The sequence below is a fragment of the Natronospirillum operosum genome (assembly GCF_004768465.1).
Taxonomy (GTDB): Bacteria; Pseudomonadota; Gammaproteobacteria; order Pseudomonadales; family Natronospirillaceae; genus Natronospirillum; species Natronospirillum operosum.
In genome coordinates, this window is sequence record NZ_SRMF01000004.1 from 57,088 (window position 1) to 114,240 (window position 57,153).

The window sequence follows — 57,153 nt, forward strand, 5'->3', positions numbered from 1 at the left end:
CGGCAGAGATCATGAAGTTGGCAGCACCGGCCATGATTGCCTGGTTTCTGACCCAACGTGAACTGCCACCCCGCCTCTGGCATGTGCTGGCCAGTCTGGTGCTGTGCCTGTTTCCGGCCTTTCTTGTTGTACAGCAGCCGGATCTGGGTACGGCACTGCTGATCATCGCCAGCGGCCTCTTCGTGGTATTTCTGGCTGGCCTGAGCTGGCTGTATATCGCCGGTGGCCTGCTCGCCGCCGTAGGCACCTTCCCTGCACTCTGGCTGCTGGTGCTGCGGGATTATCAGAGACAGCGCATTCTGACGCTGTTTGATCCGGAGAAAGACCCGCTGGGATCGGGCTGGAACATCATCCAGTCACAGACAGCCATCGGCTCCGGGGGCTGGGACGGGAAGGGCTACCTGATGGGCACCCAGTCACAGCTCAACTTTTTGCCGGAGAGTCATACCGACTTCATTGTCGCCGTGATGGCCGAAGAATTCGGCTTTATCGGCATGGCCCTATTACTGTGTCTTTACCTCGCAATCGCCGCGCGTGGCTTGATCATCGCAATCAACGGACGGGATACTTTCGGCAGGCTGCTCGCGGGCGGCCTGACATTGACCTTTTTCATCTATGTGTTCGTCAATGTAGGAATGGTGTCCGGCATATTGCCTGTGGTCGGTGTACCGCTCCCGCTGGTCAGCTACGGTGGAACCTCCATCGTGACGCTGCTGGCGGGCTTCGGCATCATCATGTCAGTGGCCACCCACAAAAAGCTATAACAACGAGGTTCCCTATGAAGCAGTGGATTGCAGGGCTGGCGGGCGGAGTCTGCCTGCTGAGTGCTCAGGTCGTCATGGCCAACGGTTTTCTGGATGACCCCAGAGCAGAAACCCTGATTGAAGAACTGGCAGAGGAGGGCCTGGATGCTGACCAGGTTCGAGACTGGCTCAGTCGGGGGGAATTCCTCGAATCCACACGCACCAATATTGCCGCCCCCACGGAGCGGACCTCCACCTGGGCCGACTATCGGCCCATCTTCGTCAACGAACTGAGCATCGAGCGTGGCCGCGAATTCATGGAAGAACATGCCGAAACGCTGGCCCGCGTGGAATCGGAGCTGGGGGTCGATCCGCGCATTGTCACCGCCATCATTGGTGTGGAGACCCGGTATGGGCGTATCACCGGCAATCACGCGGTGATGAATGCCATCGGTACCACGGCGTTCAGCGACAGCCCGCGCAGTGGCTACTTCATGCGTGAGCTGAAGGCTTTCTTCCGGCTGGTGCACGAAGAGGGCGTTGATCCCATGACCCTGACCGGCTCCTATGCCGGTGCCATGGGCGTGCCGCAGTTCATGCCCAGCAGCTTTCTGGCCTATGCGATTGATTTCGATGACGACGGCCGCCGGGATATCTGGAACAACCCGGTGGATGCAATAGGCAGCGTCGCCAACTATCTGGCTGCACACCGCTGGGAAACCGGCGGCCCGGTGGCCATGCGGGCGCATGTGGACGGGGATGACTTCCTTGATATCGTCGATAACGGGCAGCGGCGCCCGCATACGACACTGGGCGAAACCCGTCAGGCCGGATGGTCGCCGGTGCGTCCGCTGGAGGATGGACGGGAGGTGAGTACCCTGCGACTGGAGGGTGAGCACGGTGCCGAGTTCTGGTACGGTTTCCAGAATTTTTATGTTATAACGCGATACAACCACAGTATCAGTTATGCCATGGCGGTGTATCAGCTCAGTCGGGAATTCTGAACAGATGAAAAACGGGTTGATGGCGGGAGCAGTGAGCGTGACGCTCCTGCTTTCGGGGTGTGCGGGCTATTCGGCGCTGGAGAGTCAGGACCCCGGTCCCAATGCGGGGCGCTATGCGCTGGCTCAGGACAGAGGGCCCGCACGGCCACTCAACGAAGCGGACATACAGGATATTGCCGTCATTCACGAACCCCCCAGTCGTGGCGGCAATTCCGACTACACCCTGTTCGGGCAGCGCTATCAGATCATGGATACCGCCGTTGGTTACCAGCAGGAAGGCTATGCATCCTGGTATGGTGAAAAGTTCCATGGCCATACCACCTCCAATGGCGAAATCTATGACATGTACAAGCTGTCGGCCGCGCACACCACCCTGCCGCTGCCGACCTTTGTGCAGGTCACCAACCTGGAGAACGGGCGTCAGGTCGTGGTACGGGTCAATGATCGCGGGCCCTTCCATGAAGACCGTATCATTGACCTGTCCTACGCCGCCGCTGTGCGTCTGGGCTTTGCCGAGCAGGGCGTGGCCCGGGTCAGGGTCGAAGCACTGACCCCTGAGCAGCCCCTGCGGTCGGCGCCACTGGCTTCGGCAGAGCCGATTCAGGCGGCGCCCAATACAGGGTCATCGGAGGGCGCGCGAAGCTCGGGTAGCTACTGGCTGCAGTTTGGTGCTTATCGTGAACAGGCCGCTGCCGAGCGTTTTCGCTCGCATCTGGAAAGCGAACTGGATGAATCTGTGGTGATAGAATCCGGGTCCGATCTGCATCGGGTCCGTATAGGACCACTGACGGCTTCCGCAGCCGAGCGCCTGCAGCAGGAATGGGAGCGTAAAGGAAACGACAAGCCACTGCTGATTCGACCCTGACTGTCGGCATGGGGTGCCCTTGGCAGCCCTGATTGCTTAGAATACGGCCTGCTTTCTCAACTTCCGGTGGTTCCGCTCAGGAACCTCCATGGACAACCCGCTTAATTGACGTATGGATTTTACGCAAAAATGATCAGACACCTGTTTGCAACGTTTGCCGTCAGCCTGCTTGCCACCAGCGCTGTTGCTCAGGGCATGATTGTACCGGCGCCCCCCACCATAGCTGCCAAATCCTACATCATGATCGACGCCAACAGCGGCGAGGTCATGATGGAAGGCAATGCCGACGAGCGGCATCCGCCAGCCAGCCTGTCCAAGATGATGACCTCCTATGTGGCTGAAGTGGAGTTGGCTGCCGAGCGTCTGGATCTGGACGATACCGTGCGCATATCGGAAAGGGCCTGGCGCACCGGTGGCTCCAAGATGTTCGTGCTGGTAGACAGTGAAGTCACGGTCGAGGATCTGATGCGGGGTATTGTTATCCAGTCAGGCAATGATGCCTCGATCGCCATTGCCGAGCATCTGGCGGGCAATGAGGAGAATTTTGCCGAGATCATGAATCAGTATGCGCTGCAGATGGGGCTGACCAACACCCATTTCGGCAACTCTACCGGTTTGCCTCAGTCCATGACAGATCTGCCGCCGGGCTATACGACCGCCCGTGATATGGCGGAACTGGCGCGGCGCATCATCGCTGATCATCCACAGTACTATGGCTGGTACAGCGAGCGTGAATTCAGCTATGCCGACATCACACAAAGCAATCGCAACCGATTGCTGTGGCAGAATCCGGCTGTCGACGGCCTGAAAACCGGTTATACGGCAGACCCCGGCTACAGCCTGGTCGCCTCCGCAGTTGAGGACGACATGCGCCTGATCACTGTGGTCATGGGTACTGCCAGCGAGCAGTCCCGCCTGCAGGAAACCCAGAAGATGCTGGGTTATGGCTTCCGCTACTTCGAAAGCCGCAAGCTGTTTGATGGCGAGCATACGCTGGAAGAGTCCCGTATCTGGGCTGGACAGAATGATGTGGTACCCATCGGCCTGGAAGAAGACCTCTATATCACCATAGCGCGCGGGTCCGACAGCTCGGTACGCACCACGCTGGACATCAACCAGCACCTGGAGGCGCCGGTTGCTGTCGGGGATGTGCTGGGCAGCTTGCGGGTCACGCAGGGTGACGAACTGCTGGTTGAGCGTGACCTGGTGGCGCTGGCGGCCATTGAAGAGGGCAGCCTGTTTAAACGTATCTGGGATCGGATTATCCTGTTCTTTATCGGTCTTTTCAGTTGACAGGTCCCTTATGAACGAACAACCCCGTCCCGAAATCGAGTTTCCCTGTGCCGACTACCCGATCAAGGTGGTCGGCGACGCCGGGCAGAACTTCCGCTCTCAGGTTGTAACCGTTCTGGAGCGCCTGGCGGTGGAGTTCAGTGACAGCATGCGCGAGGCGCCAAGCCGCAATGGCCGCTTCGTGTCGCTGACCATCTTCATCACGGCCGAACACGAGGAGCAGTTGAAAGACATCAATGGGCAACTGCGCCGACTCGACTGTGTGCGCATGGTGCTTTGATGCAACTGGATGCGCCGGTATTGCAGATACGGCAACTGGGTCAGGTGGAGTACGAGCCTACCTTCGCCCGCATGAAAGAGTTCACCGAGCAGAGAACCACCGCCACTCCGGATGAAATCTGGCTGCTGGAGCACCCACCAGTGTTCACGCAGGGGCAGGCGGGCAAGGCCGAGCACCTGTTGGCGCCGGGTGATATTCCGGTGGTGCAGGTAGACCGAGGTGGCCAGGTGACTTACCACGGCCCGGGCCAACTGGTGGCCTACGTGCTGCTGGATATCCGGCGTCTGGGGCTTGGTGTGCGGGACCTGGTCAACCACCTGGAACACTCGGTGGTCGACGTGCTGGCGCAGTATGGCGTGAGCGCCTATCCCAAGCCGGATGCGCCCGGTGTTTATGTAGAGACGGAGCAGGGTGGTGAAGCCAAGATAGCCTCACTGGGGCTACGCATTCGGCGCGGTTTTTCCTACCATGGCCTGGCGCTGAATGTGGATATGGATCTGGCGCCGTTTCAGCGTATCAACCCCTGTGGTTACGAGGGCCTGGCGGTGACCCGACTCAGCGATCTGATTTCGGAACCGGTCACGGCAGAGGCAGTGGCCGAGCGCTGGCTGAACGGGTTCAGTCAGCGCCTGGGGCACAGCGACGTGCTGCATTTCTGAGCTTTGCTTACGTATGTGTGCCCGGGGCTAGCCCACGGATCTCGCAATAATGGACGGATCTGCCTGCTGCCCGGGCACTGCCGCCGGCTCGGCCAGGCCCAGGTTGTTCTTCTCGAACACCCGATCGGCGCGGTAGCTCGAGCGCACCATGGGGCCGGACGGCACTTCCATGAAGCCCATCTTCAGACCAGCCTGACGGTAAGCCTCGAATTCTTCCGGCGTCACCCAGCGCTCCACCGGCAGGTGGTTGGCGGTGGGGCGCAGATACTGACCCAGAGTCACAATATCCACCCCAATGGCGCGCAGGTCATCAAAGGTCTGCATGATCTCTTCATCGGTCTCGCCCAAGCCCAGCATCAGGCTGGTCTTGGTCAGTACATCCGGCCGATACTGCTTGGCATGGGCCAGCACATTCAGTGTTTTCTCATAGCCGGCACGCGGATCGCGCACACGATGGGTCAATCGCTTTACCGTTTCCACATTCTGTGCAAATACTTCCAGGCCTGAATCGACCACGGTTTCGACATGGGCGCGCACACCATCGAAGTCGGGCGTCAGGGCTTCCACCACCACATCCGGCGTGCGCGTCTTGATGGCGCGTACACAGGCTGCGTAGTGGGCCGCACCGCCATCGTCCAGATCATCGCGGTCTACCGAGGTGAGCACGATATAGCGCAACCCCATCAGTTCCACAGACTTGGCCGTGTTCAGCGGCTCTTCATGATCCAGCCAGCCCTTCGGATTGCCGGTATCGACCGCGCAGAAGCGACAGGCGCGCGTGCAGACCGACCCCATGACCATGATGGTGGCCGTGCCGTTGCTCCAGCATTCGCCCAGATTGGGGCAGTGCGACTCTTCGCACACCGTGCTCAGTCGATGCTGTTTGACATTGCGTTTGACCGCATCAAAGCGCTCTCCGCCCGGAATACGGGCGCGCAGCCACTTGGGCTTGCGGCCGGGGGCCACACCGCCGGTTTCCGGGGTGCGGGTTTTCTGGCCGTCCTTGATCGCAGCAATACCCTGTTCGGTGCGGAATTTCTCTCCGCTGCTGATGCGGCCAGATGGATGGTCGGTCATGCGGGGCTCCTCGCCAGTAGGCTCTGGACTGCACTATACGAAATAGAGGGGCAGACAGTTTACCACAGAGCCGGGGTTGCTTTTTAGTCTTGGGTTAGTCTCGGGTACGCCATTGGCTGGTAATCCAGTGCACATTGCGCACCAGCTCCGGGCTGAGCAGTGACTCTGCTGCCTTCATTGCATCATGGACCCGATGATCGAACTGAATGCGGTTGTCGGCATCGGTCTGAATCACGGTGCGTTCGCGCAGGGTCTGCACAAACTGCTTGAACAGGCTCTTGTCGAAGAACTCGGGCGCATTCAGCCCGTTGAGTACCGACACCAGTTGCGCCACCTCCTGCGCCCGGGATTCCAGCTGGGCACCGCTGAGACTGGACTGGCCGCTGGCATCCAGCGTGGCCAGAGTCAGGTAGTAGCGCTCCAGAGTCGGCGTCATCAGTCGCCCCAGCTCCATGAAATGCACCAGCAGGTCTGGCTCGCTGGTGGCCTGCAGATGGCCGTCCGCTTCCACGATCAACCCGAGGTCGATCAGGGCCTCGATATAGTCATTGCCGTGCGCCACGGCCTCATCCACCGGCCAGTGCAGAAACAGCTCGTTGCGGACATAGGGGTAGATCAGGGCCAGTTGCTTGTGCATGGACTCTCGCGTCTTGCTGGTGCCATGGACCTGCAGGCTGCAGCAGATCAGGGCCGGCACCGCAAAGAGGTGCAGAATGTTGTTGCGGTAGTAGGTCATCAAGACTGCCTGATGGTCATTCAGGGCGTAGATGTCTCCCAGCGGCTGCTCGATTTTCTCCACCACCTTCATGTGGATGGCGTGATCCAGCCAGTCTGTAGGCTCACCGGGCGGGAAGGACATTTCCTGGCTGTAGGGCACGCGACGCAGAATATCGCAGTAGAGCGTCAGTTGCTGAATCAGACTCTGACGGTCCTGCGCATTGCGCGGGCTCGACAGTAGCACCATGGCCAGCAGATTGACCGGGTTCAGTGCCGCCGCCCGATTGATGCCCTGAGCTACCTGCTGGCAGAGCTGCTGCACGACCGGATTGATCCAGGCCGGCTTGTCCTCGCTGTCCAGCTCCGCCCGCCAGTTCGGGGCGGTTTCATCAACCAGGTGCTGCAGGTCGATGGGAGAGCCGAAGTTCAGGTGCACGGTGCCATAGTTCTTCAGCCGCCGCACAGTGCGCAGCAGGCCGAATACCGACTCGTTCTTCTTGGAACGACCCCGCAGTTCCTTCAGATAGCTGTTGGCCTCGAACACTTTTTCGTAGCCGATATAGACCGGCACGAACTTCATTGGCAACTGGTTGCCATCCTCATGCCCGCGCGCAAAGCTGCGCACCGTCATGCTCAGCATGCCGGCCTTGGGGGTCAGGGTACGACCGGTGCGGGAGCGCCCGCCCTCGACAAAGTATTCCACCGGAAAGCCGCGACTGAACATCTGGTACAGATATTCATTGAAGACTGCGGTATAGAGCTTGTCGCCGCGGAAACTGCGGCGCATGAAAAAGGCGCCGCCGCGCCGCAGTACAGGACCCACAATCGGCATGTTGAGGTTCTTGCCAGCAGCGATATGGGGCAGGCTGAGCCCCTGATGATACAGGCAGTAGGACAGCAGCAGATAGTCGATATGGGAGCGGTGGCAGGGCACATAGACGATGGCGTTGTCCTGAGCCGCCTCCTTGATCATGTCGATATTGTGTACCTTGACGCCGTTGTAGATGCGGTTCCAGAGCCAGGACAGGAAGATGTCCAGCACGCGCACGGTCGGATAGGAAATATCCGCCATGATTTCTTCCAGATAGATCACAGCCTTCTGGCGGGACTTTTCCAGTGTGCTTTTCTGCGTCCGTGCATGCTGGGTGATGGCCTGGCGCACCGGCGGCGAGTGGACAATCTGCGTCAGCAGGGTACGGCGGTGCGACAGATCCGGCCCCAGCACCCGGTGCCGTACTCGGTTGAAGTGCACTCTGAGCACCCTGTGAGCCTTGCGGCTGGTCCGTTCCACCGAGGCCGTATTCTGCATCAGCTCGCGCAGCGACAGCGGGGCATTGACCTCGACAAAGGTCGCCCGGCCGTTGAACAGCACGGTAAAGAACTTGCGTACCGGGCCCGGAATGGACCAGCGGTCGGAAAACAGGATGCGAAACAGCGAGCTTTCCTTGTTTGGCGAGCGGCCCCAGAACACACTGATGGGTACCAACTGGTAGTCCAGCGTGCTGTCTGCATGTACCTGCTGACACAGCTTGACCAGAGGGGTTGGCTCCTGCCGGCGTTTCAGGCGGCGCTGGTGGCGCTGCTTCAGTTCCAGCGCGACCAGAGGGCGATGGTCCGCTTCGGCATGCAATGCGGGCAACCGATGCCGGGCCAGAAAGAGGTCGGCGGCCAGACTGTCGGATGTGCTCTCGCGCCGCAGAACATAGATAACCGGGTGTCTGGTATTCAGTTCGGGCAGGCTGGCGCCGGCCTGATTGTCGAAGCGGATCCACAGGGCAAGCAGTTTTTTGAGCAGTCTGTACATCAGTCAGTATCCGGCAGCCTTGGCAGTCAGAACGCCTCAGTAGTGAGGCGGCGGTGCATTGTCGATTTCAGGGGCCATTTGTGCGTTGACCTGCTGCACCTGGTCTTCCAGTTTCTGCAGGCGGCGCTGATAGTGACGCAGGGCGTCATCCTGCTGGGCCACTACCTCGTTGAGCTTTTCCAGCAGGTCATCCTGGAAAGCCAGGCGGGTTTCCAGTTCAGTCAGCCGGTGCTCTGCGGACACTCCGTCCTGATGGTTGGTCATTGGTGCGTTTGCCCTCAAGGTGCGCTTTTTGGCATTATGCTTTGTCGCACTGTCAAGGATAACACGGCCTCCCGCAGTTTGCGTATGTCCGGGTCGTGGACAGTGTCGGTACGGTGCACAGGTTTCATGCACTTGTTTTTTCAGTCTCAGTTCAGTCTTACAGGGTATTTGAGCAGCTTATGATGAATCTAGTAACGTTCCTGATCCGGGCCCTGGTGGGCCTGGTTGCGGCACTGGCGGTGCCGTTCGTGGTCGCTTTCTGGCAAGGCAGCCCGGAAGCCGGTGTAATGGCCGCAGAAGGTTTTTGGGCGACGGTCGCAAGTATCTGGGCCTTGATCATGCTGGTGCAGTTGGTGATTCACTTTCTGCCGCTGGAAGCGGTGGCGGATACCCGGGAGGAGGGTATCGTCAAGTGGTTCAACGGTGCCAAGGGTTTCGGGTTCATTACCCGGGACAATGAAGAGGATGTATTCGTGCATTTCCGCTCGATCCGCGGGCGCGGCCATCGGACGCTGCACGAAGGTCAGCGCGTGCGTTTCGGTGTGGTGGAAAGTGCCAAGGGCTTGCAGGCAGAAGACGTCAGCGTCATTCGGCACAGTTGACGTCGCGCGGGGCGGTTCAGCCGGCCCAGCGCCAGACAATCTGCCCCAGCAGCAGCCAGGGGCTCAGGGGCTCGCTGCCCTTGACCGCGGAATCCGTGCGTTGCAGCAGGGCCAGAATGCCCTGCCAGCGCGCCGGGCGGACCCGGTTGGCGGCCTGTTGTGCCAGGATCTGACGCTGGCGAAAGATACGCAGGGCCTGACAGGCGTTGGCCGGTGACTCGCCGGCACGCAAGCGGCCCTGCAGGGCCATAAGTGTCCTGGCTTCCCGGGTCAGCGTCCATTGAATCACCAGCGGCTCCACACCTTCGCTCTGCAGGCTGTCCAGAATGCGCTGGCTGCGCGCCAGATCCCCCGCATGCAGGGCATCGACCAGATCAAAGACACTGAAACGGGCATTGTCCACCACAGCGTCCAGTACCTGTTCGGTAGTGATCGGTGCCTGATCAAACAGCAATGACAGCTTCTGCAGTTCCTGGCGCGCGGCCAGCAGGTTGCCATCGGTACGTTCGGCCAGCAGTTCGACCGCCTCCGGCTCCAGCTGCAGGCCCAGCAGCCGGGCGCGCTGGGTCAGCCAGCCCGGCAGTTGCTGGCGACCGACCGGCCAGGCCGTGATCACGCCGGCCGGCTGACTCAGGGTGCGGAACCATTTGGCCTTGCGGCTGCTGTTGTCCAGTACGGCGCCGCTGATCAGCAGCAGGTTGTCGGGATGCGGAGAAGCCGCATATTCGGCCAGCGCGACCTGCCCGGCCTTGTCGGGCTTGCGCTCCAGTTGTACCTCGATGATCTGGCGATCACTGAACAGCGACATGGCCTGATTGGCCGCAACCAGTTCCGACCAGTCGAACTGGGCATCGGCGTGCAGGATGCGGCGCTCGGTGAAGCCCAGTTCACGCGCCCGTGCGCGGATCTGATCCAGCGCTTCCTCGATCAGCAGGGGTTCCTGACCGGTGACCACATAGATGGGCTTCCAGTCCTGCTGCAGATGACCACTGAGCTGTTCCGGGCGAATGTCCATGGTCTGGGTCCCTGGCGCCGCTTCAGCCGGCCACGACGATGTTGACCAACTTGCCGGGCACCACGATCACGCGCTTGATGTCCTTGCCGTCGGTGAACTTGCGTACATTGTCGGCGTCCTGAGCTGTAGCCTCAATGGTCGCCTTGTCAGCATCGGCGGGCATGTCGATACGCGCCCGCACCTTGCCGTTGACCTGCACCACATAGGTGATCTGGTCACGCACCAGGGCGCTTTCGTCGACCTGGGGCCAGGTGTGCTCGACCACCAGATCATCATGGCCCAGTGCCTGCCAGAGCGCATGGGTAATGTGCGGTGCCACCGGTTGCAGCATCAGCACCATGGCTTCCAGCGTTTCGCGCACCACCGGCCGATCTTTGGGCCGGTCAGCGGGGAAACGATTCAGCGTGTTGAGCAACTCCATGATGGCTGCAATGGCGGTGTTGAAGGTGAAGCGACGGTCGAAGTCGTCCGTTACCTTCTGAATGGTTTCATGCGTCTTGCGGCGCAGCGCCTTGGCCTCATCCGACAGTTGCGCTGGAATCGGATCACCCTTGCCTTCGGTTTGCACGGCATGCACGGCACGCCAGAGGCGCTGCAGGAACTTGTGTGCCCCCTGAACGCCCGAGTCGACCCACTCCAGCGTCTGTTCCGGCGGTGCGGCGAACATGGAGAACAGGCGCACCGTATCGGCACCATAGGTGGCGATGGCGTCCTGCGGGTCCACGCCATTGTTTTTCGACTTGGACATCTTGGTCATGCCGGCATAGACCAGGGTGTCGCCGGTGCTTTTCTGCTGCACCTGGACAATCTGCCCCTTGTCGTCGCGCTCGATGATGACATCCTTGGGTGAAATCCACTGGCGGGCACCATCGACAATCTTGTAGTAGCTCTCGGCCAGCACCATGCCCTGACAGAGCAGGCTCTCGAAGGGCTCGTCGCACTGCACCATGCCCTCGTCGCGCATCAGCTTGTGGAAGAAGCGCGAGTACAGCAGGTGCAGGATGGCATGTTCGATACCGCCCACATACTGGTCGACCGGCAGCCAGTAGTTGGCTTCCTCGGGGTCCACCATGCCTTCGGTGTAGTGCGGGCTGGTGTAGCGGGCGTAGTACCAGCTTGATTCCATGAAGGTATCGAAGGTATCGGTCTCGCGCTCGACCGGCTGGCCGTCCAGCTCGTCCTGACGCCATTCGGGATCTGCCTTGAGCGGTGACTGCACGCCGTCCATGACCACGTCTTCCGGCAGCAGAACGGGCAGCTTGTGGGCCGGTACCGGAATCTCGCCGCCATCGGGCAGGTTGAACATCGGAATCGGCGCGCCCCAGTAACGCTGCCGCGAGACGCCCCAGTCGCGCAGACGATAGTTGACCGTGTGTTTGCCCTTGCCGGCCTTTTCCAGGTATTCGGCAATGGCATCGAAAGCGGCTTCGGAGGTCATGCCGTTGTAGTCGCCGGAATTCATGACGATGCCCTTGGCACTGTAGGCACTTCGAGCCAGATCGACAGTGTCGTCGCTGCCCGCAGCAGGTCCGATTACCTGCCGGATGGGCAGGTCATACTTGGTGGCAAATTCCCAGTCCCGCTCGTCGTGGCCCGGTACGGCCATGATGGCGCCGCTGCCGTAATCCATCAGCACGAAGTTGGCGATCCAGACCGGTATCCGGTCGCCGGTCAGAGGGTGAATGGCGTACCGGTTCAGTGGCATGCCTTTCTTTTCCATGGTCGCCATGTCGGCTTCCGAGGTGGTGGAGTGCTGGCATTCGTCGATAAACGCCTGCAGTTCCGGGTTGTCGGCGGCGGCCTCGGCGGCCAGTGGATGGCCTGCGGCCACGGCCATGTAGGTGACCCCGAACAGCGTGTCCGGCCGGGTCGTGTACACCGACAGGCTTTGTTCACTGCCTTCCAGCTCGAATTCGAGATCGACCCCCTCGGAGCGTCCGATCCAGTTGCGCTGCATGGTCTTGACCTGTTCCGGCCAGTTGGGCAGCTTGTCCAGATCGTTCAGCAGTTCTTCGGCGTACTCGGTGATCTTGATGAACCACTGCGGAATCGCCTTGCGCTCGACCGGCGCCCCGGAGCGCCAGCCGCGCCCGTCGATCACCTGTTCGTTGGCCAGTACCGTCTGGTCCACCGGGTCCCAGTTCACGGTGGCCATCTTCTTGTAGACCAGCCCCTTCTCGTACAGACGGGTGAAAAACCATTGCTCCCAGCGATAGTAGTCGGGGCTGCAGGTGGTGATTTCCCGCGACCAGTCGAAACCGAAACCCAGCAACTTGAGCTGCTCGCGCATGTAGTCGGTATTGGCATAGGTCCACTTGGCCGGTGCTGTCCTGTTCTGAATGGCGGCGTTTTCGGCCGGCAGACCGAACGCATCCCAGCCCATGGGGTGCAGCACATTCTTGCCCAGCATCTTCTGGTAGCGTGCCATGACATCGGAGATGGTGTAGTTGCGTACATGCCCCATATGCAGGTGACCGCTGGGATAGGGGAACATGGACATGCAATAGTACTTTTCGCGGCTGCTGTCCTTGACGGCACGGAACACCTGGTTCTCTGCCCACAGCTTCTGGACTCCGGGTTCAATGTCACGGGGAGAATAGTTGGCTTCCATAGGGTTCAGTTCACTTCTCTCGGTTCGGGTCCGCGCGGCTTGCCGCCGCCGGGTGCGGAAGGTTGTTGTCTGGTGCGCAAGGATACCCGAGACGCGGGTTTATTTCGACCAGTAGCCGCGAGCCAGGGCGACCAGAACCGTCAGCATGGCGAGCAGCCAGACCAGGCTGTTGCCCCAGCGCTGATAGGGGGTCTGACCGGTGCGCAGAAACAGCTGACCGCTGACGGTGGCGACTTCGAACTGGGGTGTTCGAACCAGCAGTTGGCCATGATGGTTGATCAGAGCCGAGATGCCGTTCTGGGTGGCGCGTACCATGTCGCGCTGGTTTTCTATCGCCCGGGCGCGGGTGATCTGCAGATGCTGTGCCGGCGCCAGGCTGCGGCCGAACCAGGCATCATTGCTGATCACCACCAGCAGGTGGCTGTCGGCGGCCTGCTGGCGTGACAGGCCGGGGTAGGCCGCTTCATAGCAGATCAGAGCGCCGATCTGCCAGCTGTCCTCGCCCAGTTCCAGCTGCAGCGGTGACTGTCCTGCCGGACCTGGTGAAAAGCCGGACATGGGCAGGTCGAAGAAGGCGATCAGACCCTGCAGCAGCCCCTGCAGCGGCAGGTACTCGCCAAAGGGCACCAGGTTCTGTTTGGCATAGTCGCCCCGGGCAGCACCGAAGCCACGCATGGCATTGTAGTAGTCGCTGCCTTCGCCCCACAGGGGCAGCCCGGCAATCAGTCCCTTACCATTGGCCCGCAGCTCGGTATCCAGGTCATGCAGATGATTCGGAATATCTTCCGGGAAGGCGGTGATGGCGGTTTCCGGCCACACCAGCAGCTCAGCCTCCGGGTGCTGGCTGTTCAGGCGCTGATACAGGCGCAGATTGGGCACAATCTGCCGCTGCTGCCATTTGATGGACTGATCAACATTGCCCTGCATGGCAGCCACCATCAGGGGGGTCTCCCGGGCCGATTCGGTATAGTCGCGGTCGAGCAGGGCGGCGCCACCGCCCCAGGTCAGCAGCAACAGCAGTACCGGGGTGATTGCACTCATGCGCACGGACGGACGCCACTGCCAGAGCGCAGCGGCACAGGTGAGCAGCAGAAAACCGAGCAGAAAGACACCCCCGACCGGCAGCCAGCCGCGCAGCACGGTGTCAGTGCCAATGGTACCCCAGAGCAACCAGGGCATGCCGGTAAACAGGGTGCTGCGCAGGCCCTCGAAGGCCAGCCAGAGGACCGGGTACAGCAGCCAGTGCACGCGCAGCCAGCGCCGCAGGAGCGCCGGCAGCCCGGCCTGCAGCGCAAACAGGAAGGCCATGGCCAGACAGAAACTGACCGTCAGCACCAGCGAGATCCAGACCGGGGTCTCGACCGTGCGCATGGAAAAGTAGACCCAGGAAATACCGGTACCGAAGAAGCCGGCCCCGAACCACCAGCCGTGCCAGAAAGCCCGGCGCGGTGCCTGGTCCGCTGTCAGCCACCAGAACAGCACCGGCAGGGCCAGGGCCAGGGGCCAGACATTGAAGGGCGCAAATATCAGCGGCACCAGAGCACCGCCAAACAGCAGTGCTGCTCTTGCCGCGATGGGCTGTTGCTTCAAAACGGAGTTTATCTGAGCTGCCAGAGCCATTACCATGCCGTTCCTGCCGGGCCGCAAATGGCGCACATCATCGCCTGCTCCCGGTAACAAAGCAACCTGATGCCAGCGGGCTATCCGCAGGCACTCGCTAAAGGACGTGTAAACGCCATGCCCTACAACCTGCCTTCACTGCAGCCGGTCATGCCGGACTTTCGGGGTTACCGGTATCCGCATCTGGGCCAGCTGTGGGAGCGTTTGACGGCGGAGCCCGAACTGCCCCAGGTCGACCGCTGGCTCAGTCAGCAATTACGCAGTCAGAAGCAGTTTGGTCGGCAGGACCGCCTGTTCTACGCTGATGCCCTGTTCACCGTGATGCGCTACCTGCTGCCGCTGACGCTGCTGGAGGAGGGGTATCAGCGGCAGGTCAGCGACATGGCTGCCTATGCGCTGGAGCGTGATGCCGAACTGGCAGGCGACCGGATCTGGCAGGCGGCACGTGAGCTGCCGGCCTCCGTCCTCTGGTATTGGCTGATTCAGCTCCTGCCCGGTACGGCGGAGTACCCGCGCGAAATAGAAGATGAACCCTTCCGCACGCCCTATTGGGAGCGGGTGCAGGCGCAATGGGCGGCGGATGAGCGGCTGGCCTGGCTGCTGGACGGTTGGCGACCGGCCTGGCACGACTGGCTGGCCGAGCGTCAGCAAGCCAGTGGCTGGACGGCAGAGCAGGTGGAGCGGTTTTGCACCGGGCAGAACATCCGTCCGCCGCTGTGGCTGCGGGTGCAGAAACCGGCCCAGGCTGCTGCCGTGGAGCAGGAACTGAAACAGGTCGGATTTACCGTGGATGCGGACGAGGATGCCCTCAAGGCTCGGGGTGGGCGCAGCATCTTCCAGACCGCCGCCTTTCGTCTCGGTGGTATCGAAATTCAGGACTGGGCCAGCCAGCAGATCAGCCGCGCCGTGGGTGCCCGGCCCGGTGAACTGATCTGGGACGCCTGTGCTGGTGGCGGCGGCAAGACGCTGGCACTGGCCAGTCGCATGAACAATCTGGGCGCCATTACCGCGACCGACATCCGCGCCTGGAAGCTGGAAGAACTGAAACGTCGGGCCAAGCGTGCCGGCTGGTTCAACATTCGGCGCTTCGAGTGGGATGCAGAGGCACCGTTGAAATTGCCGCGGGAGGCGCGCCAACAGGGTGGGTTTGACCGCGTACTGGTCGATGCGCCCTGCACCAGTGCCGGCACCTGGCGCCGCAACCCCGACGCCCGCTGGCGCCTGAGTTCGCATCAGGTCGCAGAGCTGACCCGCCTGCAGACCCGCATTCTGGATCAGGCCGCACCGGCAGTGCGACCCGGTGGCACCCTGGTCTACGCGACCTGTAGTTGGCTGACGGCAGAGAACGAACAGTTGGTCATGGCCTGGCTGCAGCGGCAGCCGGAGTTCAGGCTGAGTCATCAGCAACTGGTCGGTTTTCCGGAGGCGGATGCGGATACCATGTATTACGCCGTATTGCGCCGATCCGAAGCGCCTGCTCAGTAACGACTTTGCGGGATCAGGGTGATGACCCGAGCCGGTGCCAGGTCCGATTCGAGACGGGTCAGCAGGGCCTGGCAGGCCATGCCGCCGACCACACAGTGAATGCCTTCGCCGGGCGCCAGGTCGAGCAGCCCGGCCGGCATCAGGTCATGCACATTCAGTTCGCTACTGTGCTCCGCAGTATGCAGCAGCCGCCGGGCATAGGCGTTGGCCAGCGTGATCCGGCCATTGTCACTCACCTGCAGTACTCCCAGAGGCAGAGCATCAAGCAGTGCACGCAGGGCGGTGTCGGACGAGTCGGTTGCAGTAGAGTCAGTCATAAGGCATCTGCAGCTTGAATTCTGCGCGTCATGCCAAGTATAGACCAGGGTGTCAAACCGGAACCGGTGCCGACGTTTCGATTTGTAGCGCCGGGGTGGTCCAAACGGCCTGGGGTGTCAGAAAAGCAGCGTCATCAGCCGCCGTTGATAACGGGCCACCAGGGCCTTGTCCGGGCACTCGCCAAAGAGTTGCTGCATATCCTGCCGCCCCTGGTTGTTGTTCCAGTCCATATCCTGCCGCAGCAGGTCCAGCAGCAGCTCGAAGGCGCGCTCGTATTGTCCGGCCTGAGCACAACCCATGGCCAGAGCGTGTGCGCTGGCCGGGCCCGGGTCGGCCTGATAGCTGGCTTCCAGCAGGTCCAGTTCCGCGTTTTGTTCGGGTGGTGATTCCGCTTCCACCGCCTCCTCTGTGGCCTCTGTCAGCGGGCCGAGGTGCTCGTCCAGAAAGGCCTCGACCTCGGACTGACTCTTGGCCCCGGTAAAATGGCCCGCCAGTGCACCGTCAAGCACCAGCACCACGGTTGGCAGGCTGCGCACCCCGAACTGGGCGGTCAGGCCCTGCTCGGCATCGGCATTGACGCGAGCCAGTACAAAGCGATCCGGCTGGGCCTGTGCCAGCCCTTCCAGAATCGGCATCAGGTTCTGACAGGGGCCGCACCAGTCCGCCCAGAAATCGACCAGTACCGGCTTGGTGCGGGACTGCTCGACAATGTCCTGCATGAAGGTCTGTTCAGTGACATCGATGATATTGTCAGCAGTGGAAAAGGTGGCTGCGCTCACTGGCCGGGCTCCCGCAATTGATTCAGATCAATAAAATATGAACCGGCGCCTTGAATGCATCTTTGGTGCGGTTCTCCGGTTGCTATTTTACGCGCCAGCCGTAGGATGGAAACCAGAAACTTGCAGTAAGCGTAAAAGCTGCTGCGTATCGAAGCTCCGAGCCAGGGGCGCCTGTACCGCCAGTTCTCTGGCGGATGGACCTCTGGCCTCATGCCAACCGTTGCGGTGGGCGTGACAGGGTGCAGGGTGGAAACGCTCGCGCCTCCCGACACTTGGAAAGGGGTTCAATCATGTTTGCCGACTCGTTCGGGCGCCGGTTCTATTACCTGCGTCTCTCGGTCACGGAAATTTGCAATTTCCGCTGTACCTACTGCCTGCCGGATGGCTATGACGGCCCGCCTGCCTCCGCATTTCTGCGCCGTGATGAATTGCGCCGGCTGATGGCTGTCTTTGCCCATTACGGTACCCGCAAGATCCGCCTGACCGGTGGTGAGCCCACCATCCGCAGGGACCTGAGTGAGCTGATCGGTGACGCCCGTCAGACCCCCGGTATCGAGCGTGTAGCCGTCACCACCAATGGTTATCGTCTGCCCACGCATGTGGCGTCCTGGCACGCTGCCGGCCTGGATCAGATCAATCTCAGTATCGATTCACTTGACCCGGACCAGTTCCAGGCCATAACCGGGCATGACCGCTTGCGCGAGGCACTGGAAGGCCTGGATATGGCGCTGACAGCGGGGCTGACCGTCAAGGTCAACGCCGTCTACATGCGTGGCGTCAACGACCGTCTGGGGCATTTTCTGCACTGGCTGCGCGACAAGCCGGTCACCATGCGCTTTATCGAGGTGATGGAAACCGGGGCCGACCCGGGTTTCTATGAGCGTCATCATGTGCCGCTGAGCAATGTGCGCCAGCAACTGCTGCTGGAGGGCTGGCAACCACTGGTGCGGCGGCAGGATGCCGGCCCGGCGCAGGAATTCTGGCACCCGGACTATGCCGGGCGCATTGGCCTGATCATGCCCTACAGTCCCGATTTCTGTACCACCTGCAATCGGCTGCGGGTATCGGCCCAGGGCAAGCTGCATCTGTGCCTGTTCGGTGATCACGGCTATGACCTGCGGCCCTGGCTGCAGCATGATGATCAGCGTGAAGACCTGGCTGCTGTCATCCAGGCGGCGCTGGGCGACAAGAAGGCTACCCATGGGCTGCATGAGCGGGATACCGGAATTACCCGGCATCTGGCCATGCTGGGCGGATAGATTGGCGGTAGACAGTATGCAGATCAAAAGCCATGAGTGGGTAGGCATTGTACTGGCAGGTGGACGCTCCCGGCGCATGGGCCAGCCCAAGGCGCAGTTGCCCTGGCCCGGTGCAGCGGGCACCCACTCCTGGCAGGATCATGCGGTGACCTGCCTGCAGCAGGTCTGCGCTCATGTCCGTGTCAGCGGCGCGGCCGAACTGCCCGACCTGCACCCCGGGCAACCCGGCCCTCTGGCGGGCATTGCGGCAGCACTGACGGCCTTCCCCGGCCAGCACTGCCTGTTCCTGCCGGTGGATATGCCCAGAGTCACCCGGGCGGACCTGACGGCCCTGCAGGCGGTCGATACCGCCCATGCGGCCTACCGGGACAGCCTGTTTCCGCTGGCCCTTTACTCGACCCCGGATTGTCTGCACAGAGTGCAGGCAAGATTGTCTGCACAGACCCCGCAGGCGCGATCCGTGAAGGCGCTGGTCGCCGACCTCGGTGCTGAACTGAGCTGGCTGAACGCAGCTGAACCGCAACGGTTGTGCAATATCAATACGCCAGAGGACCTGAAGACTCTGGCCCAACTGCAAGACTGAACTGAGGATTGTCTGCCATGAGCAATCATGCTGCTGCTGAATTCGAGCCCCTGAACATGGCCGTACTGACGGTGTCGGATACCCGCACCGCTGCCAATGATACCTCCGGTGATCTGCTGGCCGAAAAGCTGCAGGCCGCCGGCCACCATCTGCAGGCCCGCGAGTTGGTCAGGGATGATGTCTATGTGCTGCGTGCCGTCATCTCCGGCTGGATTGCCGATCCGGCTATCCAGGCCGTGCTGGTGACCGGTGGTACCGGCCTGACCGGTCGGGACTCGACGCCGGAAGCTCTGCTGCCGCTGTTCGACAAGACCGTTGGTGGCTTTGGCGAACTGTTCCGCCATTTGTCGTTGGCCGATATCGGCACGGCAACCGTGCAGAGTCGCGCCCTGGCCGGTCTGGCCAACCGTACCCTGGTGTTCTGCCTGCCCGGGTCGACCGGCGCCTGCCGGCTGGCCTGGGAGGGCATCCTGGCAGAACAGCTGAACAGCCAGACACGACCCTGCAATTTCGTGCCCCATGTGCGGGCCCCGAAGGAGGCTGCCCATGGCTGAGCTGACGCACCTGAATGCGGCCGGTGAGGCCAGCATGGTCGATGTGTCGGCCAAGGCTGTTACCGCACGCGAAGCTCGGGCCAGTGGCTTTGTCAGCATGCAGCCGGAGACTCTGGATCTGATCGAGCAGGGCGGTCACAAGAAGGGCGATGTGCTCTCCGTGGCCCGCATTGCCGGCATTCAGGCGGCCAAGAAAACAGCCGATCTGATTCCGCTGTGTCACCCGCTGGCGCTGAGCAAGGTGCAGGTCGATTTCGAGATTGATCGTGCACGCGGCGGCGTCGCCATTCATGCGCTGTGTCGTCTGAGTGGCCAGACCGGTGTCGAGATGGAGGCCCTGACGGCGGCGTCGGTGGCCGCGCTGACGCTGTTCGACATGTGCAAGGCGGTTGACCCGGGCATGGTCATCGGGGACCTGCGGGTACTGGAAAAGCAGGGTGGCAAGAGCGGCCACTGGCAGGCCCAGCAGGCAGACATGAAAGACGTGGCAGAGCCCGGAGGTCAATCATGACGTCGGCAGCCGAGCCCTCCACCGCCGCCGTAACCGTGCTGTTTTTCGCCCGTCTGCGTGAAGAGCTGCCGCAGCCCCGCCTGCACTGGCCCTGGTCCGAAGCGGGTACGGTCAACGAGTTGCGGCGCGATATTGCCGCGCAGGGTAATGATTGGGCCGCGCTGACGGAGGACCTGCTGGTCGCCGTGAATCAGGAAATGGCCGGGCCGGAGCAGACCGTGAAGCCGGGCGACGAAGTGGCCTTCTTTCCGCCCGTGACCGGAGGCTGACCATGACTCCGGTCGATCATGTGCAGGTACAGGAAACGGACTTCTCGGTGGCTGCGGAATACGAGCGGCTGACCGCTGCCAACACCGAGGACGGCGCCGTGGTGACCTTTGTCGGGCGTATGCGCGACTACAATCAGGGTGATCGAGTGCAGTCCCTGTTTCTGGAACATTACCCGGGCATGACCGAGCGTGCACTGCAGGCTTTGGTGACCGAAGCGCGCGCCCGCTGGCGTCTGGGCCGGGTGGCCATCATTCATCGGGTCGGGCGTCTGGTGCCGGCGGACCAGATCGTCTGGGTTGGTGTGACCAGCCCGCACCGGGGAGAGGCCTTTGCTGCCGCCGAATACCTGATGGATGCGCTGAAAACGCGCGCGCCCTTCTGGAAGAAAGAGCAGACCGAGCAGGCCGAGCGTTGGGTCGAGGCGCGAGAGACCGACGAGCAGCGAGCCCGTCGCTGGGAACCCTGATTTTCGGGTAGAATGGACACAGGCGGTCGAGCTCAGACCTGTTGTTCCAAATCTAAAAAGGGAGAATTGATCTTTGGCGAACGATCACCAGACCATCCGCAATCTGTTCAATGACTGGAATCAGGCGCTGGCCAGTGGCGACCCCGAGCAGGTGGCGGCTCTGTATGCCGATGATGCAGTACTGCTGCCCACCGTTTCGAACCGGGTGCGCACTGACCGGGCGGGCATTCGTGACTACTTCATCGACTTCCTGCAGTTGCAACCACAGGGCGAAATACAGGAAAGCCATGTGCGTGTGCACGGCGACCTGGCCCTGCATTCGGGCGTCTATCTGTTCACCATGGGGGCTGACAACAGCCAGGTCTGGGCGCGTTTTACCTTTGTATACCGCAGCCGGCAGGACCAGTGGGAGATCATCGAGCAACACTCGTCGGCCATGCCCGAGGGGTGACGCCGGTGGTAGTGGCCGGTTCGGTTTATCTGAGCCGTGGTATCAACAACGATGATGGATGAGGACAAGCTGATGAACCTGCAGGACCTGCGGCGCGAATATTCCCAGGGCACACTGGATAGCGGTGACCTGGACCCTTCGCCGTTCAAGCAATTCAACCAGTGGCTTGAGCAGGCTCAGCAGGCCGGTTTCAGCCCGGATGCCTCGGCCATGGTGGTGGCCACCGTGGGGGACGATGGGCAGCCCAGCCAGCGCATGGTGCTGCTGAAGCAGCTCGATGAGCGTGGCTTCGTGTTTTTCACCAATCTGGAAAGCCGCAAGGCCCGTGAAATTCAGCACAACCCGCGCACAAGCCTGCATTTTCCCTGGCACCCGATGGAACGTCAGGTGATTGTGTACGGCCAGGCAGAGTCCCTGTCAGTTGATGATGCCCGGCGATATTTCCAGTCCCGCCCCAGGGCCTCGCAGATCGCGGCCTGGGCTTCGCAGCAGAGCCGCAAGGTGGCTTCAAGAGCAGCGCTGGAGCAGGCTGTGGCGGATATTGAAGCCCGCTATCCGGGCGAGGAGCCGCTGCCGCTGCCGGAATTCTGGGGCGGCTTTCGAGTGGTGCCGCAGCAGATCGAGTTCTGGCAGGGCCGGCGCAACCGCCTGCATGACCGGCTGGTCTACACCCGCCAGGACAACGATGCCTGGCAGATCGAGCGGCTGCAGCCGTAGCGGCCGTGAGCCGCCGTCCTTCAGTTCATGTGCCGGGTCAGGACGCCGACATCCAGTACCGGTGAGGCGTCCAGTTTCTCTGCGTTCATCAGGCTGGCGACGCGCTGCAGCGCCGCCACGATCATGTTCTGCTCCCAGCTTTCCAGGCGATCAAAGCGCTCGATAAAACTCTGCTGCAGCAGCGTAGGGGCGTTGTCCAGCACTTCGCGACCGGTCTCTGTCAGCCACAGATTGACCTTTCGCTTGTCATGCTCGTCGCGCTGCCGCTCGATATAGTGGCGGTGTTCCAGGCGCTCCACGATATTGGTTACCGTGGCCGGACTCAGCGCCACTTCTTCGGCAATCTTCGATGTGTTGTGAAAGCGCCCCGAGCCGATGGCGTTCATGATCAGAATCTGTGCCGAGGTCATCCCGGAATATTTGACCAGTTGCCTGGAATGCACATCCGTGGCTCGGATGATGCGCCGGATGGAGGCAATCACCTCACGGTGCTTGTCTTCGTTCATGCTTTGTCCTCGACGAGGGGCGACCAAAGGCCCCATGGCTGGCGTTGGTATCATGTCTAACTATTTTTACTCGAAACAGACTGAAGCTGCAATTACTTTCAGTTGAATGTATTTACGTGGACCCTGCAAAAGACAGCCAGACAGTCAGGGTCAGCTATTCTGGCCCAGAGTGTTCGTTTTCCGCGTCATTCAGGGCCTTTCAGGCTGTTTGTCAGCCTGGAGGTCATGGCGCCTGTTGGTCAATTATCAACCAAATGTATGTCTGAAATCAAGATCAGTTCAACACAAATAATTTGACATCGAATGAATGATGGATAGAATTGTGCAGCAACTTAGCGCAGAAAAGCTGCATATAATCTTTCATGGACAAGCCAATCAGTTTGCGTAACCCCAAACCCGAGGACGGCCCCCGGGTTTCAGATCTGATAGCCAACTGCCCCCCGCTGGACGAGAACTCCCGCTACTGCAACCTGCTCCAGTGCAGCCACTTCAGTGACACCTGTGTGTCGGCCTGGATGGGTGACGAGCTGGTTGGCTTCGTATCCGGTTATATTCCGCCCCGGCAGCCGGACACCTATTTCCTCTGGCAGATTGCCGTCGCCGCTGCCGCCCGCGGTCAGAACCTGACCCAGCGCATGCTGGATTTTGTGCTCGAACTGCCGGCCTGCCAGCAGGTGACACAGCTGCAGACCACCATCACCGACGACAACGAGCCGTCGCAGCGTGTGTTCGCCAAGCTGGCCAAACGCCGGGATGCGGACATTCGCCATGAGCCATTTTTCACCCGTGAGGTCCATTTCGACGACCATCACGATACCGAATACCTTTACACAATCGGCCCTTTCAAGTAGGCCAGGAGGACAGCAACCATGGGTATCTTCAAAGACGTTGAATCGAATGTTCGGTCTTATTGCCGGAGCGTTCCGTGCGTCTTCAAGTCTGCCAAAGGCAGCGTCATGACCGACGTTGACGGCAATGAATACCTGGATTTCCTGGCGGGCGCCGGCACCCTGAACTACGGACACAACAACCCGGTACTGAAAGCGGCGCTGCTGGAATACATCGAAAGCGATGGCGTGACCCACGGGCTGGATTTCCATACCGATGCCAAGGCGAAATTTCTGGAAACCTTCCAGCGTGTCATTCTGGAACCGCGTGGTCTCAATCATGTGGTCATGTTCCCCGGGCCGACCGGCACCAACGCCGTGGAAGCCGCTCTGAAGCTGGCGCGCAAGGTCACCGGCCGGCATACCATTGTATCGTTCACCAATGGTTTCCACGGGGTGTCCATGGGCGCGCTGGCCGCGACCGGCAACCAGCATCACCGCCAGGGCGCGGGCATGCCGCTGGATGGTGTGTTCCGTCTGCCGTTTGAAGGCTATATGGAAGGCCTGGACGGCCTGGCCCTGTTCGAGAAGATGCTGAACGACAACAGCTCCGGCCTGGATCTGCCGGCTGCTGTGATCGTGGAAGTCGTACAGGGCGAGGGTGGCCTGAACGCCGCTTCCGACGAGTGGCTGGTGCGTCTGGAAAGCATCTGCCGCAAGCATGACATCCTGCTGATTGCCGATGCCATTCAGGCCGGCTGTGGCCGTACCGGTACCTTCTTCTGTTTCGAATCCAGCGGTATCGAGCCGGACATCATTACGCTGTCCAAGTCTCTGAGCGGTTATGGTCTGCCGTTTGCGGTGACGCTGATCCGTCCGGAGTTGGACAAGTTCGAACCCGGCGAGCACAACGGCACCTTCCGGGGCAACAACCATGCCTTTATCACGGCCCGGGCTGCGCTCGAGCACTACTGGGGCGATCTCAAGTTCGCCGAGGCCGTTCAGGCCAAGGGCAAGCACCTGCGGGCGCGTCTGGACAAGATGGCCGAAGGCACACCATTGTTCTTGAAAGGGCGCGGCATGATGTCCGGCCTGCAGTGCCCGGATGGCGACATTGCGTCAGCCATTACCGCGAACTGCTTCCGCAAGGGGCTGATCATCGAGACCAGTGGGCCGGAAGATGAAGTGGTCAAATGCCTGGCGCCGCTGACCACCACTATGGAAGAACTGGATCGGGGCCTGGATATTCTGCAATCGGCTATCGTCGAGCAGAACCTGACCCGTGGTGCCGGCAGCCCGGCCTGAAGTGAACGCTAGTGCGGGTGCTGTAATGAGGCTGCGTGTGCAGCCTCATTGATTTGTAGTCGCAAGGCCATCAACAGAGGCCAAACAACGAATGCTGAGCTATCCTGATCAGTAAAGCACATGGGCCAGGCGCGGTCGGAAACGGGGCGTGTGGCCAGGAGGACCAAGAGCAATGAGTGAAGAAGCTGCCCAGCAACAGCAATCAGCCAGTCAGCGCCTGAGTGTGGAGAAGATTGGCGGCACGTCGATGAGCGAATACGCGGCCGTGCGTGACAACATCATCAAGTATGATCCGGACCGCCTGTACAACCGCATTTTTGTCGTGTCTGCCTATGGCGGGGTAACCAACCTGCTGCTGGAGCACAAGAAGACGGGTGAGCCCGGTGTCTTCGAACTGTTCGCCAATGATGATTCGGACTGGGCCTGGGGTGATGCCCTGACCCGGGTCAGCCAGCACCTGTGCGAGATCAATGCCAAACTGTTCGAAGACACGCCGCTGTTGCAGCAGGCCGATCAGTTTGTGCGCGAGCGCGTCGAGGGCGTACGCAGCTGTCTGCTCGACCTGCAGCGCCTGTGCAGCTATGGTCACTTCCGGCTCGACGAGCACCTGCTGACCGTGCGTGAACTGCTGGCCTCGCTGGGTGAAGCCCACAGCGCCTACAACATGACGCAGTTGCTGCAGCTCGAGGGCATCAATGCCCGTTTTGTCGATCTCACCGGCTGGCGGGACGAGCGCGAACTGACTCTGGTCGAGCGCATTCAGGATGCATTCCGGGATGTGCAGACGGACAGTGAACTGTCTATCGTCACCGGCTATGCCCACTGTACCGAAGGCCTGATGCGCACCTTCGATCGCGGCTACAGCGAGATCACCTTTGCCACCATTGCCTGTGAAATGGATGTTGATGAAGCCATCATTCACAAGGAATACCACCTCAGCAGTGCCGACCCCAAAGTCGTCGGCGATGGCAAGGTAGTACCCATCGGGCGCACCAACTATGACGTGGCCGACCAGCTCAGTAATCTGGGCATGGAGGCCATTCACCCCAAGGCGGCCCGGGGCATGCGCCAGCGTGATATTCCGCTGCGCGTCAAGAACACCTTCGAACCGGAGCATACCGGTACGCTGATCACCCGTGACTACACCAGTGAAACCCCGCGCGTGGAAATCATTGCCGGCCAGCCACACCTGCTGGCGATCCAGATCTTCGATCAGGACATGGTCGGTGACCGTTCGCGCTATGAAGAGCGCCTGCAGGACATGATCAAGCGCTTCAAGCTGCGTGTACTCGGGCGGGATTCCAACGCCAACACGCTGACGGCCTACGTCGATTGCAGCCTGAAGACGGCCAAGAAAGTCGCCGACAACTTCAGCGAACGCATTCCGTCGGCACAGATCACCTCCAAGAAGGTGGCGGTGGTGTCGGCCATCGGCAGCGATATGGAAGTCACCGGACTGCTGGCCAAGACCGTGAAGTCGCTGGCTGACCGGGAGATCAATGTACTGGCTATTCACCAGGGTATGCGACAGGTGGACATTCAGATTATTGTGGAAGAAGATAAGTACGTAGAGTCCGTGAAGGCACTTCACGGAGCACTTATCGAACCACATAATCATGAGTACGCCATATGCGCAGCCTGACAGGGAAACTGTTCTCTGCGATGACGCTACTGGCCGCCTTCGGGGCGGCCAGTGTCGTTCTGGGACAGGACATGGCGCCCGGCGGTGGGCTGGAACTGGACAGCAGTCTCTACCAGCCGCCAGAGGGTGATCAGCAAGTCCGCGAGCACATCGAACAGCTTGATGAACCGCTCTACACCCCCTTTGTGGAGCGCTATCTGCTCGATGAAATCCGCAGTCTGCGCCTGGAACTGGCGCAGACCCAGGTACGGATGACCGAGCAACTGACCGACCGTCAACTGAACACCATGGACCGGGCCATGTCCTACACCACGGACACTGTCACCTATTTCTTCTATCTGATTGCGGCGGCGTCTTCGGTACTGATTATTGCCGGCTGGAAATCACTGCGCGATATCCGACTGTCGGTGCGCAAGCAGGCCAAGGCCGAGATTGGTCAGGTGATTCAGCAGTATGAGCAGCGTCTGGCCGACCTGGAGCAGGATCTCAAGAGCACCAGTCAGCGCATCGAGGTGAATGCCGACGAGATCGAGCGTACCAACGAGATTCATGCGCTCTGGCTGCGCGCCAGTCAGGAGCGCAGCATTCCGACGCGGATTTCCATCTATGACCAGATTCTGGCCATTCGTCCGCGCGATGCCGAGGCGCTGACCTACAAGGCCGATGCCGTGCTGGATCTGAACGAACCGCAGTGGGCCATCAACCTCTGTCAGCTCGCACTGGGGGCCGACCGGGACTATGCCCATGCCTATTATCAGTTGGCCTGCGCCTATGCCATGATGGAGCGTACCGAGGAGGCCATCCAGTCGCTGCACAAGGCGATTTCGCTCAACGAGTCCTATCTGGAAGAAGCCCAGAGCGAGCAGGTGCTGCAGGTCATTCTGCCGCAGTTGCAGGACTCGTCGGAGTAAACCAGCCCAGAGCCGGGTCGAACGGTACCACGGTGACCGGGTCGCCGGGCTGTATGTCACCGCTTTCGGCGGGTAGCACCGCATAGGCATTGGCCTGGGCCAGGGACCACAGCATGTGCGACCCCTGTCCGGAAGCCGGGCGCACACTGTGCTCGCAGCGCCCGTCAGCCGAGACGGTCTGGCTCAGCACGGCACGCTGAAAATCCAGCCGACCGGGTTTCTTGCGCAACGGCTCCGCAGCCGGCACGGTCAGCGTCAGCGGTGCCGTTACCGCCGCACCACTGAGTTTGCCCAGTGCCGGTACCAGCAACTGATGGGCCGTCACCAGCGCCGACACCGGGTTGCCGGGCAGGCCGAAGAACCAGCCCTTGCCCAGGCGACCAAAGGCCACCGGCTTGCCCGGCTTGATGGCCACCTTCCAGAAATCGATGTCACCCAGTTCCTGTAGAATGTCCCGGGTATAGTCCGCAGCCCCCACCGAAACCCCACCGGTCGACACCACCAGATCGTGCGTCCGCATGGCGCCGGCCATGCATTGGCGCAGTGCGGTTGGGTCGTCGCGCACTATGCCCAGGTCCGTGATCTCGACCGGCAACGGCCGCAGCAGCAGACTGATCGCCAGCCGATTGCTCTCGTAGATGTCACCCGGGGCCAGCGTCTCGCCGGCCTGGCGCAGTTCATCTCCGGTGGCCAGCAGGGCTACCCGCAGCCGGCGGACCACGGTGACTTTCGACAATCCCAGGGCGCCCAGCAGGGCCAGGTCCGTGACCTGCAGGCGCCGCCCGGCCGGCAGCACCTCGGTGCCGGCTGTCACATCATCGCCGGCCGGACGGATATTGTTGCCCGGCGGGCACTCTGTGTTCAGCCGCAGGCGCTGGTCGGCAGACTGTTCGGTCTGCTCCTGCATGATCACCCGGTCCGCCCCGGGCGGTACCACGGCCCCGGTCATGATGCGCAACGCTTCCCCGGGCCGGAGGGCGCCGTTCCAGGGTGCGCCGGCCAGCGCCTCACCCCGAATGTCGTACTCGGCCCCGGCGGGGGCATCTCCGGCAGCCAGCGCATAGCCGTCCATGGCCGAGTTGGCGGCCGGTGGCAGGCTGACGGGTGCCTCTACGGGGGCCTGCAGCACACGGCCCAGAGCATCCGGCAGTGGCACGGATTCGCCTTCCGTGCAGGGAGTGAGCGCAGCCAGCAGGCGCTGGCGCGCCTCGGCAAAGGGCATCATGGGGTGTTGAGCGGCCATGGCGGTTCCTATCAATGAATATTGGTGTACAATCGCGTCTGGAAGTTATGCAATCGAATGCATAGCCCTGTCACAGCAAGCATTTACCATAGCACCGTGCGCAGCAACCGCCTACCGCGTGCCACTGCAGCCATCCGAGCGGAGACGTCATGGAACTGAGCAATCAACTTCACACCGATACCGGCTGGGAATTCTACGAGCGCACCTTTGATCCGCAACAGGTGGTGACCACCGGCAGCAATTTCATGATCGGCAATGGCTATCTGGGGTATCGGGGCACGCTGGCCGAGTGGGATGCCGAACAGCATGTGGCCTGTGTGGTGGCGGACACCTGGGATACTGCCGAGCCGGGCCGACTGACCGAGCTCTGCAATGTGCCCAATCCGCTGTATTTTCAGGTGCGGGTGGGCGACGAGACCCTGTCGGCCTTTGCCGGTGCAACGACTGATTACGCGCGCGCCATGGACCTGCGCTGTGGCCTGTTCTCGCGTCGTTCCACCTGGCAGGGTCGTGCGCCGGGTGCCATCACCATTGAAGAGGAAAAATTTGCCAGCTATGACGATATCCACCTGCTGGCCATGCGCTATCGGGTGACGGCGCAGCAGGACACCGAAATCAGTGTGCTGACGGGCATCGATGGCCGCGTCTGGAGCATCAGCGGCGAGCATTTTCGCCATACCGAGGCCCATACCCTGGGCGACGCTGCGGACCTGATTGCCATGGATGTGGTGACGGTGGAAGAGGGCACCCTGATCCGGGTGGCCGAAGGGTTGAACATTACCGGCAGCGTGCCGGTGCATGCCAGCGTGCGCGAGGTGGAGCGCCGGGTACTGCGCGAGATGACCTTCCGGTTGCGCGCCGGTGACACAATCACCTTCGAGAAATTCGCCAGCGTACAGCACAGCAATGGCGTGGCAGACTCGCAGGCCGGTGCCTTGGCCTGCGTGGAACGGGCACGGGACCAGGGCTTCGAAGCGCTGCTGGCGGCGCATCGCCAGTGCTGGGAACGCATGTGGGCGGTCAGCGACATCCGCATCGAGGGTGACCTGGAATCACAGCTGCTGGCGCGCTTCAATGTGTTCCACAACATCATTCACACGCCGTCGCATGCCCGCCTGCCGGTGGGGGCCAGGGGGCTGTCCTGTCAGGTCTATCAGGGGGCTGCGTTCTGGGACCAGGAAACCTTCAACCTGCCCATGTACCTGTACACCCAGCCCGAGCTGGCGCGCCACCTGCTGGAGTACCGCTACGACACCCTGGACGGTGCCCGGCGCAAGGCCGAGCGCCTGGGTTACAGCGGTGCCTTCTATGCCTGGACCAGTGGCAAGACTGGCGATGAGCTGTTTCCGGATTTCTTCTTTACCGATGTGCTGACCGGCCGCCCGATCCGCAACCACTTCAATTGCTGGCAGATCCATATCTCGCCGGATATCACCTATGCGCTCTGGCTCTATTATGACGCCACCGGTGACTGGGACTTCATCGAGCGCTGCGGCGCCGAGATCGCCTTCGAGATCGCGCGCTTTATCGGTTCCCGGGTGCACCTGCGGGTGGATCTGGACCGCTATGAGCTGATCCGTCTGCTGGGGCCGGACGAGTACCACGAGAATGTCGACAACAATGCCTACACCCTCTATCTGAGCCACTTTGCCGTGGACCGGGCGCTGGTGCTGTACGAGCAGATGCAGCAGCGGGCGCCGGAGCAACTGCGGGCACTGCGCGCGCGCATCGGTCTGACCGACGAGGAACTGAGCTACTGGCGGGATATTTTGCACCGGCTCTATCTGCCGCAGCCGGATGCCGACACCGGCCTGATCGAGCAGTTCGACGGCTTCTTCGGGCTCGAAGACACCACCCCGGCCGAGTTGCGCCAAAGGCTGATCGACCCCGGCGAGTACTGGGGCTGGCCCAATGGTGTTGCCGTGCACGCCCAGGTGCTGAAGCAGGCCGATCTGCTGCAGCTGTTTGCCCTGCTTGATGATTTCTCGCCCGCGGTGATGCGGGCCAACTACGAATACTATGAGCCGCGCACCGAGCATGGCTCCTCTCTGAGCCCGTCAGTGCATGCACTGATCGCCACCAAGGCCGGCCTGCAGGACGAAGCCTGGCGCTATTTCATGGAGGCCGCCACCATCGACCTGTACAGCCGCAGCAAGAAGGTGATGAGTGGGGGTTCCTTTCTGGGTGGCATTCACACGGCCGCCTGCGGCGGCATCTGGCAGGTGATCGTGCGCGGCTTCGCCGGCTTCGAGATTCATGACGGTGCGCTGCATTTCGCGCCGCATCTGCCGGCGCGCTGGCAGCAGTTCAGTTTTCCGCTGGCCTTCCGCGACAACCATCTGGAGGTGACCATAGACGCAGGCGGGGTAACCGTCAGCGCTGCCGCGGCCAACCAAGCCGCCGTGCCTGTTGTCGTGGGTCAGCAGCAGCTCGACGTCACCCCGGGCAGCACCGAAACGCTGTTCGCCTGAACCCTCCTTCGGCGTTCAGTCGCGGTCGATGAAACGCTGGCGCACGCTGTCGTTGATGGTGGCCACCGGCACGATAATGCCGATTTCGAGCGCATCCCCGAAGTCGGCATCAAGGACGGTCTGACCGCACCAGATCTGGTTCGACAGCGCCATGTAGGACTGCATGACCGGTGGTATGCGCTCGCCTGCGGCGGCCATGAGTTCGCGCAGCCGAGCAATTCTGTTTTCGGGTGTATCATCAGCGCCTGGTGCCACCGCCGCCGGTACCGGTGAGTTGTCCTCTGCAGGCTGATAGCCCAGGCCCTGGCGTGCCGCCAACAGGGGTGTCCCGGGGCCATAGTGGTGTTCAAGCCAGCGGATCAGCAGATCCCGCGCCGAACTCTGCATGCTCTGGTACAGAGACACATTGCCGAAAAAGTACCGGCACTCTGGGTGAGTTCGCAGCAGGGCGCCAAGCCCGGCCCAGATGGCAAAAAAGCCCAGGCTCTGCCGGCGCGCGGCTCGGTTGACCACCGAACGCCCCAGTTCAATGGCGAATGGCAGCATCACCTCCCGGAACTCGGGGCTGTAGTCGAACAGGGTGCGCGTGCGCAGGCAGCCATCGCCGAAGGTGGCGGCTCTGGCCCCCAGTTGATAGCGGTACAGGGCGACAATCTCCTGCTGCTGCGGGTCCCAGGCGAGCAGCTGTCCATAGCAGCCCGGTCCCCGGTCCAGTGCATCCAGATCCAGCGGCTCGCCCCGGCCCGCACCGACGGCCTGAAAGCCAATCTCGCGCAGGCGCCCGATGGCGCGCAGTGTGTGTGGACATTCGTCACCGTAGAAGCTGTGTATTTCCAGTGAGCGCATGTGCGTCAGGGGCTGGCGGGAGCCCAGTTCCGCCGCAACCTCGGCGACTGCGGGCAGCCAGGGGTCGGTTGCAGTCTCGCTGGGTCGGGGGCTGGCGAGTGTGGTGGTCATGGGGTCACCTCCTGTTGGGCGTTGCCATGCTGGTGTGGTTTGGTGCGGGTGTCGGCGGCCAGGCTGTCGTAGCGCCGGCGCAGCCAGTGCAGGCGCTCGCTATCGGTGGCGCCGGCTTCGAGCAGGGTGGCGGGGTCTATGGGCGAGCCCGCCGTCAGGCTGTACTGCCGACAGGACGGATTGAGGAAATCCCGTGACAGCCACAGCATTTCCAGATTCAGCGCCAGGCCCAGACGCCGGCGCAGGGCGGCTGTCAGGTTGAAACGGCGCGAGTGGTGGCCCTCGATATGCACCGGCACCAGAGTCCGGCCATATTCACGGGCCAGGGTGACCGGCATGCGTTGCCAGGGAAATTCCTCTACCCGGCGGTCCTGCGTGCGCCCGGTTCGACCGGCGGGAAATACCAGCAGTGCCGCGTCGCCGGCGAATGCCGACTTCAGGTTAAGCGTGGACCAGCGACTGCGCCGATAGCGGTCCACCGGCACCAGGAAGGGGCGCATCTGCGGAATGCTCATCAACGCATCCGTGACGACCACCCTGACCTCGTCGTAGTGTTGCAGCAGCCAGTCCAGCATCAGCACACCGTCAAAACCGCCGGTGGGGTGGTTGGCCACAAATACCGGTCTCGATTTCGGCGCTGGCAATGGCCGCGACATCGGCCGCGTCTGCGCAGAGACCCCCAGATGGACCCGCACGGCGCCGGGGAAGGCGCGGCAGGGTGTATGCCGAAACTGCTGCAGGCCCGTGTTCAGGGCCCGCTCGTTCACCACCCAGCGCAGCAGCGGCATTGCCCAGCGGGGCAGGCGCTGGTAGAGCGCCGGATTCTTCTCCGCCAGCAGGGCACATACGTCGATGGGGCCTGTACCGCGTGCAGCGGGAGCATCTGTCGGGGTTGTCTGCACGCGTCGTTGGTGGCGTAATGTGGAGGGATGCACACCGAATGAGGCGGGGACTTCGACATCTGACAGTGTTGCCAGATGGCCGATCAGCGCCAGGTGATGCACCGTATGGCTGGACAGGAAGGCCAGTTCGCGCTCTGGCGAAGAAGGCAGCGGCAGGTTCAGCGGGTCTGCTGCCGCGTCTGTGGCCGGGTCCAGATCGGCGTCGCAGGGGTAGGCGACAGTCAGGTGCTCAGGCAGAGTGCTTGCACCAAGGCGCCTGAGCCTGTTCTGCAGGCTGGCCAGAGCCTCCCGGCCGACCGCCACTGACTGTTCCGGTCTGCGGTCTCGATGGCGTTGCTCATAATCGAGCGGGACGGTGCGATGGCTGGGGTCGTGCAGAGCCGCCAGCAGGCAGTGGTAGTGGGCCAGCACATGCCGTACATGGCGACCTATGGTCTGGTCACCGGCCTCGGGTGGCGCGTACTCGGAATCACGGAGGCGGTCGAGCAGGCTGGCCAGCTGTTGCAGAAACACCAGGTTTTCTTCGATCAGTGGGCTGCACCGCATTCGGGGCATGACAACAGGTCCTGTAATATGGGTATCATGTCAGGTGTGACAGAGTCCGGCCTCGAAAGTTCCGCGCTGTGGTCCACAGGGAAGTGCCGGTAAGCGTTGCCGGGGTCTGGGCGAAAGATTTTTGTCGTGTAGGCAGCATGGAAGCGTCAGAGAATGTAAAAACAAAGTTCTTGCTTTGTTTTGCACGCCTCTGGACTACACTCGTAATAGAAAGCCCGATACGGGCTTTGCTGAAGGCAGCAGGGATGGAGGTGCACGCCAGTCAGGCAACCTCGCCACAGAAAGGTTGCCCGTCGCGCCCCTTACTATTCGCGCGCAACGTCGAACTCAGGGCCCTGTTCACCGGCCCACCCAAGGGACTGCAACGTACCTCCTTCAGGATGGTCCGAGATCACATGTTGATCCGACGTCATCCAATGCCTAACTCGATTTGGTCAGGTCAACTCAGGGGTTCGTATGGATATCTTCAATCATTTCAAAAGCCGCTATGAGGCCAGAAAACACGAAGAATATTCGCTGCAGGAGTATCTGGAGCTCTGCAAGGAGGACCCGATGGCCTACTCCACAGCACCGGAACGGATGCTGAAGGCCATTGGCGAGCCCGAGGTCATTGATACCTCCAGAGACTCTCGGCTGAGCCGGATCTTCAGCAACAAGGTCATCAAGCGTTACCCGGCTTTCGATGATTTCTACGGCATGGAAGAGCCCATCGAACAGGTGGTCAGCTACTTCAAGCATGCGGCTCAGGGACTGGAAGAGAAGAAACAGATTCTGTACCTGCTGGGCCCGGTGGGCGGCGGCAAGTCCTCGCTTGCCGAGCGGCTGAAGCTGCTGATGCAGCATGTACCCTTTTACGCCATCAAGGGCTCGCCGGTATTCGAAAGCCCGCTCAATCTGTTTGATCCGCTGGAAGATGCCGACATCCTGCAGGAACGGTTCGGCATTCCGCCGCGCTATGTGCGCGGCATCATGTCGCCCTGGGCCATCAAGCGTCTGCACGAGTATGGCGGTGACATTTCGCAGTTCCGGGTGGTCAAGCTGTATCCGTCCATTGTCGATCAGATTGCCATTGCCAAGACCGAACCCGGCGACGAGAACAACCAGGACATTTCGTCTCTGGTGGGCAAGGTGGACATCCGCCAGCTGGAAGAATTTCCGCAGCATGACCCGGATGCCTATGCCTTCTCCGGCGCGCTGTGCAAGGCCAACCAGGGTCTGATGGAGTTCGTGGAGATGTTCAAGGCACCGCTCAAGGTGCTGCATCCGCTGCTGACAGCAACCCAGGAAGGCAACTACAACGCCACCGAGGGCATGTCGGCTATACCGTTCAGCGGTACCATCATGGCGCACTCGAACGAATCCGAGTGGCATACCTTCAAGAACAACCGCAACAACGAAGCCTTCCTGGACCGCATCTATATCGTCAAGGTGCCTTATTGCCTGCGCGTAACCGAGGAGGTCCAGATCTATCGCAAGCTGCTGGAAAACTCTTCTCTGCGCGAGTCGCCCTGTGCCCCGGACACTCTGCGCATGCTGGCCCAGTTCAGCGTGCTGTCACGCCTGAAAGAGCCGGAAAACTCGAGTATCTACAGCAAGATGCGGGTCTATGACGGTGAGAGCCTGAAGGATACCGATCCCAAGGCCAAGTCCATTCAGGAATACCGTGATGCGGCCGGAGTCGACGAGGGCATGACCGGGTTGTCGACCCGTTTTGCCTTCAAGATTCTGTCCAAGGTGTTCAACTTCGATGCCTCGGAAGTGGCGGCCAACCCGGTACATCTGCTCTATGTGCTGGAAGAGCAGATCGAGCAGGCCCAGTTCCCGCAGGAAGTGCACGACCAGTACATCACCTTCCTGAAAGAGTATCTGGCGCCGGATTATGTCGAGTTCATCGGCAAGGAGATTCAGACGGCCTATCTGGAATCCTATTCCGAATATGGCCAGAACATCTTTGACCGCTATGTCACCTATGCCGACTTCTGGATTCAGGATCAGGAATACCGTGACCCGGAAACCGGCGAGATGCTGGACCGCCAGGCGCTCAACGAAGAGCTGGAGAAAACCGAAAAGCCGGCCGGCATCAGCAACCCCAAGGACTTCCGCAACGAGATCGTGAATTTCGTGTTGCGGGCCCGGGCCAACAACAACGGCGAAAATCCGAACTGGCAGAGCTACGAGAAGCTGCGCGCCGTGATCGAGAAGAAGATGTTCTCCAACACCGAGGACCTGTTGCCGGTCATTTCGTTCAATCCGAAGTCCTCCAAGGAAGACCAGAAAAAGCACAAGGACTTTGTGGACCGGATGGTGGATCGCGGTTATACCGAGAAGCAGGTGCGGCTGCTCTCCGAATGGTATCTGCGGGTGCGCAAGTACCAGTGACCCGAGGCGCTGGTGGTGCCAGTGCCGGGGCAGTGTCGGGGTGTTGAAGACCGTTCAGCGGCATGGACGCCGCTGTCGAGCCCCCAGGGATGGGTATACGGCGTGTCTGAAACAGCTCGGCACTGACACAGGCACCTGCGTCGGGGTTTGCGCTGGCAGCCATGGTGAAGACGGCGGGACAGGCAGAACAGACAGGTAACCAAAGAGGTCACCATGATCAACAGCTATGTGATTGATCGCAGACTGAATGGCAAAAACAAGAGTGCCGTCAACCGGCGGCGCTTTCTCGACCGTTACCGCAAGCACGTCAAGGCGGCGGTGAACAATGCCGTCAACAAGCGATCCATTACCGACATGGAAAAGGGCGAGTCGATCAGCATCCCGGGCAAGGACCTGCATGAGCCCGTGGTTGGTCACGGCCAGGGCGGTAACCGGGAATTGGTGCATCCCGGCAACCGGGAGTTCGTCGAGGGTGACCGTATTCGCAAGCCGCAGGCCGGCCAGGGGCAGGGCAAGGGCAACCAGGCCAGCAAGGATGGCGAAGGCTTGGACGACTTCACCTTCTACATCAGTCAGGACGAATTTCTGGAGTTTCTGTTCGATGACCTGGCGCTGCCGAACATGGTGCGCAAGGACCTGAAAAAGTCGCAGGAATTCGAGCGCCACCGCGCCGGCTACAGTACCGAGGGCGTGCCGGCCAACATCAATGTGGTGCGCTCACTGAAAAACGCCCATGCTCGTCGTATCGCGCTGGGTGGCAGCAAGAAGCGTCGGCTGCGAGAGATTGAAGCCCAACTGGCAAAGATGAAGGGCACCAGCGAAACCACCGAGCGCAAGCGCAGCAAGCTGGAAGCCGAGGCCGCCGAACTGCGGCTGAAACTGCGCAAGCTGCCGTTTATCGACGACTTTGATCTGCGCTACAACCGCCACGAGCAGCACCCGGTGCCTTCCAGTGCGGCCGTCATGTTCTGCCTGATGGACGTTTCGGGCTCCATGACCCAGAACACCAAGGACATCGCCAAGCGGTTTTTCCTGCTGCTGTATCTGTTTCTGCGCCGCAACTACCAGACCATCGAAGTGGTCTTTATTCGTCACCACACCAGTGCCAAGGAAGTGGACGAAGAAGAGTTTTTCTACAGCCGGGAGACCGGTGGCACCATAGTGTCCTCCGCGCTGCGGCTGATGCAGGACATCATCCGTGATCGCTATCCTACTGCAGCCTGGAATATCTACGCCGCACAGGCCTCGGACGGCGACAACTGGGGCGATGATTCGCCGGTCTGCAGGGAACTGCTGATGAACGAGATCATGCCCAAGGTCAACTACTACTCCTATATCGAGATCAGCCCGCGCGACCATCAGGATCTCTGGTACGCCTACGAGGATGTACAGGCCCAGTACCGTGAAGCATTTGCCATGGCACAGATTCTGGATCAGGCCGAGATCTACCCGGTGTTCCGCGAACTGTTCCAGAGGAGAGAAGCCGCATGACTGTATCATCAACTCGACCGGGGGCTGGGGCTGACCGGCCGCGCGCCAGAGAACCCATTTCTCGGGGTTCCGACTGGGATTTCGAGCTGATCCGGGAATATGACCGGCATATCGCCGAGATAGCCGCCGATTTCGGGCTCGATACCTATCCCAACCAGATCGAGGTGATCAGTTCCGAACAGATGATGGATGCCTACAGTTCGGTAGGCATGCCGCTGGGCTACCATCACTGGTCCTACGGCAAGCAGTTTCTGCAGACGCAGCAGGGGTATCAGCGCGGGCAGATGGGGTTGGCCTATGAGATCGTGATCAACTCCAACCCCTGCATTGCCTACCTGATGGAAGAGAACACCATCACCATGCAGGCGCTGGTAATTGCGCATGCCTGCTACGGGCACAATTCCTTTTTCAAGAACAACTACCTGTTTCGCTCCTGGACCGACGCTTCCGCCATCATCGACTATCTGGTGTTTGCACGCGAGTACGTCACTCGCTGTGAACAGAAATACGGTGTCGAAGCAGTGGAACAGGTGCTGGACAGTTGCCATGCCATTCAGAATTATGGTGTTGACCGCTACAAGCGCCCGTCACCGATCTCTGCTGCCGAGGAGGCCAACCGACAGGCAGAGCGCGAGGAGTACCTGCAGCAGCAGCTGAATCTGCTGTGGCGTACCATTCCGGTGTCGGAGGAGAAACAGCAGCAGCGCGAACGGCGTCGCTTCCCGCAGGAACCGCAGGAAAACCTGCTCTACTTCATTGAAAAGCACGCCCCCATCATGCCGACCTGGCAGCGGGAAATTGTGCGTATCGTGCGCAAGATGGCGCAGTATTTCTATCCGCAGCGCCAGACCCAGGTCATGAACGAAGGCTGGGCCACCTTCTGGCACTACACCATCATGAACGAGCTCTATGATCGTGGCCTGGTCACCGACGGCTTTATGATGGAGTTCCTCGACAACCATGCCAAGGTGGTCTTTCAGCCGCCGTTTGATGCTCCCTACTATTCCGGCATCAACCCCTATGCGCTGGGTTTTGCCATGTTCCGGGACCTGCGCCGCATCTGCGAAGACCCGGATGACGAAGACCGCGAGTGGTTTCCGGATATTGCCGGCAGTGACTGGCTGAAAACCCTGCATTTCGCCATGGAGAACTTCAAGGACGAGAGCTTTATCCAGCAGTATCTGTCACCCAGGGTGATTCGTGATTTCCACTTCTTCGCCATTTTCGACCAGGAAGAGTCGCTGGAGTATGAAGTGGCTGCGATCCATGATGGTCGGGGCTATCAACGCATTCGTCAGATGCTGGGCAATCAGTACAACCTGGCCAGCCGCGAGCCCAATCTGCAGGTTGTAGACGTCGACGTGGAAGGCGACCGCTCCCTGACGCTGCACCATGTGCGCGACAACAACAAGCCGCTGAACGAGGATGCCGACGAGGTTCTGAAACACCTGCGGCGGCTGTGGAGTTTCGATGTGCACCTGTATTCCTTTGACAATGAGCAGGTCATCAAGGAATACCACTGCACCGAAGAAGGCCTGCATCACGGTGCCGAAGGCGAAGACCCGCAGAAATTCCTCTGATCCCGGCTGCTCTGCTGCGGTAGGAGGTGCCAATTTGGTATATTGAATACCGGATTGGCGCCTTCTTGATGCATCATGCCTTCAGTTATACCTATTATTGGGTATAATCAGGATGCTGTTTGTCTGATATCTCAGTACATCCGAGGTTATTCCGTTGCAACTGACCCGCTTCTCCGACTATGCACTGCGCACGCTGATCTACGTAGCCCTGCGCCGCGATCAGTTGTCCACCATTGCCGATGTGGCCGATACCTATGATATTTCGCGCAATCATCTGATGAAGGTCGCCAACCGGCTGGTGTCCCGTGGTTACCTGGATGGCGTGCGCGGCAAGAATGGCGGCCTGCGCCTGAAAGTACCGGCGGACCAGATTGTGCTCGGCCGACTGGTGCGGGAAATGGAACCCGACATGAATCTTGTCGAGTGCTTTCAGGAGAACTGTGAATGCCGCCTGCAGCATGCCTGTTCGCTGGCGGGTGTGCTCAATGAGGCTCTGCAGGCCTTTCTGGCCGTGCTGGACCGCTACACCCTGGCCGATATTCTGCACAACGAACAGCAACTGGCCCGCCTGCTGGCGATTCGCATACCCACCGTTGCCGCCTGAAGGGGCACGACCTGCAGGCTGTGGCCCTTGGCCACGCATGGTGCCAATCGCGCGCGGGGTATACGCTTCTCAACCCGCTTTCCCGTCCGGCCGGGGTGCGGTGAGAATCGGCATATAGGCCACCAGAAACAGCACAAAGGCCAGCATCCAGAACACGCCAGCGGCAATCAGCCCGGTGCCATAACCCAACTGCGGCAGCAGCAGTGTCTGCAGTCTGGCGATCAGCGCCGCCAGCATCACCAGATAGATCGCCAGTCCCAGTACCGGCAGCCTGAGTGGCCGGCCGGTATGGCCCAGTCCCACCCGGGTCATGACCCCGACAAACAATATGCCCATGGCCCCCAGACCGATCAGGTGATACCAGAGCGACAGTGGCCAGTTGAACCACACCAGGGCACCCCGAGCCACCAGTGACAGCGCCAGGCAGAGATACCCCAGATGCAGAATCCACAACAGCGGTTCACCGGCCACCCGCCAGCCGCGCCATAGCCACAGACGGGCCAGGTGCAGGGCGCCGGCCGCAAGTCCGAGCACGCCTATCAGCAGGGGCTCAGCGCCGCCCAGATCGGCCACGGCCAACAGCACCAGCACCGCCAGCGCACTCCAGTCCAGCGCTGGCAGCCGCCGGACATCGTCAAAGCGGCGTCCGTGCATGCGCAACCAGTTGGACGAGAATGCGGGGGTAATGCGTCCGGCAATCACCGACATCAGAAGCAGCAGTACATAGAGACTCAGCCCGGTGCCGACCTGCACCAGCGTCCATTGCCAGTTCAGGCTGCCATGGACCATCAGACCACTGGCTCCGCCGAGCAGGCAGAGTATCAGCGGCATGGGAATGTTGCGCGTGTTGCGGGCGCGGACCAGATCCCGCGTCGCCAGACCAGCGACCACAAGATAGAACAATGGCGTCGCCAGCCATACCCATACTGCCGGCAGACCGGCCGATACCAGGCCCGTCAGGCGACCGGCCAGCCACAGGCCGAACAGGGCGCCCAGCGCCCAGCCCCTGATGGCGGGTATGCCGGTCCAGTTGGCCAGCGCTGTGAGCAGAAAGCCGGCAATCATGGCGCTGGTCACCCCGTGAATCATCTCATGCGCGTGCCAGTGAATGGCCGGCTGAGCCAGGGGCAGTTGCAGGGCACCCTGATAGGCCAGCAACCAGAGGATCACTACCAGAGCCGCCCACAGCGACCCGACCACAAAGAAGATCCGGAACGGATAGGCAAACAGCCAGAACAGGCGTCTGAGCGCGGGGTTTGATGGTTCGTTCATGTTAGTCTCCAGCCAGGTAAATCAGCCAGCTCTGCGGGTTCCAGCTACGAGCCACGCCCACAATGTAGGCGAAGGTCGCCAGCGCCAGCACAAAGAAGAAGGTTTTCCAGATCAGATTGGGTGCCCGTTTCAGCGCCAGGGTGCCGAAGAGGATATAGAGCACCAGACCCAGCACCTTGGCGGTGAGCCAGTCATGCACAAAGGGGTACTGGCTGATGGCAACGGCGAGAATGATGCCGCTGAGCAGAAAGGCGGTATCGATCATGTGTGGCAGGCGCCGGGTCAGGGCATGATTGAACCAGGCTGACCCTCGGGCCATCCAGAACCAGCGCAACATGAAGCTGCTCAGGCTGAGCAGGGCCAGAGCGATATGCAGGTATTTCAGTGGCAGGTACCAACTCATCGGCATCAGGCTCCTTATAAAGATGCAGTCATGATACATCATTAAAAAGAGGTATTGGCCCTGCATTAATTGACCTGCATCAATAAGTCCAGCAACTGCTGAAGACATACTGTCCCCTGAAAAATGATGCTTTATGCAGTCCAATTCAGGAGGGCCGCCATGCGCCGCAATGCCGATATTCATACCTGGGAGATCGAAGACCCGGGATTCTGGGAAAAGGAAGGCAAAGCCGTTGCCAACCGCAATCTGTGGATCTCCATACCCAGTCTGCTGCTGGGTTTCGCGGTCTGGATGATGTGGGGCATGATCACCACCCAGATGCAGAATCTGGGCTTTCCGTTTTCGGTAGGGGAGCTGTTCACGCTGACCGCACTGGCCGGCCTCTCCGGCGCCACGCTGCGCATCCCCGCCTCCTTCATGATCCGCATCGCCGGCGGGCGCAATACGGTTTTTCTGACCACGGCCCTGTTGATGGTGCCGGCCTTCGGAACCGGGGTGGCGTTGATGAACCCGGACACCCCGTTGTGGGTCTTTCAGGCGCTGGCGCTGCTGTCCGGTATCGGCGGCGGCAACTTCGCCGCCTCCATGAGCAACATCAGCACCTTCTTTCCGAAAAAGCAGCAGGGCTATGCCCTGGGCATGAATGCCGGTCTGGGCAATTTCGGTGTGACCACCATGCAGGTCCTGATTCCACTGGTCATGACCGTGGGCCTGTTCGGCGCCATTGCCGGGGGCTCCATGGAATTGCAGAGTGCCAGCGGCACCCTGATCGGCCGCATTGAGGCCGGCACCGAGACCTGGATTCAGAATGCCGGGTTTATCTGGTTGGTGTTCCTGATTCCGCTGGCCATTCTGGGCTGGTTCGGCATGAATAATCTGCGCCCAATCACGCCTGATCCGGGTACACCAGTACAGGCCTTCGGCAAGATTATGGGGCTGTATGCCGTGGGTGGTGTGACCAGCATCATCGGTATGCTGGCGCTGGTCTGGCTCAACATGTGGGTGGCCGTGCCGCTGACCATCCTGCTGACGCTGTTTGCGCTGCGCATGATCCCCGGTGCCATCAAGCCGAACATCCAGAAGCAGTTCGCCATCTTCTCCAACAAGCACACCTGGTCCATGACCGTGCTCTATATCCTGACCTTCGGCTCTTTTATCGGCTTCTCGGCCGCGCTGCCGCTGTCCATCAATGTCATCTTCGGCAGCATGATGGAAGTCGGCGCCGACGGCAGCATGACCCGGGTGGCCAACCCGGATGCCCCCAGTGCCCTGACCTGGGCCTGGATCGGGCCCTTTGTCGGCGCCCTGATCCGTCCGATCGGCGGCTGGATCTCCGACAAGGTGGGCGGCTCCATCGTCACCCAGGTCATATCGGTGATCATGGTCTTTGCCTCTGCCATCACCGGCTGGATCATGATGCAGGCTTACAACTCGACTGACCCGAACAGCCTGTTCCCGATCTTCATGATCCTGTTTGTGATTCTGTTCGCCGCCAGCGGCATCGGTAATGGCTCCACCTTCCGCACCATCGGCGTGATTTTCGATCAGCACCAGAAGGGCCCGGTGCTCGGCTGGACCTCAGCTGTTGCAGCCTATGGCGCTTTCATTGCGCCGAATCTGATGGGTGCGCAGATTGAAGCTGGCACCCCGGAACTCGCCATGTACGGTTTTGCTGTCTTCTATGCGCTCTGCCTGATCGTCAACTGGTGGTTCTACCTGCGCAAGAACGCCTACGTCAAAAACCCCTGAAGAACAAACGGTCGCCTGCTTTCCGGCAGGCGACCCTGCCAAGGAGACACTGATCATGAACATCATGCTGGCCTATGACGGTTCCCGTAACGCCAAGCTGGGTCTGGCCCAGACCATCAGCATGTTTCGCAAGCTGGATCCGCACCTGCGCCTGGTAGCCGTGGCCGAGAACCCGCGCGACATCACCGATGCCAACGAGGACATGTTCCAGGAGGAGTTCAGGGAACTCGAACAGTTCCTGGACGAGGCACTGGCGTTTGCAAAGAACGAGGGCGTCAAGGCGGAGAAGGTGCTGGTGGAGGGTGATGCCCGCAAGATGCTGTGGCGCGCCACGCAGAAATACGAGCCAGACCTGCTGGTTATCGCCAGACACAGTCATCAGCCGGACGGCGGCATTATTGCCAACTCCCTGACCTATTTCGTGGATGAGCTGGACTACATGACCTTCGGCAGCGTCAGTTCCTTTCTGGCGCGCCGGGTTGAATGCCCGCTGCTCATCCTGCCGAGCCCCTGATATGTACGCGGGCTTGAGCACACCGATTTCATTTCCTCACCTTCGGAGGCCGACATGAAAGTCGCTGACGTTTTCCGGTTCAGAAATGCCGAGATCAAGGCACTGCATCTGACCTGGATTGCATTCTTTATCACCTTCTATGTCTGGTTCAACATGGCACCGCTGGCCACCAGCATGCTGCGCAGCATGGACTGGCTGACCCAGGACGACATCCGCCTGTTTGCCATCGTCAATGTGGCGCTGACCATCCCAGCGCGCATTATCGTGGGCATGGCGCTGGACCGCTTCGGCCCCCGCCGGGTGTTTTCTGTTCTGATGATCCTGATGTCGATCCCGGCGCTGACGTTCGCCTTCGGCAACACCATGACGCAACTGTTGGTGTCACGCCTGATACTGAGCTCCATCGGCGCGAGTTTCGTGGTCGGTATCCACATGACGGCCCTCTGGTTCAAGCCCAAGGACATCGGCTTTGCCGAAGGCTTCTACGCCGGCTGGGGCAACTTCGGCTCCGCCGCTGCGGCCATGACGCTGCCCACCATCGCCCTGACCCTGTATGGCGGCGACGACGGCTGGCGCTGGGCCATTGGCCAGAGTGCCTTTGTCATGGCTGGCTATGGTGTCTACTACTGGTTTGCCATCACCGATGGACCGGACGAGAAAGCCCACCGCAAGCCCCGCAAGGCGATGGCACTGGAAGTCAGCACCTGGAACGATCTGATCAAGCTGATTCTGTGGACCATTCCCATGATCGGGGTGCTGGCCATACTGGTCTGGCGCATCGAGAACATGGGCTATATCACGCCCATGGGTGCCCTGATCTGCTATGCCGCCATTGCGGCCGTGGTGATCTATCAGGTGGTGCAGATTCTGCGCGTCAATGTGCCGCTGCTCAAGAAGGGCGTACCGGAAGACGACAAGTATCCGTTCAACAGTGTGGCGGCGCTGAACAGCACCTACTTTGCGAATTTTGGCGCCGAACTGGCCGTGGTGTCGATGCTGCCCATGTTCTTCGAACAGACCTGGGGGCTGGGCGCGGCGGCTGCCGGCATGATCGCCGCCTCGTTCGCCTTCGTGAATCTGATAGCCCGGCCCATGGGCGGCATGGTATCCGACCGTATGGGCAATCGGCGTTTCGTGATGCTGAGCTACATGTTCGGTATCGGTATCGGCTTTGTGCTGATGGGGCTGCTGAACTCGTCCTGGCCGCTGATCATCGCTATTGCCATCACCATGTTTACGTCCTTCTTCGTGCAGGGCGCGGAAGGCGCCACCTTCGGCATCATCCCGTCGATCAAGCGTCGTCTGACCGGCCAGATCTCCGGCATGGCCGGGGCCTACGGCAATGTGGGGGCGGTGGTGTACCTGTTCATCTTCACTTTTGTCACCCCGACCCAGTTCTTTTTCATCATTGCCGGCGGCGCCTTTGCCAGTTGGGTGATCTGCCTGATCTGGCTCAAGGAGCCTGAATCCGGCTTTGCCGATGAATATTACATCTCGTCGGTGGATCGGCAGATTGCAGAGCAGGACGTCAAGGCCCAGGGGTGACCTGTGCTGCCTCCTCGGAACCGGGCGACGCTGATTCGAGTCGCCTGCCGGGTACATGCACTGTGAGACCGTTTGCGGCCAGGGATGGCCGTAACCGAGCTGTCAGGGATGACGTTTTTTGCGTGTCTCACAGGCATGTGCCCGAGCTTGGCGACGGAAGGTTGGCACAAGGCTCCGAACGAGTAGTACCCATTTATAAGTAGCAATTTAGATGCATAAATTGACTTGGATCAAGGTTACTTGCTGTTGATTTTCCTACAGTGGTCACCAGCATCCGACACTAGAAACCTGCACTCACCCTGGGGTGAGATACAGGACCAGGAGACACAAAAGATGAGTCATTTTCTGGACAACCTGCGCTTCTTCAAACAGAAGAAAACGGAGTTCTCCGATTCACACGGCGTCACGACAGAAGAAAACCGATCCTGGGAAGCCGGCTACCGACGGCGCTGGCAGCACGACAAGGTGGTGCGCTCCACCCACGGCGTGAACTGTACCGGCTCCTGCAGCTGGAAGATCTACGTCAAGGACGGTCTGGTCACCTGGGAAACCCAGCAGACCGACTATCCGCGCACCCGCCCGGACCTGCCCGACCACGAACCCCGTGGCTGTGCCCGTGGCGCCAGTTTCTCCTGGTACATCTACAGCGCCAACCGCCTCAAGTACCCCAAGATGCGTGGCTACCTGATGGAAATCTGGCAGCAGGCGCGTGCCGAACACAAGGACCCGGTCGATGCCTGGGCCTCCATCGTCGAAGACCCGGCCAAGGCCAAAGAGTACAAGGCTCGCCGCGGCAAGGGTGGCTTTGTGCGCGCCAGTTGGGACGAGGTCAACGAGCTGATTGTGGCTTCCAACATCTATACCGCCAAGACCTATGGCCCGGACCGCGTCACTGGCTTCTCGCCGATTCCGGCCATGTCCATGGTGTCCTACGCGGCCGGGGCGCGCTACCTGTCGCTGATTGGCGGTAACTGCCTCAGCTTCTATGACTGGTACTGCGACCTTCCACCCGCCTCGCCGCAGACCTGGGGTGAGCAGACCGACGTGCCGGAATCCGCTGATTGGTACAACTCCGCCTACATCATGATGTGGGGTTCCAATGTGCCGCAGACGCGCACACCGGATGCCCACTTCCTGACCGAGGTGCGCTACAAGGGCACCAAGACCGTCACCATCTGCCCTGACTACTCCGAAGCCTCCAAGTTCGGTGATACCTGGCTGTCACCCCGGCAGGGTACGGATGCGGCGCTGGGCATGGCCTTTGGTCATGTCATCCTGAAAGAGTTCTACATCGACAAGCCAAGCGAGTACTTCACCGAGTACGCTCGCCGCTACACCGACTTCCCGATGCTGGTCATGCTGAAAGAGCAAGACGGTGTACTGCATCAGGACCGCTTCCTGCGCGCCGCCGATCTGGTCGACAACCTGGGGCAGGACAACAACCCGGACTGGAAAACCATCGCCATCACCGAAGAAGGCGAGCTGACCTCGCCCAATGGCGCCATCGGCTACCGGTGGGGGGAGCCTTCAGCAGAAAATAAAGAGCGGGGCAAGTGGAACCTGGAAAACCGCGATGGCACCACAGGTGAAGAAAAGAACCTGCTGCTGGGTCTGAAGGACCACCATGACGACATCGCCGAAGTGGCCTTTCCCTATTTCGGTGGCAAGAAGCACGAGTATGGCTACTTCCAGCACACCGACCATGATGAACTGCAGAAGCGCCGTTTGCCGGTGCGCAAGGTCAAGCTGAAAGACGGCTCCGAAGCCATAGTCACCACAGTTTATGACCTGACACTGGCCAACTATGGCGTCAGCCAGGGCATCGAGAACGATGGCTGCGCCACCAGCTTTGACGACGACGTGCCCTACAGCCCCGCCTGGCAGGAACCCATCACCGGGGTGCGGCGCGAGGATGTCATTCGCATTGCCCGCGAGTTCGCCGATACCGCCAACAAGACGCGCGGTCGCTCCATGATCATTGTCGGTGCTGGCATGAACCACTGGTACAACATGGACATGAACTACCGGGCCCTGATCAACATGCTGATGATGTGTGGCTGTGTCGGGCAGAGCGGCGGTGGCTGGGCCCACTATGTAGGGCAGGAGAAGCTGCGTCCGCAGACCGGCTGGCTGCCGCTGGCATTCGGCCTCGACTGGGCGCGTCCGCCACGGCACATGAACAGCACCTCGTTTTTCTACAACCACTCGGACCAGTGGCGTTACGAGAAACTGGGTATGGAAGAGGTCATTTCACCGCTGGCCGACAAGTCCAAGTGGACCGGCAGCATGCTGGACTACAACACCCGTGCCGAGCGCATGGGCTGGTTGCCGTCCGCGCCGCAGCTTGGCACCAACCCGCTGCACCTGAAAGCGGCCGCCGACAAGGCCGGCATGGAGGTGAAAGACTATGTGGTCCAGCAACTGAAATCCGGCGACCTCAAGTTCGCCTGTGAAGATCCGGACAACCCGCAGAACTTCCCGCGCAACCTCTTTGTCTGGCGCTCCAACCTGCTGGGCTCCAGTGGCAAGGGCCACGAATACATGCTGCGCCACCTGCTGGGTACTCGCCACGGTTTGCTCGGCAAGGAACTGGGCGACGCCGATGTGGGCCGTCCGCAGGATGTGCAATGGCGCGACGAAGCCCCGGAAGGCAAGGTCGATCTCTGGGTCACCATCGACTTCCGCATGTCGACCACCTGTCTGTACTCGGACATCGTGCTGCCGACGGCCACCTGGTACGAAAAGGACGACCTGAATACTTCCGACATGCACCCCTTCATTCACCCGCTCACCGAAGCCGTGGACCCGGTCTGGGAAAGCCGCAGCGACTGGGACATCTTCAAGGGGCTGGCGAAGAAATATTCCGAGGTCTGTGCAGGCCACCTGGGCAAGGAGACCGACGTGGTCACCCTGCCCATGCAGCATGACTCGCCGGCTGAACTGGCCCAGCCCTACGAGGTGAAAGCCTGGTGGAAGGGCGAGTGCGAAGCCATTCCCGGCAAGACCATGCCCAACATCATTCCGGTCGAGCGGGACTACCCCAATACCTATGCTCGCTTTACCTCGCTGGGGCCGTTGCTCGATACCCTGGGCAATGGCGGCAAGGGCATCAGCTGGGATACCAAGGAAGAAGTCGAATTCCTCGGTAAGCTGAACCGCACGCACCTTGAAGAGGGCGCCAATCAGGGGCGGCCGCGCATCGATTCGGCTATCGACGCCTGTGAAGTCATCCTGTCACTGGCACCCGAGACCAATGGCCATGTGGCAGTCAAGGCCTGGGAGGCCCTGTCCAAGCATACCGGGCGCGACCACACCCATCTGGCACGGCCGAAGGAAGACGAGAAAATCCGCTTCCGCGATGTGGTGGCCCAGCCGCGCAAGATCATCTCCTCGCCCACCTGGTCCGGTCTGGAAGACGAGCATGTCTCCTACAGCGCCGGCTACACCAATGTGCATGAGTTGATCCCCTGGCGCACCATCACCGGCCGCCAGCAGTACTATCAGGATCACGAGTGGATGCGCGACTTCGGCGAGACGCTCTGTGTCTACAAGCCACCGGTCAACCTGAAAACCATTCAACCGGTGCTGGAACAGAACCAGAACGGCCACAAGGAAGTGGTATTGAACTTCCTGACGCCGCACCAGAAATGGGGCATTCACAGTACCTACACCGACAACCTGCTGATGCTGACGCTGTCACGCGGCGGGCCCATCATTTGGCTCAGTGAAACGGACGCCAAGGCTGCCGGCATTGAAGACAACGACTGGATCGAAGCCTTCAACGTCAACGGCTCCATCGCCGCGCGGGCAGTGGTCTCGCAACGGGTCGCCGAGGGCTCGGCCATGATGTACCACGCCCAGGAGAAGCATGTGAATGTGCCCGGCTCCGAACTGACCGGCACCCGGGGTGGCATTCACAACTCCGTGACCCGAGCGGTCATGAAGCCGACCCACATGATCGGGGGCTATGCCCAGCAATCCTATGGCTTCAACTACTACGGGACTGTTGGCGCGAACCGCGATGAATTCGTGGTGGTGCGCAAGATGGGCAAAGTCGACTGGCTGGATACTGAATGATTGGGAGCCAGGCAGGCACACCCCTCCCGGCCGCCACGCGCCTGTATCGCCGCATTCACTGGAGAAGAACATGAAAGTAAGAGCACAAATCGGCAAGGTACTGAACCTGGACAAATGCATCGGGTGCCATACCTGTTCAGTCACCTGCAAGAACGTCTGGACCTCGCGCGAAGGCATGGAGTACGCCTGGTTCAACAATGTGGAGACCAAGCCCGGCATCGGCTTTCCCAAGGAATGGGAAAACCAGGACCGCTGGAACGGCGGCTGGAAGCGGCTGAAAAACGGCAAGATCCAGCCCCGCATGGGTGGCAAGCTGCGCATTCTGGCCAATATCTTCGCCAACCCCGACATGCCGGTGATCGACGACTATTACGAGCCGTTCGATTTCGACTACGAGTACCTGCACAACGCCCCGCACAGCAAGCACCAGCCGGTCGCCCGGCCGCGCTCGCTGATCGACGGTCGGCGCATGGAAAAGATCGAATGGGGCCCGAACTGGGAAGAAATTCTCGGTACCGAGTTCGAGAAGCGCAAGAAGGACAAGAACTTCGACGAGGTGATCCAGAAGGACATCTACGGCCAGTTCGAAAACACCTTCATGATGTACCTGCCGCGCCTGTGCGAGCACTGTCTGAACCCGACCTGTGTGGCCGCCTGTCCCTCCGGCGCCATCTACAAGCGGGAAGAGGATGGCATCGTGCTGATTGATCAGGACAAGTGCCGCGGCTGGCGCATGTGCGTCTCGGCCTGCCCCTACAAGAAGATCTACTTCAACTGGAAGAGCGGCAAGTCCGAGAAGTGTACCTTCTGCTATCCGCGCATCGAGGTCGGCCAGCCGACCGTGTGCTCGGAGACCTGCGTCGGCCGCATCCGCTATCTGGGCGTGCTGCTCTATGATGCCGACCGCATCGAAGCCGCCGCCAGTGTGGAAAACGAGCAGGATCTGTACGAAGCCCAGCTCGACATCTTCCTGGACCCCAACGACCCGGAAGTGATCGAAGCCGCGAAGCAGGAAGGTATTCCGGACAACTGGATCTATGCCGCCCAGCAGTCACCCGTCTACAAGATGGCCGTGGACTGGAAGGTGGCCCTGCCACTGCACCCGGAATACCGCACGCTGCCCATGGTCTGGTATGTACCGCCCCTGTCACCGATTCAGTCGGCCACCGAGGCTGGCCATGTAGGCAAGAACGGCAACATGCCGGACCTGAAGTCACTGCGCATTCCCATGCGCTATCTGGCCAACATGCTGACCGCCGGCGATGAAGCTCCGGTGATCCGCGCTCTGGAACGGATGATCGCCATGCGCTCCTACAAGCGCTCGCAGCAGGTGGAGCAGGAAGAAGATCTGGCCGTGCTGGAGCAGGTCGGACTGACCGCGCACCAGGTCGAGGACATGTACCGCTACATGGCCCTGGCCAACTATGAAGACCGCTTCGTGATCCCGACCAGCCATCGCGCCTATGCCGAACAGGCCTATGACGTGAAGGGCAACTGCGGCTTCTCGTTCGGCAACGGCTGCAGCGACGGTGATTCCGACGTCAGCCTGTTCGGCGGCAACAAGCCGGCGGTGCGCAAAGTCATTCCCGTGACCCTGAAGGAGTAACCCATGCGTCAGATACTGTTGCTTTCACGCTGCCTGGATTACCCCACGCAGGAACTGCTCGACCACGCCGACGAACTGCGGGATCTGCTGCTGGACCTGCCGGTGAAGGCGGCCACCCGGAAGGGGCTGGACGCCTTTGTCGACCATGTCACCGGGCAGCGCCTGATCGACTGGCAGACCGAGTATGACGGCCTGTTCGAACGCGGCCGTTCCGTCTCCCTGCATCTGTTCGAGCATGTGCACGGCGAGTCCCGTGACCGCGGTCAGGCCATGGTCGACCTGCTCAATCAGTACCACGAGGCTGGGCTGGAGCTCGACGAGAAAGAGCTGCCGGATTACCTGCCGCTCTATCTGGAATTTCTGTCCACGCAGGGAGAGAACAACCTGAAAGCCGGCCTGCAGGAGGTGGCGCATATTCTGGCCCTGGTCGCCTGCCGCCTGGAAGAACGGGAAAGCCCCTACGCGCCCCTGTTCCATGCGTTGCTGGAAGTCTCCGAAGCAACTGTGCCGCTGGCGGATATCCGCCAGCAGGCTGCCGAGGAAGCCCCGGATTACACCAGCGAAGCGTTGGACAAGGAATGGGAAGAGGCCGAAGTCACCTTCGGCGGTGACGAGGCGCCCGACAGCGCCTGCAGCAGTGGACGCCACCGCCCCAGCGAACAACAACGGCGTGACCAGTACATGCCCATCAATATGCCGGCTTCCGGTGCTCAGGCGTACCCGGCGCCCGAGCGGACTGACGGATAGGAGAATCAATCATGAACGCAAGCGCACTGGATGTCTTTTTCTTTGGTATCTACCCCTACCTGGCGTCGGTGGTGTTCTTCCTGGGCTGTCTGATCCGCTATGACCGCGAGCAGTACACCTGGAAAGCCGGCTCCAGCCAGATCATGCATGACCGCAAGTTCCGCATTGCCAGCATCATGTTTCATGTGGGCATTCTGGCCATCTTTGCCGGGCACTTTGCCGGCCTGGTCATTCCCTATGAACTGTGGACCTGGCTGGGCATTTCCCTGCCCGCCAAGCAACTGATTGCCATGGGTGTGGGTGGCTTTTTCGGCATCATCTGCTTTATAGGCCTGACCATGCTGGTACACCGGCGGCTGTTCAATCCGCGGGTGCGGGCCACCACCACTCTGATGGATACCCTGATCCTGCTGGTCATTTATGCCCAACTGATCCTCGGCCTGCTGACCATTTTTGTGTCCACCGGCCACATGGACGGCGAAGTCATGCATGACCTGATGAGCTGGTCACGTTATCTGCTGACCTTCCGGCCGGTACAGGCAGTGGAATACATCCATGACGTGCACTGGATCTACAAGGCCCATGTGAACCTGGGTGTGACCCTGTTCGTGCTGTTCCCGTTCAGCCGCCTGGTGCACATCTGGAGTGTGCCGGTGGGCTACCTGGGTCGGAACTATCAGGTGGTTCGCAGCAAAATCAGTGCTGCCAAATAAGCACTCACTACGGACCTCGGCAGCCCATTTCAGGGCTGCCGCATTCGGGAGAACACCACATGATTGCAGTGAATGACGTCACCATAGATGCCGATCGCATCTATCAGGAAATGCAGTATCACCCGGCACCCAGCAAGGAAGCGGCCGAACATCATGCCGCGACCACCCTGGTGGTGGGCGAGCTGCTGCGGCAGCGCGCTACCGAGCTGGGCCTGAACGTGCGCGGTGCGGACGACCCGGCCGCCGATGACGATCACATCGAGCAGTTGATCGAACACGATGTGCACATTCCGGAAGCCACTGAGGAGGAGTGCCGAGCCTACTTCGACTCCAATACCGAACGCTTCTGCACCTCGCCGCTGCTGGATATCAGCCACATCCTGATCGCCGGTGACCCCAAGGACGAGGGCCAGAGGGCCTATGCGCATGACATCGCCGACCGCCTGCTGGCGCAGGTGAAGAAGAAGCCGGACGACTTTGCGCAACTGGCCAGAAAGCACTCCAACTGCGACTCCAGCGGCAACGGCGGCTCACTGGGCCAGATCGAGAAGGGCCAGACCGTGCCCGAGTTCGAGCGGCAGGTGTTCCGGGCCAGCGCAGGGCTGATCAAGAGCCTGGTGGAGACCCGCTACGGCTACCATATTGTGCAGATTCACCACAAGGTCGAGGGCCAGCCGCTGGAATATGACATGGTGCAGGAGCGCATTCGCGACTATCTGAACGAGAAGGTACGCCGCAAGGCGATTGCGCAGTACATCAATGCCCTGATGGCCGAAGCCCGCATCGACGGCATCGAGCTGAATGTGCAGAAATCACCCCTGATGCAATAACCCGGGACAGGCATACTTTATGAGCCAGACTTTCGCACTCGAAAGCTTCGACGATTTTCTGCAGCTGGCACAGGCGCAGACCGAACCGCAACGACTGCTGTTCGTGTTCACCCGGCGCGAACTGCCGGAAGGCTATACCGAAGCAATGAAGCGCCGCTTCGAAGCGGGGCAGGGGGGTCACCTGGCGCCTGTGGTCTGTGTCGACAAGGCGCCGCAGGACCTCACCAGCTTTCGCCAACTGGCCACCGAGTCCGAAGACATGGTGGAACGCTGGGACGTCATCTTCGTTGCCGCCCTGCCGGGCCAGAACGGCCAGTACCCGATCGAGGACGACACCAACAAGGCCCTGGACGGCATGGTCGAAAGTGTTCGCCAGGGCAGCATCAGCAACTACCTCGCCTTCGACAACCAGGGCACACCCCTCCTGCTCGACGGCGGCTAGCCACCAGGTATCCTGTAGCGAGCGACGCAAGTCGCGATGGGCGGCGCCAGCCGCCCTTACACACCTTGCCTCCAAAACCTCCGTACCATACCACCGTCGCCACGCTCGGGCACATGCCTGTGAGACACGCAAAAAACGGCATCCATGCCAGCTCGACTACGGCGAGTATCAGGCCCGTCCCTGGGCCTGACCCTGCGGGCTCGCTGCGCTCGTGCAAAATTACTCCCGGCAATTTTGTCCCTGGCCGTAGACGGTCTCACAGCGCATGTACCCGGCAGGCGACTCTATCATCGCCACCGTGTGCTGTAGGCTGTGGCCCTTGGCCACGCATTGCATCCGCTTGCTGAGCCCTTGCGCCAAACCACCGTCGCCACGCTCGGACACATGCCTGTGAGACACGCAAAAAACGGCATCCATGCCAGCTCGGTTGCGGCCGTCTCTGGCCGCAAACGGTCTCACAGCGCATGTACCCGGCAGGCGACTTAATCAGCGCCACCTTATCCTGTGGGCTGTGGCCCTTGGCCACGCACTTTATCTAACGGATTTAGGGATTGGTGTGGAAGACATAGAACTTGATGAATGGAACCGATTAGCATCTGTATCTATTGCGCACATGGCGATGGAAGTAACTGCCAACTGAAGATGCGTTTACAAGCTCTCTGAAAACTTGCTCAGGCACTCCACAGTAAGTGTATTGCGGAGTGCTGTCATGGAAGTCGATATACATGCGACGAGCGGAGGAATCATAGCCTACCCTCTCAATTGCATCAGAACTCACTTTGATCCACTCCATTGATCACTCCAGCAGCTTCAATTCTTCCAACCTGATAGCCATTGCCCCAACTGACACCTTGAACTGTTTTACAAGTGAGCGGAAATGCTTTCCATTGAACTGTTCAGATGATGACAACAATTTGGATCTGTCACGAAGGCTGCCATATTTTTTCTTGAACGCCTCTGAGGTGCCTTGGGTCAGGGCAAAAACTCTATCCTCATTGAATGAAAAGTATTCAGTTCCATAAATCTGCTTGAAAGCCTTTCGAACCTGCTTTTCAGGCATCAAAAAGTAGGTAGCGAACTTGTCAGCCTCATACTCAATGGCTTCTCGACTACCTGAACTACCATCCAAGGGCTTGTCACGATGCAATCCTTGGGCTCTATGCAATACGGCGTGCCCCAATTCATGGGCAGCGGTGAAATTCATTATCTCTGGCGAAAACTGAGGGGAGATTCTAACTCGACCAGCCTCCTTGTCGATTGTACCGCCCACCTCGTTGGCTTGACCTTTGATGACAACCTGTCCAAGTGAATAGTCCTTTTCAACCTGATATCCCAACTGTTCAAGGGCTGATATCGGATTCATTTGATCGCGCGGATTGGCGCTGCCGGACTTTGCCATGTCGTTCTTCCAGCGTAGCCGAAGCAACTTCCTTGTTATCTGCTCTATCTCCCTATCGGTGAACATTCTTTGCCCCGTATATTCTGGGGTTGGACGCCCACGAATGCTTTCTGCAGAAATTTCGGATGTCCTGATGGAGAAGTCGGCATCGAACTCGCCTAGGTCGTTCAGGTGGGCATACGGGTTCTGATACTTAATTCTACTGGCTGTGATTCGTTCGTCGATCATGCAACTCTCCGGTAAAGCGAGCACCAAGCTGGAACAACATAGCTCGGACTCCTAGCTAAGGCGGCTTGTCATGATGGTATGATCAAATTTCAGTCAACGTCAAGCTTTTTCCCAATTAAAATACTATATGTTGTGTTTGTGTGTATGGTTATGACTATATATAGTGCTTTTGCTTCTGTGAGAGATTGCGCGTGAACGCTCTTCCGTGGGTTAGATCTGCTCACATGGATTCGTCGCCATTTTCGGATTCTCCATCTTCCCAATCCTCATTCCCCACCGGATCCTTCTTGTTCTGCAGCTTAGGCGGTGGGGGCACCCAGGCTCTCAGTCGTTCGCCGACTTGCTCGTAGAAGGTTGGCACTGCCTTCTCCAGTTCTTCGATGAACTTCTTGCTGCCGGCAAAGCGGCCGGCGAGGTCTACCAGGTAGTAGACTTCAAAGGTGCTGGGCACGACGTCTGTGGTGCCTGAGTCGAGTGCGTCGGCGCTTTCCAGGACCTGTGCAAGTGTGGCTTGCGTTTCTTCGGCTCTGCCCGGGCGCAAGGCCCGTACGTAGATGCCTTCGGTTTCTGACTTGGACAGTTGCCGTGCCAGCCAGTTGATCCGGGCGGAGGTGCGTTTCTTGTCCCTGGGGGCGGTCAGTCGCATCAGGCAGGTGATGGTGCGTTTGGCCAGGTCGGCGGTCACTTCGATGTCGGAGGCGGCGTTGGGTACTTCCAGGCAGCAGTTGAGGTGTTTGGATTTGGCCAGTTGCTCGGCATCATCTTTCAGGCGCTGCACCGGGTCTAGTCGGTGGGTACGGGACAGTTTCAGGCGCACGGGCTGACCAAGCTGTCGGCTCATGACCAGGCAGAGGTCGCGCTGCTCCTGATGCCAGCTTGAAACCGTGTTTTCCACTTCTTCGCTGCTCTTGTTGAGCTGGCCATCGCTCTTGATCTTGCCGACCAGGTCTTTCCATTCCTTGTTCATGCTGTCGAAGCGGGTGATGCCGCTGGCATCATGGCCGAGGAAACGGACTACCTCTTCCAGCAGGAACTTCTGGTCATCCGATTCGAATTCGCCGGAGTCCAGCAGCAAGGTAGCCTGGGTTACGATAAACATCCATGACCAGTGGTACAGGTCGATATTTTTCAGCAGGTTCTTCGGCAACTTGATCGGGTGATGCGAGGGCATGGCCACAAACTGGTTGGTGATGGTGATCACCGCATCCATGCCATTGGCCTTGGCTCGCTTCAGGTAGTGCTTGAGCTGTTCCTCTTCTATTTCATTGTTCCTGATCTTGGACTCGATCAGGGCACTCCAGTCCTTGCGGCCGGTGCTCACCACAATCAGTCCATCCGGGCGGTCGTTCCTGACAGCCTCCTTGTCATCCTTGAACACGACCTCTGTCCAAGCTTCGAGTTGAGCACGGCTGCCCAGTTTCAGGCCCAGGGAGCCCAGCATTACTTCTCTGAATTCCTTCACACCACGCATGGCGGCCAGAAACACCGATGTGGCCTTGCTCTCCTTGCCACTGTCGGCGACTACGGGAATCAGGCGAGCCGGCTCGCCGCGTATGATGTAGTCGGGTCTATCCATGGTCTTGCTCCTGTTCCCGTCGTTTCTGAAAGGCATCGCTGAAGGCGGCGGCCAGTATGCCGGTGGGCATGGCGATGAGGCCGATGCCGGCAACGGCGGTGACGCCGGCAAAGATCCGGCCGATGGTGGTTATGGGGGTGACGTCGCCGTAACCCACTGTGGTCAGGGTGGCGATGCTCCACCAGAGTGCTCTGGGGATGCTGCCGAAGGATTCAGGTTGCTGTTCGGCTTCCACCAGGTAGATACAGGCCGATGACAGCACCAGCAAAACCAGGGCCAAGCCGACGCTGAGCATGAGTTCGTGCATACGGGTGTGCAGTGCGTCGGCCAGAGCATCCCAGGCCTTGCTGAAGCGGCCCAGACGCGAGAGGCGCAGCAGGCGCAACAGCCTGATCAGACGCAGGAAGAAGGCATTGCTGGTGCCGAGTATGCCGAAGTAGAAGGGCAGCAGAGCCACCAGGTCGATCAGGGCCCAGATGCTGACCATGTAGCGCAGGCGGCCGACAAGACCGCGATAACGCGGGTCTTCCCCGGCGGCATGGACTCGGGCCAGATACTCCAGCGTGAACACGGTGCCGAAGAACAGCTCCAGACGGGAAAACAGGGCGGCGTGTACGCCGGTCAATGTGGCTTCGGTTTCGGCAATAACGGTGATGACCGCCAGCAGAATCAGCAGGGCGATAAGGGTGTTGAGCGGCGAGAGTCCCGGTTCGGGTCGGCCTTCGGGCTCGA

At 60.4% G+C, this 57,153-nt stretch carries 52 protein-coding genes and 1 riboswitch (2 of these 53 cut by a window edge); of the genes, 34 read left to right on the top strand and 18 right to left on the bottom strand.

Annotated elements, in window-relative coordinates; genetic code table 11:
- From rodA to lipB, 6 genes are all read left to right on the top strand, one after another.
- Window positions 1–764, top strand: the 3' portion of a protein-coding gene (gene rodA / locus E4656_RS11505) for a rod shape-determining protein RodA (protein WP_135483637.1). It extends 349 nt beyond the left edge of the window; 764 of the gene's 1,113 nt are visible here — the last part of the coding sequence; its start codon lies beyond the left edge, outside the window; it ends in the stop codon at window positions 762–764.
- 14 nt (window positions 765–778) lie between these two features.
- Window positions 779–1,747 (top strand): lytic murein transglycosylase B, encoded by a 969-nt coding sequence (mltB, locus tag E4656_RS11510; RefSeq protein WP_135483426.1) that lies wholly within the window; start codon window positions 779–781, stop codon window positions 1,745–1,747.
- 37 nt (window positions 1,748–1,784) lie between these two features.
- Window positions 1,785–2,612 (top strand): septal ring lytic transglycosylase RlpA family protein, encoded by an 828-nt coding sequence (locus E4656_RS20625; protein WP_205849189.1) that lies wholly within the window; start codon window positions 1,785–1,787, stop codon window positions 2,610–2,612.
- 129 nt (window positions 2,613–2,741) lie between these two features.
- A complete protein-coding gene (locus E4656_RS11520; RefSeq protein ID WP_135483428.1) occupies window positions 2,742–3,905 on the top strand; it encodes a D-alanyl-D-alanine carboxypeptidase family protein in 1,164 nt (387 codons plus the stop codon).
- Between the two features lie 10 nt (window positions 3,906–3,915).
- Window positions 3,916–4,185 carry a YbeD family protein gene (locus E4656_RS11525; RefSeq protein WP_135483429.1) on the top strand — a complete coding sequence of 90 codons (270 nt, stop codon included), beginning with the start codon at window positions 3,916–3,918 and terminating at the stop codon, window positions 4,183–4,185.
- Window positions 4,185–4,844, top strand: a complete 660-nt coding sequence (gene lipB, locus E4656_RS11530) for a lipoyl(octanoyl) transferase LipB (RefSeq protein ID WP_135483430.1) — start codon at window positions 4,185–4,187, stop codon at window positions 4,842–4,844. Before E4656_RS11525 ends, lipB begins: the two co-directional genes overlap by 1 nt.
- Before the next feature lie 27 nt (window positions 4,845–4,871).
- Here the strand turns inward: lipB and lipA are convergent, their stop codons facing one another.
- From lipA to E4656_RS11545, 3 genes are all read right to left on the bottom strand, one after another.
- Window positions 4,872–5,921, bottom strand: a complete 1,050-nt coding sequence (gene lipA, locus E4656_RS11535) for a lipoyl synthase (protein WP_135483431.1) — start codon at window positions 5,919–5,921, stop codon at window positions 4,872–4,874.
- A 94-nt stretch (window positions 5,922–6,015) separates the two neighbouring features.
- The gene (gene plsB / locus E4656_RS11540) at window positions 6,016–8,442 is read right to left on the bottom strand and encodes a glycerol-3-phosphate 1-O-acyltransferase PlsB (protein WP_135483432.1); all 2,427 of its coding nucleotides are present in this window, start codon (window positions 8,440–8,442) and stop codon (window positions 6,016–6,018) included.
- Between the two features lie 36 nt (window positions 8,443–8,478).
- Entirely contained in the window at window positions 8,479–8,706 is a 228-nt protein-coding gene (locus E4656_RS11545; protein WP_135483433.1) for a SlyX family protein, read from the bottom strand.
- Window positions 8,707–8,888: 182 nt separating this feature from the next.
- Here E4656_RS11545 and E4656_RS20630 point away from each other — a divergent pair, with 182 nt between their 5' ends.
- Entirely contained in the window at window positions 8,889–9,308 is a 420-nt protein-coding gene (locus E4656_RS20630) for a cold-shock protein (protein WP_276605971.1), read from the top strand.
- 16 nt (window positions 9,309–9,324) lie between these two features.
- Here the strand turns inward: E4656_RS20630 and holA are convergent, their stop codons facing one another.
- From holA to lnt, 3 genes are all read right to left on the bottom strand, one after another.
- Window positions 9,325–10,323: a DNA polymerase III subunit delta gene (gene holA / locus E4656_RS11555; protein ID WP_135483434.1), complete on the bottom strand. Its 999-nt coding sequence runs from the start codon at window positions 10,321–10,323 to the stop codon at window positions 9,325–9,327.
- A 22-nt stretch (window positions 10,324–10,345) separates the two neighbouring features.
- Window positions 10,346–12,934, bottom strand: a complete 2,589-nt coding sequence (gene leuS, locus E4656_RS11560; protein ID WP_135483435.1) for a leucine--tRNA ligase — start codon at window positions 12,932–12,934, stop codon at window positions 10,346–10,348.
- Between the two features lie 99 nt (window positions 12,935–13,033).
- Window positions 13,034–14,554, bottom strand: coding sequence for an apolipoprotein N-acyltransferase (lnt, locus tag E4656_RS11565; protein ID WP_167856037.1), 1,521 nt, complete (start codon window positions 14,552–14,554; stop codon window positions 13,034–13,036).
- A 117-nt stretch (window positions 14,555–14,671) separates the two neighbouring features.
- Here lnt and E4656_RS11570 point away from each other — a divergent pair, with 117 nt between their 5' ends.
- Entirely contained in the window at window positions 14,672–16,039 is a 1,368-nt protein-coding gene (locus E4656_RS11570) for an RsmB/NOP family class I SAM-dependent RNA methyltransferase (RefSeq protein ID WP_167856038.1), read from the top strand.
- Here E4656_RS11570 and E4656_RS11575 read toward each other — a convergent pair.
- Together E4656_RS11575 and E4656_RS11580 are read right to left on the bottom strand one after the other, a co-directional pair.
- The gene (locus E4656_RS11575) at window positions 16,033–16,356 is read right to left on the bottom strand and encodes a PAS domain-containing protein (protein ID WP_135483438.1); all 324 of its coding nucleotides are present in this window, start codon (window positions 16,354–16,356) and stop codon (window positions 16,033–16,035) included. The two genes, E4656_RS11570 and E4656_RS11575, sit on opposite strands and share 7 nt — an antisense overlap.
- A 117-nt stretch (window positions 16,357–16,473) precedes the next feature.
- The gene (locus E4656_RS11580; protein WP_135483439.1) at window positions 16,474–17,136 is read right to left on the bottom strand and encodes a tetratricopeptide repeat protein; all 663 of its coding nucleotides are present in this window, start codon (window positions 17,134–17,136) and stop codon (window positions 16,474–16,476) included.
- A gap of 142 nt (window positions 17,137–17,278) precedes the next feature.
- Window positions 17,279–17,435: riboswitch (molybdenum cofactor riboswitch) on the top strand.
- Here E4656_RS11580 and moaA point away from each other — a divergent pair.
- From moaA to pdxH, 8 genes are all read left to right on the top strand, one after another.
- Complete coding sequence (gene moaA / locus E4656_RS11585; RefSeq protein WP_135483440.1) at window positions 17,427–18,395, top strand: GTP 3',8-cyclase MoaA; 969 nt, start codon at window positions 17,427–17,429, stop codon at window positions 18,393–18,395. Its footprint overlaps the riboswitch before it by 9 nt.
- A gap of 16 nt (window positions 18,396–18,411) precedes the next feature.
- Entirely contained in the window at window positions 18,412–18,978 is a 567-nt protein-coding gene (gene mobA / locus E4656_RS11590; protein ID WP_167856039.1) for a molybdenum cofactor guanylyltransferase, read from the top strand.
- 17 nt (window positions 18,979–18,995) lie between these two features.
- Window positions 18,996–19,532, top strand: a complete 537-nt coding sequence (gene moaB, locus E4656_RS11595; protein WP_135483442.1) for a molybdenum cofactor biosynthesis protein B — start codon at window positions 18,996–18,998, stop codon at window positions 19,530–19,532.
- Window positions 19,525–20,043 carry a cyclic pyranopterin monophosphate synthase MoaC gene (moaC, locus tag E4656_RS11600; RefSeq protein WP_135483443.1) on the top strand — a complete coding sequence of 173 codons (519 nt, stop codon included), beginning with the start codon at window positions 19,525–19,527 and terminating at the stop codon, window positions 20,041–20,043. Before moaB ends, moaC begins: the two co-directional genes overlap by 8 nt.
- Window positions 20,040–20,312: a molybdopterin converting factor subunit 1 gene (moaD, locus tag E4656_RS11605; RefSeq protein ID WP_135483444.1), complete on the top strand. Its 273-nt coding sequence runs from the start codon at window positions 20,040–20,042 to the stop codon at window positions 20,310–20,312. The genes moaC and moaD overlap by 4 nt, the downstream gene beginning before the upstream one ends.
- Before the next feature lie 2 nt (window positions 20,313–20,314).
- On the top strand, window positions 20,315–20,779 hold the full coding sequence (gene moaE / locus E4656_RS11610; RefSeq protein ID WP_135483445.1) for a molybdopterin synthase catalytic subunit MoaE: 465 nt from the start codon (window positions 20,315–20,317) through the stop codon (window positions 20,777–20,779).
- Between the two features lie 73 nt (window positions 20,780–20,852).
- Window positions 20,853–21,230, top strand: coding sequence for an SgcJ/EcaC family oxidoreductase (locus E4656_RS11615; RefSeq protein ID WP_205849190.1), 378 nt, complete (start codon window positions 20,853–20,855; stop codon window positions 21,228–21,230).
- A 51-nt stretch (window positions 21,231–21,281) separates the two neighbouring features.
- Window positions 21,282–21,947 (top strand): pyridoxamine 5'-phosphate oxidase, encoded by a 666-nt coding sequence (gene pdxH, locus E4656_RS11620; RefSeq protein WP_240753971.1) that lies wholly within the window; start codon window positions 21,282–21,284, stop codon window positions 21,945–21,947.
- Window positions 21,948–21,967: 20 nt separating this feature from the next.
- Here the strand turns inward: pdxH and E4656_RS11625 are convergent, their stop codons facing one another.
- The gene (locus E4656_RS11625; protein ID WP_135483446.1) at window positions 21,968–22,453 is read right to left on the bottom strand and encodes a MarR family winged helix-turn-helix transcriptional regulator; all 486 of its coding nucleotides are present in this window, start codon (window positions 22,451–22,453) and stop codon (window positions 21,968–21,970) included.
- Between the two features lie 362 nt (window positions 22,454–22,815).
- Between E4656_RS11625 and ectA the strand changes: the two genes are divergently transcribed.
- From ectA to E4656_RS11645, 4 genes are all read left to right on the top strand, one after another.
- Window positions 22,816–23,304 carry a diaminobutyrate acetyltransferase gene (gene ectA / locus E4656_RS11630; RefSeq protein ID WP_135483447.1) on the top strand — a complete coding sequence of 163 codons (489 nt, stop codon included), beginning with the start codon at window positions 22,816–22,818 and terminating at the stop codon, window positions 23,302–23,304.
- Between the two features lie 18 nt (window positions 23,305–23,322).
- A complete protein-coding gene (gene ectB / locus E4656_RS11635) occupies window positions 23,323–24,585 on the top strand; it encodes a diaminobutyrate--2-oxoglutarate transaminase (protein ID WP_135483448.1) in 1,263 nt (420 codons plus the stop codon).
- A gap of 172 nt (window positions 24,586–24,757) precedes the next feature.
- Window positions 24,758–26,227, top strand: coding sequence for an aspartate kinase (locus E4656_RS11640; protein ID WP_135483449.1), 1,470 nt, complete (start codon window positions 24,758–24,760; stop codon window positions 26,225–26,227).
- Window positions 26,215–27,138: a TPR end-of-group domain-containing protein gene (locus E4656_RS11645; RefSeq protein ID WP_205849191.1), complete on the top strand. Its 924-nt coding sequence runs from the start codon at window positions 26,215–26,217 to the stop codon at window positions 27,136–27,138. The genes E4656_RS11640 and E4656_RS11645 overlap by 13 nt, the downstream gene beginning before the upstream one ends.
- Here the strand turns inward: E4656_RS11645 and moeA are convergent.
- On the bottom strand, window positions 27,104–28,381 hold the full coding sequence (moeA, locus tag E4656_RS11650; protein WP_135483450.1) for a molybdopterin molybdotransferase MoeA: 1,278 nt from the start codon (window positions 28,379–28,381) through the stop codon (window positions 27,104–27,106). The two genes, E4656_RS11645 and moeA, sit on opposite strands and share 35 nt — an antisense overlap.
- Window positions 28,382–28,530: 149 nt before the next feature.
- Between moeA and E4656_RS11655 the strand changes: the two genes are divergently transcribed.
- Window positions 28,531–30,852, top strand: coding sequence for a glycosyl hydrolase family 65 domain-containing protein (locus tag E4656_RS11655; protein WP_135483451.1), 2,322 nt, complete (start codon window positions 28,531–28,533; stop codon window positions 30,850–30,852).
- 15 nt (window positions 30,853–30,867) lie between these two features.
- Here E4656_RS11655 and E4656_RS11660 read toward each other — a convergent pair whose 3' ends face one another.
- Together E4656_RS11660 and E4656_RS11665 are read right to left on the bottom strand one after the other, a co-directional pair.
- Window positions 30,868–31,809 (bottom strand): GNAT family N-acetyltransferase, encoded by a 942-nt coding sequence (locus E4656_RS11660; RefSeq protein ID WP_135483452.1) that lies wholly within the window; start codon window positions 31,807–31,809, stop codon window positions 30,868–30,870.
- On the bottom strand, window positions 31,806–33,266 hold the full coding sequence (locus tag E4656_RS11665; protein ID WP_135483453.1) for a 1-acyl-sn-glycerol-3-phosphate acyltransferase: 1,461 nt from the start codon (window positions 33,264–33,266) through the stop codon (window positions 31,806–31,808). The genes E4656_RS11660 and E4656_RS11665 overlap by 4 nt, the downstream gene beginning before the upstream one ends.
- A 456-nt stretch (window positions 33,267–33,722) precedes the next feature.
- Here E4656_RS11665 and E4656_RS11670 point away from each other — a divergent pair, with 456 nt between their 5' ends.
- From E4656_RS11670 to E4656_RS11685, 4 genes are all read left to right on the top strand, one after another.
- Window positions 33,723–35,645, top strand: a complete 1,923-nt coding sequence (locus tag E4656_RS11670) for a PrkA family serine protein kinase (protein WP_135483454.1) — start codon at window positions 33,723–33,725, stop codon at window positions 35,643–35,645.
- A 213-nt stretch (window positions 35,646–35,858) separates the two neighbouring features.
- Window positions 35,859–37,136, top strand: coding sequence for a YeaH/YhbH family protein (locus E4656_RS11675; RefSeq protein ID WP_135483455.1), 1,278 nt, complete (start codon window positions 35,859–35,861; stop codon window positions 37,134–37,136).
- Entirely contained in the window at window positions 37,133–38,716 is a 1,584-nt protein-coding gene (locus tag E4656_RS11680) for a SpoVR family protein (protein ID WP_135483456.1), read from the top strand. Before E4656_RS11675 ends, E4656_RS11680 begins: the two co-directional genes overlap by 4 nt.
- A gap of 154 nt (window positions 38,717–38,870) precedes the next feature.
- Window positions 38,871–39,320 (top strand): Rrf2 family transcriptional regulator, encoded by a 450-nt coding sequence (locus E4656_RS11685; RefSeq protein ID WP_135483457.1) that lies wholly within the window; start codon window positions 38,871–38,873, stop codon window positions 39,318–39,320.
- A gap of 69 nt (window positions 39,321–39,389) precedes the next feature.
- Here the strand turns inward: E4656_RS11685 and E4656_RS11690 are convergent, their stop codons facing one another.
- The gene (locus E4656_RS11690) at window positions 39,390–40,592 is read right to left on the bottom strand and encodes an NnrS family protein (RefSeq protein WP_135483458.1); all 1,203 of its coding nucleotides are present in this window, start codon (window positions 40,590–40,592) and stop codon (window positions 39,390–39,392) included.
- Window position 40,593: 1 nt separating this feature from the next.
- Complete coding sequence (locus E4656_RS11695) at window positions 40,594–40,995, bottom strand: SirB2 family protein (protein WP_135483459.1); 402 nt, start codon at window positions 40,993–40,995, stop codon at window positions 40,594–40,596.
- 159 nt (window positions 40,996–41,154) lie between these two features.
- On the opposite strand from E4656_RS11695, the gene E4656_RS11700 reads away from it, so the two are divergent.
- The 9 genes from E4656_RS11700 (at window position 41,155) to E4656_RS11740 (ending at window position 53,218) form a co-directional block, all read left to right on the top strand.
- Window positions 41,155–42,744: an MFS transporter gene (locus tag E4656_RS11700; protein WP_135483460.1), complete on the top strand. Its 1,590-nt coding sequence runs from the start codon at window positions 41,155–41,157 to the stop codon at window positions 42,742–42,744.
- A gap of 55 nt (window positions 42,745–42,799) precedes the next feature.
- Window positions 42,800–43,258 (top strand): universal stress protein, encoded by a 459-nt coding sequence (locus E4656_RS11705; protein ID WP_135483461.1) that lies wholly within the window; start codon window positions 42,800–42,802, stop codon window positions 43,256–43,258.
- Between the two features lie 54 nt (window positions 43,259–43,312).
- Window positions 43,313–44,803 carry an MFS transporter gene (locus E4656_RS11710; RefSeq protein WP_135483462.1) on the top strand — a complete coding sequence of 497 codons (1,491 nt, stop codon included), beginning with the start codon at window positions 43,313–43,315 and terminating at the stop codon, window positions 44,801–44,803.
- Window positions 44,804–45,136: 333 nt separating this feature from the next.
- The gene (locus E4656_RS11715; protein ID WP_135483463.1) at window positions 45,137–48,880 is read left to right on the top strand and encodes a nitrate reductase subunit alpha; all 3,744 of its coding nucleotides are present in this window, start codon (window positions 45,137–45,139) and stop codon (window positions 48,878–48,880) included.
- Between the two features lie 70 nt (window positions 48,881–48,950).
- Entirely contained in the window at window positions 48,951–50,486 is a 1,536-nt protein-coding gene (gene narH / locus E4656_RS11720) for a nitrate reductase subunit beta (RefSeq protein WP_135483464.1), read from the top strand.
- A 3-nt stretch (window positions 50,487–50,489) separates the two neighbouring features.
- Window positions 50,490–51,233, top strand: a complete 744-nt coding sequence (narJ, locus tag E4656_RS11725; protein ID WP_135483465.1) for a nitrate reductase molybdenum cofactor assembly chaperone — start codon at window positions 50,490–50,492, stop codon at window positions 51,231–51,233.
- Between the two features lie 11 nt (window positions 51,234–51,244).
- Entirely contained in the window at window positions 51,245–51,946 is a 702-nt protein-coding gene (narI, locus tag E4656_RS11730) for a respiratory nitrate reductase subunit gamma (protein ID WP_135483466.1), read from the top strand.
- A 59-nt stretch (window positions 51,947–52,005) separates the two neighbouring features.
- Window positions 52,006–52,776 (top strand): peptidylprolyl isomerase, encoded by a 771-nt coding sequence (locus tag E4656_RS11735; protein WP_135483467.1) that lies wholly within the window; start codon window positions 52,006–52,008, stop codon window positions 52,774–52,776.
- Window positions 52,777–52,795: 19 nt separating this feature from the next.
- Window positions 52,796–53,218, top strand: coding sequence for a ribonucleotide reductase subunit alpha (locus E4656_RS11740; protein ID WP_135483468.1), 423 nt, complete (start codon window positions 52,796–52,798; stop codon window positions 53,216–53,218).
- A 589-nt stretch (window positions 53,219–53,807) separates the two neighbouring features.
- Here the strand turns inward: E4656_RS11740 and E4656_RS11745 are convergent.
- From E4656_RS11745 to E4656_RS11760, 4 genes are all read right to left on the bottom strand, one after another.
- A complete protein-coding gene (locus tag E4656_RS11745; RefSeq protein WP_135483469.1) occupies window positions 53,808–54,011 on the bottom strand; it encodes a KTSC domain-containing protein in 204 nt (67 codons plus the stop codon).
- Between the two features lie 3 nt (window positions 54,012–54,014).
- A complete protein-coding gene (locus E4656_RS11750; protein ID WP_135483470.1) occupies window positions 54,015–54,845 on the bottom strand; it encodes an ImmA/IrrE family metallo-endopeptidase in 831 nt (276 codons plus the stop codon).
- A gap of 220 nt (window positions 54,846–55,065) precedes the next feature.
- Entirely contained in the window at window positions 55,066–56,421 is a 1,356-nt protein-coding gene (locus E4656_RS11755) for a hypothetical protein (protein WP_135483471.1), read from the bottom strand.
- Window positions 56,414–57,153, bottom strand: partial view of a potassium channel family protein gene (locus E4656_RS11760; protein WP_135483472.1) — the 3' portion only. 25 nt of this gene lie beyond the right edge of the window; the window shows 740 of its 765 coding nt (coding positions 26–765); its start codon lies off the right edge, out of view; the stop codon is at window positions 56,414–56,416. The genes E4656_RS11755 and E4656_RS11760 overlap by 8 nt, the downstream gene beginning before the upstream one ends.

Excerpts from the sequence above, each read along its gene's own strand:
- mltB (WP_135483426.1), top strand. The coding sequence starts at position 779 with ATGAAGCAGTGGATTGCAGGGCTGGCGGGCGGAGTCTGCCTGCTGAGT.
- E4656_RS11520 (WP_135483428.1), top strand. The coding sequence starts at position 2,742 with ATGATCAGACACCTGTTTGCAACGTTTGCCGTCAGCCTGCTTGCCACC.
- E4656_RS11525 (WP_135483429.1), top strand. The coding sequence starts at position 3,916 with ATGAACGAACAACCCCGTCCCGAAATCGAGTTTCCCTGTGCCGACTAC.
- lipB (WP_135483430.1), top strand. The coding sequence starts at position 4,185 with ATGCAACTGGATGCGCCGGTATTGCAGATACGGCAACTGGGTCAGGTG.
- lipA (WP_135483431.1), bottom strand. The coding sequence starts at position 5,921 with ATGACCGACCATCCATCTGGCCGCATCAGCAGCGGAGAGAAATTCCGC.
- plsB (WP_135483432.1), bottom strand. The coding sequence starts at position 8,442 with ATGTACAGACTGCTCAAAAAACTGCTTGCCCTGTGGATCCGCTTCGAC.
- E4656_RS11545 (WP_135483433.1), bottom strand. The coding sequence starts at position 8,706 with ATGACCAACCATCAGGACGGAGTGTCCGCAGAGCACCGGCTGACTGAA.
- E4656_RS20630 (WP_276605971.1), top strand. The coding sequence starts at position 8,889 with ATGAATCTAGTAACGTTCCTGATCCGGGCCCTGGTGGGCCTGGTTGCG.
- holA (WP_135483434.1), bottom strand. The coding sequence starts at position 10,323 with ATGGACATTCGCCCGGAACAGCTCAGTGGTCATCTGCAGCAGGACTGG.
- leuS (WP_135483435.1), bottom strand. The coding sequence starts at position 12,934 with ATGGAAGCCAACTATTCTCCCCGTGACATTGAACCCGGAGTCCAGAAG.
- lnt (WP_167856037.1), bottom strand. The coding sequence starts at position 14,554 with ATGGCTCTGGCAGCTCAGATAAACTCCGTTTTGAAGCAACAGCCCATC.
- E4656_RS11570 (WP_167856038.1), top strand. The coding sequence starts at position 14,672 with ATGCCCTACAACCTGCCTTCACTGCAGCCGGTCATGCCGGACTTTCGG.
- E4656_RS11575 (WP_135483438.1), bottom strand. The coding sequence starts at position 16,356 with ATGACTGACTCTACTGCAACCGACTCGTCCGACACCGCCCTGCGTGCA.
- moaA (WP_135483440.1), top strand. The coding sequence starts at position 17,427 with ATGTTTGCCGACTCGTTCGGGCGCCGGTTCTATTACCTGCGTCTCTCG.
- mobA (WP_167856039.1), top strand. The coding sequence starts at position 18,412 with ATGCAGATCAAAAGCCATGAGTGGGTAGGCATTGTACTGGCAGGTGGA.
- moaB (WP_135483442.1), top strand. The coding sequence starts at position 18,996 with ATGAGCAATCATGCTGCTGCTGAATTCGAGCCCCTGAACATGGCCGTA.
- moaC (WP_135483443.1), top strand. The coding sequence starts at position 19,525 with ATGGCTGAGCTGACGCACCTGAATGCGGCCGGTGAGGCCAGCATGGTC.
- moaD (WP_135483444.1), top strand. The coding sequence starts at position 20,040 with ATGACGTCGGCAGCCGAGCCCTCCACCGCCGCCGTAACCGTGCTGTTT.
- moaE (WP_135483445.1), top strand. The coding sequence starts at position 20,315 with ATGACTCCGGTCGATCATGTGCAGGTACAGGAAACGGACTTCTCGGTG.
- pdxH (WP_240753971.1), top strand. The coding sequence starts at position 21,282 with ATGATGGATGAGGACAAGCTGATGAACCTGCAGGACCTGCGGCGCGAA.
- E4656_RS11625 (WP_135483446.1), bottom strand. The coding sequence starts at position 22,453 with ATGAACGAAGACAAGCACCGTGAGGTGATTGCCTCCATCCGGCGCATC.
- ectA (WP_135483447.1), top strand. The coding sequence starts at position 22,816 with ATGGACAAGCCAATCAGTTTGCGTAACCCCAAACCCGAGGACGGCCCC.
- ectB (WP_135483448.1), top strand. The coding sequence starts at position 23,323 with ATGGGTATCTTCAAAGACGTTGAATCGAATGTTCGGTCTTATTGCCGG.
- E4656_RS11640 (WP_135483449.1), top strand. The coding sequence starts at position 24,758 with ATGAGTGAAGAAGCTGCCCAGCAACAGCAATCAGCCAGTCAGCGCCTG.
- E4656_RS11645 (WP_205849191.1), top strand. The coding sequence starts at position 26,215 with ATGCGCAGCCTGACAGGGAAACTGTTCTCTGCGATGACGCTACTGGCC.
- moeA (WP_135483450.1), bottom strand. The coding sequence starts at position 28,381 with ATGGCCGCTCAACACCCCATGATGCCCTTTGCCGAGGCGCGCCAGCGC.
- E4656_RS11655 (WP_135483451.1), top strand. The coding sequence starts at position 28,531 with ATGGAACTGAGCAATCAACTTCACACCGATACCGGCTGGGAATTCTAC.
- E4656_RS11660 (WP_135483452.1), bottom strand. The coding sequence starts at position 31,809 with ATGACCACCACACTCGCCAGCCCCCGACCCAGCGAGACTGCAACCGAC.
- E4656_RS11665 (WP_135483453.1), bottom strand. The coding sequence starts at position 33,266 with ATGCCCCGAATGCGGTGCAGCCCACTGATCGAAGAAAACCTGGTGTTT.
- E4656_RS11670 (WP_135483454.1), top strand. The coding sequence starts at position 33,723 with ATGGATATCTTCAATCATTTCAAAAGCCGCTATGAGGCCAGAAAACAC.
- E4656_RS11675 (WP_135483455.1), top strand. The coding sequence starts at position 35,859 with ATGATCAACAGCTATGTGATTGATCGCAGACTGAATGGCAAAAACAAG.
- E4656_RS11680 (WP_135483456.1), top strand. The coding sequence starts at position 37,133 with ATGACTGTATCATCAACTCGACCGGGGGCTGGGGCTGACCGGCCGCGC.
- E4656_RS11690 (WP_135483458.1), bottom strand. The coding sequence starts at position 40,592 with ATGAACGAACCATCAAACCCCGCGCTCAGACGCCTGTTCTGGCTGTTT.
- E4656_RS11695 (WP_135483459.1), bottom strand. The coding sequence starts at position 40,995 with ATGAGTTGGTACCTGCCACTGAAATACCTGCATATCGCTCTGGCCCTG.
- E4656_RS11700 (WP_135483460.1), top strand. The coding sequence starts at position 41,155 with ATGCGCCGCAATGCCGATATTCATACCTGGGAGATCGAAGACCCGGGA.
- E4656_RS11705 (WP_135483461.1), top strand. The coding sequence starts at position 42,800 with ATGAACATCATGCTGGCCTATGACGGTTCCCGTAACGCCAAGCTGGGT.
- E4656_RS11710 (WP_135483462.1), top strand. The coding sequence starts at position 43,313 with ATGAAAGTCGCTGACGTTTTCCGGTTCAGAAATGCCGAGATCAAGGCA.
- E4656_RS11715 (WP_135483463.1), top strand. The coding sequence starts at position 45,137 with ATGAGTCATTTTCTGGACAACCTGCGCTTCTTCAAACAGAAGAAAACG.
- narH (WP_135483464.1), top strand. The coding sequence starts at position 48,951 with ATGAAAGTAAGAGCACAAATCGGCAAGGTACTGAACCTGGACAAATGC.
- narJ (WP_135483465.1), top strand. The coding sequence starts at position 50,490 with ATGCGTCAGATACTGTTGCTTTCACGCTGCCTGGATTACCCCACGCAG.
- narI (WP_135483466.1), top strand. The coding sequence starts at position 51,245 with ATGAACGCAAGCGCACTGGATGTCTTTTTCTTTGGTATCTACCCCTAC.
- E4656_RS11735 (WP_135483467.1), top strand. The coding sequence starts at position 52,006 with ATGATTGCAGTGAATGACGTCACCATAGATGCCGATCGCATCTATCAG.
- E4656_RS11740 (WP_135483468.1), top strand. The coding sequence starts at position 52,796 with ATGAGCCAGACTTTCGCACTCGAAAGCTTCGACGATTTTCTGCAGCTG.
- E4656_RS11745 (WP_135483469.1), bottom strand. The coding sequence starts at position 54,011 with ATGGAGTGGATCAAAGTGAGTTCTGATGCAATTGAGAGGGTAGGCTAT.
- E4656_RS11750 (WP_135483470.1), bottom strand. The coding sequence starts at position 54,845 with ATGATCGACGAACGAATCACAGCCAGTAGAATTAAGTATCAGAACCCG.
- E4656_RS11755 (WP_135483471.1), bottom strand. The coding sequence starts at position 56,421 with ATGGATAGACCCGACTACATCATACGCGGCGAGCCGGCTCGCCTGATT.